Raw genomic sequence first — 56220 nt, forward strand, 5'->3', positions numbered from 1 at the left:
AAGGTCACCGCGATCTCGTATTCCTCGCCCGCGACGATGCCGGCGTGGTTGATGTAGACCTCGGACGACCCGTCCTGGAACCGCGCGCGCAGCGTGGTGCCGTCAAGGAACAGCGCGAAGTGGTTGCCGCCGCCGACGTAGCCCGAGGCGTCCTTGGTGAACAGGCCCTGCGCGCCGTTGGTGTCCGCCGCGATGAACGAGAAGGCGATGGTGCCCTCGGGCAGTTCGTAGATGGCGCTGTGCGGGATCTCCAGAACGCCGCCCGCAGTGCCGTTGAACTCGGTGGCGCCCGCGGCGGAATAGACCGGGTCCGGCACGCCGCTGACGGTGACCGTGACCGTCGCCGTGTCGGTGCCGCCGGTGCCGTCCTCGACCGCGTAGGTGAAGGTGTCGGTGCCGAAGAACCCCGCGTCGGGCGTGTAGGTGATGGTGCCGTTCGCGTTGACCACCGCCGCGCCGTTGCTGGGCGCCGCGCCGATGCCGGTCACCGTCACCGGATCGCCGTCGGCGTCGTCGTCGTTGGCCAGCACGTCGATCACCACCGGCACGTCGCGGCTGGTCGCCGCCGTGTCGTCCGCCGCGACCGGGTCGTCGGCCTCGGGGTCGACGGTGATCGTCACCGTCGCGGTGTCGGTGCCGCCAAGGCCATCGCTGACCAGGTAGACGAAGCTGTCGGTGCCGTTGAAGTCGGTGTCCGGCGTGTAGGTGAACGAGCCGTCGCCGTTCAGCTCCAGCGTCCCGTCGGTCACGTCGGTGACGACGCTCGCGGACAGCGGATCCCCGTTGCCGTCGGTGTCGTTCGCCAGCACGCCCGCCGCCGCCACGGTCAGCACGCCGTCTTCGGCGATGAAATAGTCGTCGGCCACCGCCTCGGGCTCGACATTGGCCTCGGTCAGCACGCTGACCTCTACCGTCGCGGTCGCCGTCAGGTCGCCGTCGCTGATCGTGTAGGTAAAGCTGTCGTCGCCCGCGGTCCCGGTCGAGGTGTAGGTGACGGTGCCGTCGCCGTTGTTCACCACCGTGCCGAGCGCGCCATCGGTGACGATGGTCACGGTCAGCGCGTCGGGGCCGTCGAGGTCGCTGTCGTTGCCCAGCACGTCGATCACGACGGCTTCGCCCATGACCACCACGTTCTCGAGGTCGTCCTCGGCGACCGGCCCGTCGTTGACCGGCGCCACGGTGACGTCGACCACCGAGGTCACGACGCCGCCGACGCCGTCCTCGACGGTCACGGTGAAGCTGTCGGCGCCGTTGAAGTCGGCGTCCGGGGTGTAGGTGATGGTTCCCGTGCCATTGTCGTAGACGGCGGTGCCGTTGGCGGGCTGGGTTGCGACGCCGGTGATCGACAGCGGGTCGCCGTCCGGGTCGGTGTCGTTCAGCAGCAGGTCGGCCACGTCGATGACCAGCGGCGTGTCCTCGTCGGTGGTCACGGCGTCGCCCGTCGGGGTCGGCGCGCTGTTGGTGGCGCTGGACGATCCCGCCAGCGTCGCGATGTCGGTGGACGACAGCGCCGCGTCATAGATCTGCCGGTCGGCGATCACGCCCTCGAAGGGCGCGTCGAACCCGGTCTGACCGCTGGCGCTGCCCCAGCCGCGCCCGCCCCACTGGATCACCTCGACGTTCTGGGTCCAGTCCATCACCAGCGGGCTGCTGCCCACCATGACGCCATCGACCCACAGCGCCGAACCGCCGGCCCCGAAGGTCACCGCGATCTCGTATTCCTCGCCCGCGACGATGCCGGCGTGGTTGATGTAGACCTCGGACGACCCGTCCTGGAACCGCGCGCGCAGCGTGGTGCCGTCAAGGAACAGCGCGAAGTGGTTGCCGCCGCCGACGTAGCCCGAGGCGTCCTTGGTGAACAGGCCCTGCGCGCCGTTGGTGTCCGCCGCGATGAACGAGAAGGCGATGGTGCCCTCGGGCAGTTCGTAGATGGCGCTGTGCGGGATCTCCAGAACGCCGCCCGCAGTGCCGTTGAACTCGGTGGCGCCCGCGGCGGAATAGACCGGGTCCGGCACGCCGCTGACGGTGACCGTGACCGTCGCCGTGTCGGTGCCGCCGGTGCCGTCCTCGACCGCGTAGGTGAAGGTGTCGGTGCCGAAGAACCCCGCGTCGGGCGTGTAGGTGATGGTGCCGTTCGCGTTGACCACCGCCGCGCCGTTGCTGGGCGCCGCGCCGATGCCGGTCACCGTCACCGGATCGCCGTCGGCGTCGTCGTCGTTGGCCAGCACGTCGATCACCACCGGCACGTCGCGGCTGGTCGCCGCCGTGTCGTCCGCCGCGACCGGGTCGTCGGCCTCGGGGTCGACGGTGATCGTCACCGTCGCGGTGTCGGTGCCGCCGAGGCCGTCGCTGACCTGGTAGACGAAGCTGTCGGTGCCGTTGAAGTCGGCGTCCGGGGTGTAGGTGAACGAGCCGTCGCCGTTCAGCACCAGCGTCCCGTCGGTCACGTCGGTGACGACGCTCGCCGACAGCGGATCGCCGTTGCCGTCGGTGTCGTTCGCCAGCACGCCCGCCGCCGCCACGGTCAGCACGCCGTCTTCGGCGATGGAATAGTCGTCGGCCACCGCCTCGGGCGCGACATTGGCCTCGGTCAGCACGCTGACCTCCACCGTCGCGGTCGCCGTCAGGTCGCCGTCGCTGATCGTGTAGGTAAAGCTGTCGTCGCCCGCGGTCCCGGTCGAGGTGTAGGTGACGGTGCCGTCACCGTTGTTCACCACCGTGCCAAGCGCGCCATCGGTGACGATGGTCACGGTCAGCGCGTCGGGGCCGTCGAGGTCGCTGTCGTTGCCCAGCACGTCGATCACGACGGCTTCGCCCATGACGACCACGTTCTCGAGGTCGTCCTCGGCGACCGGCGCGTCGTTGACCGGCGCCACGGTGACGTCGACCACCGAGGTCACGACGCCGCCGACGCCGTCCTCGACGGTCACGGTAAAGCTGTCGGCGCCGTTGAAGTCGGCGTCCGGGGTGTAGGTGATCGTGCCCGTGCCATTGTCGTAGACGGCGGTGCCGTTGGTGGGTTGGGTTGCGACGCCGGTGATCGACAGCGGGTCGCCGTCCGGGTCGGTGTCGTTCAGCAGCAGGTCGGCCACGTCGATGACCAGCGGCGTGTCCTCGTCGGTGGTCACGGCGTCACCCGTCGGGGTCGGCGCGCTGTTGGTGGCGCTGGACGATCCCGCCAGCGTCGCGATGTCGGTGGATGACAGTGCCGCATCATAGATCTGCCGATCGGCGATCACGCCCTCGAAGGGCGCGTCGAACCCGGTCTGGCCGCTGGCGCTGCCCCAGCCGCGCCCGCCCCACTGGATCACCTCGACGTTCTGGGTCCAGTCCATCACCAGCGGGCTGCTGCCCACCATGACGCCATCGACCCACAGCGCCGAACCGCCAGCCCCAAAGGTCACCGCGATCTCATATTCTTCGCCCGCGACGATGCCCGGGTAATCAATGAAGACTTCTGTCGCGCCGTCCTGAAAGCGGGCCCGAAGGGTGTTGCCTTCGAGGTAAAGCGCGAAGTGGTTGCCGCCGCCCGCGTAGCCAGAAGCGTCCTTTGTGAACAGGCCCTGCGCGCCGTTCGTGTCGTCCGCAATGAAGGAGAAGGCGATCGTGCCTTCCGAGATCTCATAGGCCGCGGTGTGCCCAAGCTCCTGAACGCCGGAGGCGGCGCCATTGAACTCTGCCACGCCGGGCGCGGAATATACCAATTCAGTCATCTGCTACCCCAAGATCTCAAGCTATCCGAAACAAGGACAATTGCCGTTCAGCGCGCCCGGTGCGCGGGAAAATGATTGCATCCGCAGCCTGCGCCGCCGGAATGCAGGTCAAACGCCGAATGACACCGCACATCACGCGCAGCGCCGCACTCGACGATCGCCGAATAGATTTGTACAAAACGAACCCACACCCACAATAAAGCCGATCAAAAACCGGCCGCCCCAGGAAGTACTTCACTTCTCGCCGAGCATTTTCCTCAAGAAATTCGGGGCAATCAAGACCAGTTCAAAGCAACGTGATTGACCAGCGAAGGGCTACTTTTCTACCTACGCTTGAATTATCGGACCTGAAGTCGGAATGGACGCACCGACGCTAAATCACAGGGCCCGAAAAACCGCCGCATTCCAGCAAGGTGGACTCGGAAAACCCTTAACATGTGATTTTCCACAGGGTCACCTCAGGATAAATTTCCCCTTAAAGTAGTATCTGACACCCTAAATCAGCGGTCATTCTTCCGACTAGCGAGGCAACAATATGCCGATACCAGCAGGATTGGTCGGAGACCGAAACCAATAGGCGCTTAATTATTGGGCGAGCCCTTCCAAACCACGTCAATGCGCCATTTTCGCGCCGGGCGGCGCGGGCAGCGGGCAGCGGGCAGCCGGAGAATCTCTCCGCGCCCCAAACGCTGCCACCTTGGGTCATCCCTTAGATATTCTCGGGCGTGACGATCTCGAACGGTACCGTGCGCTGCAGCGTCGGCCCGGTCGTCCCGCGCTGACTGACGTCGATCATCGTCTGAATCAGCGTCTGCGAGGTCTCTTCCAGCGGGTGACAGAGGGCGGCGGTCACAAGCCCCTCGGTCAGCCCCTTCCGGGTCTCGGGGCCGATGTCGCGGCAGATCACCCGGATTTGCCGCCGACGCTCTTCCGGCACCTCGCGCAGCGCCCGCAACACGCCCGATATGCCGCCGCCGACGATCAGGATGCCTTTCACGTCGTCATGCTTCGCGATCAGTTCGCGCACCATTGTGTAGGCCTGCGCGCTGTCCTCATGGGTCGGTTCGCTTTCGCCGACGATCAGCCCCGGCGCGTGCTCGCGGATGTACGAGCGGAAGGCGGCGTCGGCGACGTCCTGACACTGGTAGCGGTGGTTGCCAATGAAGACCGCGATGCGCCCGTCGTCGCGCGCCATCTGCGAGATGAAGAAGGCGGCGGTACGTCCCAGTTTCCAGTTGTCGGTTCCGACGAAGGCCGCCCGCTCGGGCGCGGACTGGTCGGTGATATAGGTCACGACGCTGGTGCCCTCGTCGTGCAACTCGCGGATCGCCTGCCCGATCAGCGGGTGGTCCGCGGCGATCAGGGCCACCGCGTCGCATTCCTTGCCAAGCGCCCGCAGGCGGCCGGCGATGTTCGCGGGCTCCAGCCGGTCGACGAAATCGACAAGGCAGTCGACCCGCTCGTCACGGCGCGTCGCGGCGGCCTCGCGGATCTTGTCGCCGAAGTAGCGGTACAGTTCGCGGGTCGATTGCTGCAGCAGGAACCCGAAGCGGTAGTGCGGCAAAGCCCCCTCGCGGCGGGCCGTCAGAACGCCTGCGCCGTAGAAGCCGATTCTATGCGCGGTCTCCTGAACCTGCTCGATCGTGGCGGCGCGCACGTTGTCCGCCCCCGCAAGGATACGGTTCACGGTCGAGATGCTGACCCCCGATTCACGCGCCAAGTCCGCGATTGTGATCCTTTTTTTACCCATGACACTCCGCGCCATCTCATTTTGACATGATACGTAATGATACTTTTGTATCAAAAGATAGCAAGAACAGTTTCATCGTTGGCGGACACTCGCTATCCCTCAGCTCACCCGGCGCCCGGAGGAGGGTCGGACCGGGCACCGAAACGGGAGGATATCCTTATGAACATGAACTCGCGCCTCGCGCGTGGCCTGCTGGCATCCGCCGCAATCGCACTCACCGCGTCCACCGCCTTCGCAGCGGACATCTTCGTTATCGGCGGCAAGCCGGACGATCCGTTCTGGTCGCGCGTCAAGAAAGGCGCCGAAGACGCTGGCGCCGTCGCCGAAGCCCAGGGTGGCTCGGTCACCTGGCTTGGGCCGCAGAACTACGACAACCTCGGCCCCGACGCCGCGGAACTGATCCGTCAGGCAATCGACCAGGGCGCTGACGCCATCGTGGGCCCGAACTGGGTGCCGGAAGCCATGGACCCCGCCTTCGAGGCCGTGGTCGATGCGGGCATCCCGCTGGTGATCTACAACGCCGGCGGCCTTGAGGCCGCGGACCGCCTGGGCGCGATGAACTATGTCGGCGCCGTCGACTACAAGTCGGGCTATGCCGGTGGCGAGTACCTTGGCAACGCCGGTCACAAGAACGGCGCCTGCGTGAACACGCTGCCGGGCGCGGCGAACATCGAAGCCTTCTGCGCCGGTTTCAACGACGGGCTGGAAGCCGCCGGCGGCTCTGGTTCCGTACTGCAGCTGCCCGCCACCGCTTTCGGCGATGCGACCGCCGTGGCACAGGCCGTGCGCGCGCACCTGCTGCAGAACCCCGAGATCGACGCGATGTTCGCCATCGGCGACGGCGACACCAACGCCACCGTCAGCGGCATCCAGCAGGCTGGCAAGGGCGGTTCGGTCCACGTCTGCGGCATGAACTTCAACGACTCGATCCTCGCCAACATCCAGGCCGGTACGCAGGCCTGCGCCATTGACCAGCAAGGGTATCAGCAGGGCTTCTTCGCCGTGTCGATCCTGAACAACTTCGTCAACTACGGCGTGACCATCCCGACCCGCGAGATCCTGACGGGTCCGGGCGTGATCGACGCGTCCAACGTCGAGCAGGTCATCGCGGGCGTCGAGGCCGGCGCGCGCTGATCCTCCCCCACCCCGGGCCTCTGGCGCCGGGGTGACCACGGACGGCGGCCACCCGAACACCGCGGGCGGCCCCGCTTCGGGACGCCCGGCTCGTATGCGGGCCGGGCGACCGACGAAATTCGCAACAGGAAACGCACAGATGTCGATGCAATCAGAAGCTGGCGGACCCGGCCTATCGCTGGGAAGCCTCGTCCGGCGCCCCGAGACCGGATCCCTGATCGGGTTTGCCGTCGTCTACGTCTTCTTCGCCGTGCTGGGCGGCGCCGTCTTCATGGGCGCGCCCGGCTGGTCGAGCTGGCTGAACATCGCGGCCGAGGTGGGCATCATCGCCCTGCCCGTCGGCCTGCTGATGATCGCCGGCGAATTCGACATCTCGGTCGGCGCGGTGGTGCCCGCCGCGTCGATGACCGCAGCGCTTCTGTCCGGGCACTATGACCTGCCCGCCTATGTCGGCATCCTCGGCGGTCTTGGCGTCGGACTGGTCGTGGGCTTCTTCAACGGCCTGCTGGTCACGCGCACCTCGATCCCGTCGCTGATCGTCACCATCGGCGTGATGTTCGCGGTGATGGGCCTGACGCTGGGCTTCGCGGTGATGCTGACCGGCTCGACCAGCGTCGGCTACGTGCCGGACCCGCTGACCAAGACGCTGCTGGGCACCTTCGTGAACGGCATGTTCAACGTCGCGATCTTCTGGTGGCTGGGCTTCGTCGCGGTGTTCTTCTTCTTCCTGCACGTCTCGCCCAAGGGGAACTGGGTGTTCGCCCTTGGCGGCGACGCCGACAGCGCCCGCAACGCCGGCATCCCGACGCGCAAGCTGACCATCGGCCTGTTCATGGCCTCGGGCTTCTGCGCCGCCTTCGTGGGCGTGGCGCAGCTGATGACCTACCAAAGCGCGCAGGTCGCGGGCGGGCAGTCGTTCATCTTCAACTCGATCATGTGCGTCGTCATCGGAGGCGTGCTTCTGACCGGAGGCGCAGGCTCGATCATCGGCGTGGTGCTGGGGACGATGACCTTCGCGGTCGTGAACCAGGGCATCTTCTTCGCCGCGCTCGATCCCAACATCGGCTCGATCATCATCGGCGCGCTCCTGCTGGCGGCGGTTCTGTCGAACGACAGCTTCCGGACGCTCGCCATGACCTACGCAACCAAGAAGAAGTGAGGACGGACCCATGGAAATGATCTCTGGCCTTCTTCGCAGTCCCGCAGCGGCCTCCATCGTCAGCCTGATCGGCGTGCTGGTCTTCTATGTCCTCATCGGCGGCGTCGACCTCGGCCAGCTGCTGGGCGCGGCAAGCTGGGTCAACTACGCCGCCCGGATCGGCATCGTCGCGGTCGCTGTCGGCCTGCTGATGATCTCGGGCGAGATCGACATCTCGATCGGCGCGATGATCCCGGCAGGCGCGATGACCACCGCCATCATCTCGGGCTACTACGAAATGCCCATCATCTTCGGCATCCTCGGCGCCATCGGCATCGGCGTGCTGGTCGGACTGTTCAACGGCTTCCTCGCCGTGCGGACCACCGTGCCGTCGCTGATCATCACGCTGGGCACGCTGGTCGCGATGCAGGGCATCGTGCTGGCCGGGTCGAAGCTGCTGACCGGCGCCGCCTCGGTGCCGCTTACCGCCCCGGCTTGGTCCAAGACGATCTTCGGCGACCTGATCTTCGGCGGCAGCCACCAGACCGTCATCATCTGGTGGGTCGTGATCGCCGCGGTGTTCTGGTTCATCATGCATCAGACCAAGTACGGCAACTGGATCTTCGCCATCGGCGGCGACAAGGTCAGCGCCCGCAACGCCGGTATCCCGGTCGACCGCATCACCATCCTGCTGTTCGTCGGCACCGCCACCGCCGCCTCGTTCGTCGGCATGTGCCACGCCATCCTGTTCAACTCGGCGCAGGTGTCGGGCGGCATGAACGACATCTTCAACATCATCGTAAGCGTCGTGGTCGGAGGCGTGCTGCTGACCGGCGGCTTCGGATCGATCACCGGCGTGTTCATCGGGACGATCACCTTCGCGATCGTGAACAAGGGCATCGATTTCACCGACATCGACCGCAACTGGTCGAACCTCATCATCGGCGTGATGCTCCTTGTCGCCGTCGGGATGAACGAGACCTTCCGCAAACGGGCGATGAGCGCCGTCAAGAAGAAGAAAGGCTGACCCAATGTCTGACGCAAAAGTGGTTCTGGAACTGAAGAACGTCGACAAAAGCTTCGGGCCGATCGACGTGCTGCACGAAATCTCGCTGAAGGTGCGCGAGGGCGAAGTCCTCTGCCTGCTGGGCGACAACGGTGCGGGCAAATCGACGCTGATCAAGACGCTGGCGGGCGTTCACGCCCCCACCCGCGGCGAGATCCTGGTCGATGGCCAGCCGGTCAGCTTCGCCGGCCCGCGCGACGCGCAGGATCGTGGCATCGCCACGGTGCACCAGTTCGGCGGCACCTACCCGCTGCTGTCGGTCGGGCGGAACTTCTTCATGGGCGTCGAACCCACCAAGGGCATCGGCCCGCTGCGGGTGTTCGACCGCAAGACGGCGAACCGGATCGCGGTGGAAGAGGTCCAGAAGATGGGCATCACCCGGATCGACGACGGCGACCGGCTGGTCGGCGGCCTGTCCGGCGGCGAGCGCCAGTCGCTTGCCATCGCCCGCGCCGTCTATTTCGGCGCCCGCGTGCTGATCCTTGACGAACCCACCGCCGCACTTGGCGTCAAACAGGCCGCGCACGTCCTGCGGATCGTGAACGAGGCCAAGAAGCGCGGTCTGGCGGTGATCTTCATCACCCACCAGGTGATGCACGCGATGACCGTGGGCGACCACTTCGCGGTGCTGATCCGCGGCGCCATCGCCGCCGATTTCCGCAAGGGCGAGAAGACCCGCGAAGAGATCACCGACCTGATGGCCGGCGGCGAGACCATGGCGGACCTCGAGGCATCCATCGAGGGCTACATGGAAACCCACGACGGCCACCCGCCGCACGTGACTCCCGCTCAGTAGACATCCTCCCCCGCGCGCCGCGCCGGCGGCGCGCGCACCCAACGCAACATCCCGGAGGCTCGGACATGAAGATCGCCCTCGACCCGTTTATGCATCGCCACCTGTCGCTCGAAGAGCTTCCGTCGAAGGTCAAGGACCTTGGCTACGACTGGATCGAGCTTAGCCCGCGCGGCGACTTCCTTGAGTGGTTCAAGGCGCCCCGCGTGTTCCCCGACCGGGTCAAAAGCTTCAAGAAAGCGCTGAAGGACGCCGATGTCGGCATCGCCACGCTGCTGCCGATGTACCGCTGGGCCTCGAACGACGAGGACGAGCGTCAGGCCGCCGTGCGCCACTGGAAACGCGCCATCGAGATCGCGGTCGAGATGGAAGTGGACACGATGAACTCGGAATTCGGGCGCGGTCCGCATCCCGACAAGGGCACCTGCTATTGCTGCCACACCGGCAGCATGATCGAGGCCTGCGAGGACGCGTGGTGGCGGTCGATGGAGGAACTGGTGCCGATCTTCGAGCGCGAAGGCATCAACCTGCATATCGAGCCGCACCCCGAGGATTGGGTCGAGACGCTGCAACCCTCGGTCGACCTGATCCGCACCGTGAACAGCCCGCGGGTCAAGTTCCTGTATTGCTGTCCGCACACCTTCTACTTCGGCGACGACGTGGTCGCGATGCTGCGCGAATGCGCCGACGTGCTGGCGCATGTCCACATCGCAGACACGTTCAACCACAAGGCCAGCTCGGGTCTGCGGTACATCATCAACCCGCCCGGCTCGACCGCGCGCGTACACCAGCACCTGAACATCGGTCAGGGAGAGGTGCCGTGGGACGACTTCTACAAGACCCTCGCGGAGGTCGGCTTCGACGGCATCATGACCGCCTGCGTCTTCGCATGGGAAGAGAAGGCCGACGAAAGCGGCACCTTCATGCGCGCAGAGATGCAGCGCTACGTCGACAAGTATTTCAAGTGAGGTCCGGGCAATGGCACTGAACGTAGGCGTCATCGGCACGGGTATGATCGGACAGGATCACATCCGTCGCCTTACCCGGGTGCTGGCCGGGGCCACCGTCACCGCGGTGACCGACATCGACCGCGACCGCGCGGGCTCTGCCGCGCCGGAAGGGGCCGAGGTGTTCGACACGCCGCAGAACCTGATCCGCTCGGACAATGTCGATGCGGTGGTGATCTGCTCGTGGGGCCCGGCGCACGAGGAACAGCTTCTGGACTGTATCGCGGCAGGCAAGCCGGTGTTCTGCGAGAAGCCGCTGGTGACCTCGGAAGCCGCCGCGCTGCGGGTGATCGAGGCCGAGGTCGCCTATGGCCGGCGGCTGGTGCAGGTGGGCTTCATGCGCCGCTTCGATGCCGACTACCGGCGGCTGAAGGCGGTGATCGACCGGGGCATGCTGGGTGCGCCGCTGATGTACAAGTCGGTCCACCGCAACGCCAGCGTGCCCGAGGGGCTTTATACCTCGGACATGCCGCTGAACGACACGCTGGTTCATGACGCGGATATCTCGCGCTGGCTGCTGTCGGACGAGATCCGGGGCGTCGAGGTGCGGCTTCCGCGCCGCTCGACCCGTGGCGGCGAACTGCGCGACCCGACCATCGTGCTGCTGCACATGACCAGCGGCGTGATCGTCGACGTCGAGATTTCCGTGAACATCGCCTACGGCTACGACATCCGGGGCGAGGTCTCTTGCGAAATGGGCATCGCCGCCCTGCCCAACCGGCCCGCGACCGTGATCACCGACGCGCACGGCATCCGGCAGGCGATCCCCGAGGACTGGCGCGAGCGGTTCATCGAAGCCTACGACCAGGAGTTCCGCGAATGGATCGTCGCCGCCGGAAACGGCACCGCGACCGGTCCTTCCACCTGGGACGGCTATGCCGCCACGCTGACCGGCGACGCCGCGCTGCGGGCGGTGGCCTCGGGCGGCTTCGAAGCGATCTCGATGATCGACAAACCCGACCTTTACGGCGCGGCGGCGGCCAGCGCCGCGGCCTGACTTGAAACCCTGAACCACGGGATACCGGCATGATCAACGGCGAGCGTACAATTCAACGCCCCCTGCGCTGGGGCATGGTCGGCGGCGGCCGCACCGGACAGGTCGGCTACAAGCACCGCACCGGTGCGCTGCGCGACGGCACCTATCAGCTTGTCGCGGGGGCCTTCGACCTCGACGCCGAGCGCGGCCGCGATTTCGGCACCGCGCTGGGGGTCGAGGGCGACCGCTGTTACGCCACCTACCAGGACCTGATCGCGGGCGAGACCGCGCGCGAGGACGGGGTGGACGTGGTGTCGGTGGCGACGCCGAACTTCACCCATTTCGAGATCACCAAGGCGCTGTTGAACGCGGGCATTCACGTGATCTGTGAAAAGCCGCTCTTTTTCACCGTCGCCGAGTGCGAAGAGGTCAAGGCGCTGGCCAAGGAGAAGGGCCTGATCGTCGGCGTGACCTACGGCTACACCGGCCATCCGCTGGTGCGCCAGATGGCGGCGATGGTGGCCAAGGGGATGCTGGGCGAGATCCGCATCGTCGATCTGGCCTACACTCACGGATTCAACGCGGGCGACGACACCAACGCGGGCGAAGCGGTGAAGTGGCGCACCAACCCCGAGACCGCCGGTCCGACCTTCGTGCTGGGCGATATCGGAACGCATCTTTACTATCTGTCCGAGATCGTTCTGGGCGACGTCCGGGTCGAGAAACTGCTGTGCGACCGCACCGCCTTCATCCCGTCGCGCGCCCCGCTTGAGGATCACGCGACCGTCCTGATGCACTATTCCAACGGCGCGCGCGGGCGGCTTTGGGTGTCGTCGGTGGACGCGGGCAACATGGGCTCGCAGCGTTATCGCTTCGTGGGGTCCAAGGCGTCGCTTGTCTGGTCCGACAGCCACCCGGACCAACTGCTGTACCAGGTACAGGGCGAACCCGAGCGGATCCTGCACCACGGGATGCCCTATCTCGAAGACGAGAGCCTTGCCTGCGACCGGATGGGCGCGCTGCACACCGAGGGTCTCGGGGACAGCTGGTCGAACATCTACCTCTGGATCGCTCAGGCCATCGACGCCCGGATGCGCGGCGACGACGCCTTCCTGGCGAACCATCACTATCCGGGCATCGACGCCGGCCTTGAAGGCGTCCGCTGGCTGGAGAACTGCGTGCGGTCCGCCGATCAGGGCGCCGCATGGGTCGACTTTGAATAACCGTCTCTGTTGAAGGAGCTGGAGACATGAAACTTTCGATCTGCACCGATGTGATGGGCAACCTGTCCTTCACCGAGATGCTGGACAAATGCGTCGACCTTGGCGTCGAGGGCATCGAGATGACGGGCGGCGGCTGGTCCCCCGCGCCGCATTTCCGGGCCGAGGACCTGCTGGCCGAAAAGGGGCTGCTGAAGCAGAAGATGGCCGAGATCGAGGCGCGCGGGTTGCAGATCGCCGCGCTCAACTGCTCGGCCAACCCGCTGGACCCCGGCGCGATGGGCGAACGCCACCGCAAGGAGATGGAGGACACCTTCACCCTTGCCGGCGAGATCGGCGTGAAGAAGATCGTCACCATGTCCGGCCTGCCCGAGGCGGCGCCCGGCGACATGGTCCCGAACTGGCTGGTCTACACCAAAAGCTGGCCCGACGAGATGCCCGAGCGCGACCGCTACCAGTGGGAAGACCGCGCATTCCCGTTCTGGCACGGGCTGGTCGAGCACGCGACCAAGGTGGGCGTCGAGAAGATCGCGCTGGAGAACTTCTCGGCGATGTTGGTCTGGAACCCGGAAACGCTGTTCCGGCTGCGCGACGAGGTCGGTCCGATGGTCGGCATGAACCTTGATCCGTCGCACCTGTTCTGGAAGGGCGCCTGCCCCATCGCCGTCGCCCGCGCGCTTGGTCCGGCGATCCACCACGTGCACGGCAAGGACACCCGCATCGAGCGCGGGCTGGCCGACGTGAACGGCCTGCTGGAACTGAAAGACGTGACCGACGTCGCCAACCGCAGCTGGAACTACGTCGCCGTCGGCGCGGGCCACGACCTGCAATGGTGGAAGGAGTTCTTCTCGGTCGTGGGCATGATGGGCTACGACGACTGGGTGTCGCTGGAGATGGAGGATTTCACCATGTCCACCGAGGCCGGCATCCAGTCCTCCATCGACGCGCTTCAGGCCACCATCATCCGCTGAGGAAGACCGGGAACATGCGCATCGGCGTGGTTGGATACGGAACGGGCGGGCGGCACTTTCACGTGCCGTTCATCCTTGCCGCGCGGGGCGTGGAACTGGCGGGCGTGGTCGCGCGTGCGCCGGCCACCGTCGCGGCGGTGCGATCCGACCTGCCGGGCGTCCCGGTCTTCGCAAGCCTGACCGACATGCTGGCCGCGGGCGTCGACGCCGTCACGATCACCACCCCGCCCCAGACCCGCCGCGCGCTGGTTCTGGAGGCCATCGCCGCGGGCGTGCATGTGATCGCCGACAAACCCTTCGCCCCCAGCGCCGCGGCGGCGCGCGACCTTGCTCTCGCGGCGCGCGACCGGGGCGTGACGCTGGGGGTCTACCACAACCGGCGGCTGGACTCGGACATTCAGACGCTGAAGTCGGTTCTCGATGCGGGGCGTCTGGGCAAGGTCTGGCGGCTGCACTCGCGGATGGATTTCGACGATCCCGCCACGCTGGAGGCCGGGCCGACCGGCGGGCTGCTGCGGGATCTGGGCACCCATCTTGTCGATCAGGCGATCTACCTTCTGGGGCCGGTCCGCTCGGTCGACGCGCAACTGGACATGGTGGACCTGCCCGAAGGCGCGACCGACGCCGGGTTCACGCTGACGCTTCGCCACGACAGCGGCGCGCACAGCCATATCAGCGCCTCCAAGCTGAACCGCCTGCACATGCGCGAGTTGCGCGCCTATGGCTCGGACGGCAGCCACGTGGCGCAAAGCACCGACGTTCAGGCACAGGCGATCTTCGCAGGCAATCGCCCGGCCGAGGATCGCGACGGCTGGGGGTTCGAGCCGGAAAGCCACTGGGCCACCCTGCACACCGCGGCCGGCGCGACCCGGGTGCCAAGCGCGCAGGGCGCTTACTTTCGCTACTACGAAGCTTTTGCCGACGCCGTCCGAACCGGCGGCACCCCACCTGTCACCGCCGCCGAGGGGATCGCCGCCCTTGCCGTTCTGGATGCGGCCCGCACCAGTGCCGAAACCGGACAGGTCGTCGGCGTCGACCGGGAGATCTCGGATGTATAAGTTCATCATCACCATCGACCTCAAGCCCGGCACCCGCGACAAGGTGCTGGCCGCCGCGCCCGAGGCGCAGGCCGCGACGCGGGCAGAGCCCGGCTGCATCGCCTATGACTTCTACACCTGCACCGACGATCCCGACCGGCTGGTCTTCGTCGAAAGCTGGGTGGACCGGGCCGCGCATGATTTCCACATGGAACAGGAGCACACCAAGCGCTTCATCGCGTTCCACGAACAGTTCAACCGCGCGCTGACCTTTGAAACCATCAACGCGGATGTGCCGGAATGAGCGATCTTCCCGTCACCGTCACCTGCGCGCCCTGCTGCTGGGGCGTCGACGACGTGTCGAACCCGCACCTGCCCGCGTGGGAGAAGGTGCTGGACGAAGCCGCCGCCGCCGGGTTCGGCGGGCTGGAACTGGGGCCCTATGGCTACATGCCGCTGGACGTGCCCCGCGTGTCGGACGCTCTGGCGCAGCGCGGTCTGAGCATCGTGGCGGGGACGATCTTCGACGATCTGGCCGACCCCGCGAACCGCGACACGCTGCTGCTGCACACCCGCGAGATCTGCGCGCTGATCACCGCCCTGCCCGCACCGCCCTCGCACGACGGCCAGCGCTTTGCCGCGCCCTACCTGACCGTGATGGACTGGGGCCACGACGCGCGCGACTACGCCGCCGGCCATTCCGACCGCGCGCCGCGCCTCGACGATGCGCAATGGGCCGCGATGATGGACAACATCCGCGCGATCTCGGAAGCCGCGCGCGACGAATACGGCGTCCGCGCGGTGATCCACCCCCATGCGGGCGGCTATATCGAATTCGAGGATGAACTGGACCGCATGGCCGCGGACATCGGGCCGGAAACGGCGGGGCTGTGTCTGGACACCGGGCACCTCGCCTATGCCGGGATGGACCCGGTGGCGACGCTGGACCGCTATTGGGACCGGCTGGACTACATCCACTTCAAGGACATCGACCCAGCGGTCTTCGACCGGGTCATGGGCCAGCGCATCCGCTTCTTCGAGGCCTGCGCCGAGGGCGTCATGTGCCCGATCGGCAAGGGAAACATCGACTATGCCGCCATCCACCGCCTGCTGCGGGACCGCGGCTATGGCGGCTACATCACCATCGAGCAAGAGCGCGATCCGCGTAATCAGGCGTCCGTGCTGGACGACCTCGCGGCCTCGCGCCGGTTCCTTTCGGACACGGGATTCTAAGCCATGACCAAGACCTTGGACGTCATCACCATCGGCCGCGCGGGCGTCGACCTGTACGGCGCGCAGATCGGCGGGCGGCTGGAAGACATGGGCTCGTTCGACAAGTACATCGGCGGCTCTCCGACCAACATGGCCTGTGGAACCGCCCGGCTGGGCCTGAAGTCCGCGCTGATCAGCCGCGTGGGCGACGAGCATATGGGCCGCTTCATCCGCGAGGAACTGGTGCGCCACGGCGTCAACGTGGACGGGCTGAAGACCGATCCCGACCGGCTGTCGGCGCTGGTGATCCTTGGCATCCGCGACCAGGAACAGTTCCCGCTGATCTTCTACCGCGAGAACTGCGCCGACATGGCGCTGTGCGCCGATGACGTCGACGAGGGTTTCGTGGCGCAGGCCCGCGCGGTGGTGGCGACAGGCACCCATCTCAGCCACCCGACGCCCCGCGCGGCGGTGCTGAAGGCGCTGGAACTGGCGCGCAAGCACGGGGCGCGGACGGCGCTGGACATCGACTATCGCCCGAACCTGTGGGGCGTTCTGGGCCATGGCGAGGGCGAAAGCCGCTTTGCCGAAAGCGCCGAGGTCACGGCCAGCCTGCAAGAGACGCTGCACCTGTTCGACCTGATCGTCGGCACCGAGGAAGAATTCCACATCGCCGGAGGCTCGACCGATACGCTGGAGGCTCTGCGCAATGTCCGGAAGGTCTCGGACGCGACGCTGGTGTGCAAGCGCGGGCCGATGGGGGCCACCGCGTTCGAGGGCGATATCCCGGCAAGCCTTGACGACGGCCAGACCGGGCCGGGCTTCCCGATCGAGGTGTTCAACGTGCTGGGCGCGGGCGACGGGTTCATGTCGGGGCTGTTGAAGGGCTGGCTGGACGGTGAAAGCTGGCCGGTGACGCTGAAATACGCCAATGCCTGCGGCGCCTTCGCGGTGTCGCGCCATGGCTGTACCCCGGCCTATCCAAGCTGGGAGGAACTGCAGTTCTTCTTCCAGCGCGGCATCACACGGCCGGACCTGCGCAACGACGCGGAACTGGAACAGGTACACTGGGCGACCAACCGCCACGGCGACTGGTCCAGTGTGAAGACCTTCGCATTCGACCACCGGCTGCAGCTTGAGGAGATGGCAGGCTATACCTTGGCAAAAGGCGGCGCGTTCAAGGAGTTGTGCCTTGAAGCTGCGTTAAAGGTTCAAGATGGTCAGGGCGGCTATGGCATCCTGTGCGACAACCGCATCGGCCGCAGCGCCCTGCATCGCGCCTCGGGTTCGGGGCTGTGGATCGGTCGGCCCACGGAGCTGCCGGGTTCGCGACCGATCGACTTCGAGCCCGAGCTTGGCCCGGATCTGGGACGCCTGCGGGAATGGGCGCGCGAGAACGTTGTGAAGCTTCTGGTGTTCTGCCATCCCGACGACGACGACGAGACCCGCGCGCTGCAGGAACGCCGCGTGCTGCGGCTGTTCACCGCCGCCCGCCGCAACGGGCTGGAATTCCTGCTGGAGGTGATCCCCTCGAAGGTCGGCCCGGTCGATGACAGCACGACGGCGACGCTGATCCAGCAGTTCTACGACGCGGGCGTCTATCCCGACTGGTGGAAGCTGGAGCCGTTCCGGACCGAGGCCGCGTGGGCGAATGCGGTGGCGGCGATCGAGCGCAACGACCCGCGGACCCGCGGCATCGTGGTGCTGGGCCTCGACGCGCCCGAGGCGGAACTGGCCGAGAGCTTCGCGCTGGCCGCGCGGCAGCCGCTGGTGAAGGGCTTCGCCGTAGGCCGCACGATCTTCGGCGATGCCGCGCGGGCGTGGATGAAGGGCGAGATGTCGGACGCGGACGCGGTGGCGCAGATGGCGGACCGCTATGCGAAACTTTGCGGGATCTGGGACGCGGCGCGGGCGGAGGCCCGTCTGAACGCGGCGTGAGGCCGGACCGGAGTCAGGGGGCTCTGCCCCCGCCGCGCTTCGCGCGACTCCCCCGGGATATTTTGGGACAGAAGAAGCTTCTGGCGAAGACAGGAAAAGGGAGGTGGCCATGGGGACGATCCGGCTGACGGCGGCGCAGGCCATGGTGAAATGGCTTTCCGTGCAGATGACCGAAGAGGGCGAGCGCTACGTCGACGGCATGTGGGCGATCTTCGGTCATGGAAACGTGGCGGGCGTGGGCGAGGCGCTGCACGCCTATCGCGACGTGTTCCCGACATGGCGCGGGCAGAACGAGCAGACCATGGCCCACGCCGCCATCGCCTATGCCAAGGCGAAGAAGCGGCGCCGGGCGCACGCGGTGACCTCGTCGATCGGGCCGGGCTCGACCAATCTGGTGACCGCCGCCGCTCTGGCGCATGTGAACCGCCTTCCGCTGCTGATCGTGGCGGGCGACGTCTTCGCGACGCGGCGGCCCGACCCGGTGCTGCAGCAGGTCGAGGATTTCGACGACGGCACGGTCAGCGCGAATGACACGCTGCGCCCGGTCAGCCGGTATTTCGACCGGATCACCCGGCCCGAGCATCTGCTGACCGCCCTGCCCCGCGCCCTGCGGGCGATGACCGACCCGGCGAACTGCGGGCCCGCGACATTGGCTTTCTGTCAGGACGTGCAGGCCGAGGCCTATGACTGGCCGGAAACCTTCTTTGAACCGCGCGTCTGGCACATCCGCCGGCCCGCGCCGGATACGGGCGAACTGGAGCGGGTGGCCGCGACGATCCGGGCGGCGAAGAACCCGGTCATGATCGCGGGCGGCGGGGTCATCTATAGCGGCGCCGAAGAGACACTTGCCGCTTTCGCCGCCCGCCACGGGATCCCGGTGGCCGAGACGCAGGCCGGCAAGTCGGCGCTGGCGCAGGACCACCCGATGAGTTTCGGCGCGTCCGGCGTGGACGGCTCGGCGGCGGCCAACGCGATTTCCGAGACGGCGGACGTGGTGATCGGCGTGGGCACGCGGTTGCAGGACTTCACCACAGGCTCGCGCACGATGTTCGGCGCAGGGGCGAAGCTCGTGTCGATCAACATCCACGGCTACGACGCGGCGAAACACGGGGCGGAAAGCCTTGTGGCCGATGCGAAGGTGGCGCTGGAGGCTCTGAGCGATGCGCTGGGGGACTACAGGGCCGATGCTTTCGATCCCGAGATGCGGACGGACTGGCTTCGGGCGGTCGACGCCTATTGCGCACGGCCCGACGATCAGGCGGCGAAACCCACCGACGGGCAGGTGATCGGCGCGGTGCAGCGGGCCACGGGCGAGACCGCGGTCGCCATGTGCGCCGCGGGGACGATGCCCGGCGCGCTGAAGCTGCTGTGGCAACCCAGCCAGGGCGGCTATCACATGGAGTACGGCTATAGCTGCATGGGCTACGAAGTGGCGGGTGCGATGGGCATCAAGCTGGCCACGCCCGAGCGCGAAGTGATCTGTTTCGTGGGCGACGGCAGCTACATGATGGCGAACAGCGAACTGGCGACGGCGGTGATGCGGCGGGTGCCGTTCACCGTCGTTCTGACCGACAACCGCGGCTATGGCTGCATCAACCGGTTGCAGACGATGGGCTGCGGCGGCGAGCCCTTCAACAACATGTATGTCGACTGCAACGTCGAGGTGCAGCCCGAGATCGACTATGTCGCCCACGCCGCCAGCATGGGCGCGCATGCGGTGAAGGCCGCCGACACCGATCAGCTGGAGGCCGAGATCCGGGCCGCGCGCGACCGCGACATTCCCACCGTGATCGTGATCGAGACCGTTGCGAAGGACTTCCCCGGCACCGGGCTGGAAACGCGCGCGGGCGCGCACGGCTTCTTCTGGGATGTCGCCGTGCCCGAAGTCTCGGACCGCCAGAAACAGCGTGACCGCTACGAGGGCTATCTCAAGCAGATCGCCCATGCGCGGCTGACCAACTGAGGAAAGGAGCCGGAATGGCTGACCTACTGAAGAAACCCTTCGGCGCCCACGGCAAGGTTCACGAGATCACGCCGCAGTCGGCGGGCTGGCGCTATGTCGGGTTCTCGCTGTACCGGCTGCGTCCGGGCGAAACCGTGTCCGAGGCGACGGGCGACCGCGAGGTGATCCTTGTGATGGTCGAGGGCAAGGCCACGATGCAGGCCGCCGGGCGGGACTGGGGCGAATTGGGAGACCGGATGGACGTGTTCGAGAAGACGCCGCCGCATTGCCTGTATGTCCCGAACGGCGAGGAGTGGCACGCCACGGCGACCACCGACTGCACGCTGGCGGTCTGCTCGGCCCCCGGTCACGGTGGCCACAAGGCCCGGCGGATCGGGCCGGACGGGATCACCCTGACCCAGCGGGGCAAGGGCAACAACACCCGCCACATCAACAACATCGCGATGGAGAACGAGGATTACTGCGACAGCCTTCTGGTGACCGAGGTGTTCACGCCGGACGGCAACTGGTCGAGCTATCCCAGCCACCGTCACGACGAGGACGACTATCCGAATATCACCTATCTCGAAGAGACCTATTACCACCGCCTGAACCCCGGCGACGGGTTCGGCATCCAGCGGGTCTATACCGAGGACGGCGTGCTGGACGAGACGATGGCGGTGAAGGACGGCGACGTGGTCTGCGTCCCGCGCGGTCACCACCCCTGCGGCGCGCCCTATGGCTTCGAGATGTACTACCTCAACGTGATGGCGGGGCCGCTGCGGAAGTGGCGCTTCATCGCGGACCCGGCGGTTCAGTGGATCATGGACCGCGACGCATGATCCCGAGGGCGCTGAACCAGAAGACAGCGCGCGACCTGCCCTTCGAGGCGTTTCTGGACCTTGCCGCCGGGATTGGATGCGTGGGGGTGGAGCCGCGCAACGATCTTGGCCGTCCGTTCTTCGACGGCATCGCGCCCGCCGAGGCGGCGGCGATGGCGAAGGCGCGCGGGCTGCGTTTGCTGGGTCTGTCCGAGGTCTACGGGTTCAACGTCTGGGACGACACCCGCGCGGCGCAGATCGGGGCGCTGCTGGATGTGGCCGAGGCGGCGGGAGCCGAGACGATCAGCCTGATCCCCAGCGTCGACGACCGCCCAACGCGCGCCCTGCGCGACGTGATGCGGGACATCCTTGCGCTGGCCGAGGGCCGCGCGGTGCTGCCGCTGATCGAGCCCATCGGTTTCGCGTCCTCCACCCTGCCCCGCAAGGCCGAACTGGTCGACGCGATCGAGGCGGTCGGCGGCACCGAGGCGTTCAAACTGGTGCATGACACGTTTCAGCACGTCATCGCAGGTGAGACCGAGCTTTTCCCGGAACATACGGCCATCGTGCACGTCTCGGGCATTTCCGATCCGACGGTCGCCCTTGACGCGGAACAGGACGGCCACCGCGTGCTGGTGGATGCCGGGGACCGCTGCGGCAACCGGGGCCAGGTCCGGGCGTTGCTGGACGGCGGCTATGCCGCGGCGTTCTCGTTCGAATGCACCGAGCCGGGCCTGATCGCGCGGCCCGTGGCGGCAGAGATCGAGGCATCGTTCCAGCGTCTCGAGGCATAGCGGGGCGTCGCGACGCCCCGCCCAATAATCAGCAGTTGCGCGCGCGTTCGATGACGGTGGCCAGCACCTCGTCCGCGTCGCGGGTCCACCAGTTGTCGGCCGAGAAGATCTCGACCTCGACGAAGCCATCAAAGCCCTGCGCCTCGACCATGGCGCGGTAGGCGGCGATGTCGATCACGCCGTCGCCCATCATGCCTCGGTCCAGCAGCAGGTCACTGGTCGGGACCAGCCAGTCGCAGATGTGGAACGCCAGAAGACGGTCACGGCCCGCGCGGGCGATCTGGGTGGCGATCTCGAAGTCCCACCAGACGTGGTAGACGTCCAGCGCCACGCCGATGCCGTCGCCCAGCCGGTCGCAGATATCCAGCGCCTGCCGGGTCGTGTTCACGCAGGCCCTGTCGCCCGCGTACATCGGGTGCAGCGGCTCGATGGCGACGGGCAAGCCTGCGGTGCGGGCATAGTCGAGCGTGTCGGCCAGCCCCTCTTCGACCAGCGCCTGCGCGGCGGGGAGGTCCCTGGACCCCTTCGGCAGGCCGCCCACGACCATGACAAGGCAGGCCGCGCCGATCTCGGCGGCTTCGTCCACCGCGCGACGGTTGTCGTCCCTGACCTTCCGGGTCAGCGACCCGTCCTCGGTGTACCAGCCGCCTCGGCACAGCCCGCTGACGCCCAGCCCCGCATCGCGGATGGCACGCGCGGCGGCGGTCGGACCCATCTCTTGCAACTTGTCGCGCCACGGGGAGACCGCGCCGATGCCGTGCCGCGCGCAGCCGTCGATGCACTGGGCCAGCGTCCATTGCTCGCGCACGGTCGCGGTGTTCAGCGACAGGCGGGATGCGTCTACGCCGGTCATCTCAGACCTCCACGCCGCGAGCGGCGAAGACCGGCCGCGCGCGGGCGGCGGCAAGGTCGGCGTCGGGGAACAGTCCCGCATCGTTGGCCAGCCGCACCAGTTCGGCAAGGTGCCGGGTCGAGCGGGTGCTTTCCTGCCCGCCGATCATGGTGAAATGGTCCTGATGCCCGTTGAGATAGGCCATGAACACCACGCCGGTCTTGTAGAACCGCGTGGGCGCCTTGAAGATATGGCGCGACAGCGGGACCGTGGGACCGAAGGCGTCGCCGTACCGGTTCATGTCGCCCTGCCCCAGCGCGGTCAGCGCGCGGGCGGCGGCCCCGGCGATGGGATCGAAGATGCCCAGCAGCGCGTGGGAATAGCCCTGATCGTCCCCGGCGATGAGGTCCGGGTAGTTGAAGTCGTCCCCGGTATACATGCGCACGCCATCCGGCAGGCGGTGGCGCATGTCGATTTCCTTGTCGGCGGACAGAAGCGAAATCTTGATGCCGTCGACCTTCGAGGCGTTGGCCTCGATGATCTCAAGGCAGGTGTCCATCGCCGCCATGTGGTCGCCCGAGCCCCAATAGCCTTCCAGCGCGGGATCGAACATCTCTCCCAGCCAGTGCAGGATCGCGGGCTGTTGCAGGCCCGACAGCACGCGGTCGTAGACCTTGGCGTAGTCCTCGGGACCGTTCGCCGCCTTCACCAGCGCGCGGGACGCCATCAGGATGACCTGGCTGCCGGTCGCTTCAACAGCCTCGCACTGTTCTTCGTAGGCGGCGATCACCTGCTCGATGGTCGCGCCCTCGGGCGAGATGTGGTCAGTGCCCGCGCCAGAAGCGATCAGGTGGCCGCCGGATTTCGCCAGCGCGACGCTGCGCTGGATCAGGTCCAGCGAGGTGGGCCAATCGAGGCCCATGCCGCGCTGCGCGGTGTCCATCGCCTCGGCCACGCCGAAGCCCAGCGACCACAGGTGCTCGCGGAAGGCCAGCGTGCGGTCCCAGTCGATCGGACAGTCGAGCCACGGGTCGGCCTCGGCCAGCGGGTCTGCCACGACATGCGCGGCGGCGAAGGCGGTGCGGGTCCAGCCGTCGGACGCCACCGGCGCGGGGCCGTCCTTCAGCGTGACAGCGCCGCCGGGAAGGTTGAGTGTCGTGCTCACAGCCCCAGGTCCTCCAGGTCGATCCAGCGGCGTTCGCGCCAGCTTTGATAGCCCGCCTCGGCCAGTTGCACGCCCTTCGCGCCTTCGGCGAGGGTGTAGGAGAACGGCGCATCTTCGACGACGTGACGCAGGAATTGCTCCCACTGAACCTTGAAGCCGTTGTCGTACACGGTGTTGTCCGGCACCTCTTCCCAGCCGCCGAACAGGTCCAGCGGTTGCGGTTCGTCGGGGTTCCAGACGGGTTTCGGGGTGTTGACGCGATGCTGCGAGTAGCACTTGTGCAGCCCCGCGACGGCGGACCCATGGGTGCCGTCGATCTGGAATGTCACCAGGTCGTCGCGGCGGACACGGGTGCACCAGCTTGAATTGATGTGGGCCACGATGTCGCCTTCCAGCAGGAAGGACGCATAGGCCGCGTCATCGGCGGTGGCGGTGTATTCCTTGCCCTGCTCATCCCAGCGCGCGGGAATGTGGGTCGCGCCAAGGCAGCTGACCGACTTTACCGGCGCGACGACGTTGTCGAGCACATAGCGCCAGTGGCACAGCATGTCCGAGATGATGCCGCCGCCATCTTCCGAACGGTAGTTCCACGACGGACGCTGCGCGGGCAGGAAGTCGCCCTCGAACACCCAGTAGCCGAACTCGCCCTTCACGCTCAGCATCCGCCCGAAGAAGCCGCTGTCGCGCAGGCGCTTCAGCTTCAGCAGGCCCGGCAGGTCCAGCTTGTCATGGACGATGCCGTTCTTGACGCCTTTCTCCTTGGCATAGCGGGCGATGTCGACGGCCTCGGCCAATCCTTCAGAGACCGGCTTCTCGCTGTAGACATGCTTGCCTGCGTCGATGGCCTTCTTCAGCAGTTCGGGCCGCAGCTGGGTCGAGGCGGCGTCGAAGAAGATCGTGTCGTCGGGGTTGGCAAGCGCGGCGTCCAGATCGGTGGTCCAGCGCTGCACGTTGTGCGTCTTCGCCAGCGCCTCGATCTTGTCGGCGTTGCGGCCAACGATGATCACGTCGGGCACGAGGTACGAACCATCCTTTAGCGCCAGACCGCCCTGATCGCGGATGGCGAGGACCGAGCGGATCAGGTGCTGGTTCATCCCCATCCGCCCGGTCACGCCGTGCATGATGATGCCGATCCGTTGTTGTCTCATTTTCTTCGGTCCTTTCAGAGATTTGTCTGTCGTGTCAGGGGGTGCGCAGCCGGGTGGCCGCGCGGGTCATCATGGGTCCTGCGCCGGACGTCGCAGGTAACAGGTCAGCATTTCCGAGATCATCGCCGCGCGCTGGTCCAGCCACGCCTCGTCGATCGGCACCTTGAAGACGGCGCGCAGCGTGTGCTTGTTCGAGACGGGGAAGTAGCAAAGCGAAGCGATGGTGATGTACAGTTCCACCGGGTCGACATCGTCGCGGATCTGCCCCGCCGCCGCGCCGCGTTCAAGGAACTGCCGGATCGAGTCGATCAGCGGCGACTGGATCTCTGCCACGTCTCCGATCTGCCGGATCGCATTGCCGCCCAGCAGGTTCTCGGTGTTCAGCATCGAAACAAACCATGGCTTCGATACGAAGTGGCGCAGGGTGAAGCCGACCAGTTCGCGCACGGCTTCCTCGGGGCTCAGGTCCTCGAGTTTCAGCTTCCGTTCGCCCTGCCGGATCTGCACGTAGCTTTCGCGCAGCGCCGCCTTGTACAGCTCCTCCTTGTCGCCGAAGTAGCTGTAGATCATCGGCTTCGACACGCTGGCCTTCTCGGCGATGGTGTCGATGCGCGCGCCGGCGTGGCCGTGCGCCGCGAACTCTGCCAGCGCGGCTTTCAGGATCCGGCGTTTCGACGCGGCAGCGTCGCGCTTCACGGGTTTGGGTGCGGATTGGTTCATGGCTTCCTGCCCTCCGGTTGCTCGGTCGGGCCGCGTTTCGTACCGATCACCTTGCCGACGGCGCGCCGGGTGACGGGCATCGACAGGACGATGCTGAGCGCGATGATCACCACGAAGGCCAGCGAGATCGGCCGGGTGAAGAAAGGCTCGAGCGACCCGTTAGACAGGGTGAGCCCACGCCGCAGGGATTTGTCCAGCAAATCGCCAAGAATAATGCCCAGAACCAGCGGCGCCATCGGGTAATTCATCTGCCGCAGGACGAAGCCGATCAATCCGAAGGCGGCCATCACCCAGATGTCGAAGACCCGTTGCGTCAGGGCGTAGGGCCCGATGACGCACAGCGTGAAGACCACGGGCATCAGCAACTCGCGCGGGATGCGCAGGACAAGGATGAACAGGCGCGTCAGCGACAGGCCGTAAATCGCGATCGCGATGGTCGCGAGGATCAGCATGGCCGCGATCGAGTAGATGAACGTCGGCTGCTCGAACATGATCATCGGGCCGGGCCGGACGCCATGGATGAACAGCGCCGCGATCAGCACCGCCGCCGGGGCCGAACCGGGCACCGCAAGGGTCAGCGCCGGGATCAGCGCGCCGGGTACAACCGCCGAGTTGCCCGTCTCTGCCGCCGTCAGCCCCTCGTAGGAACCCTTCCCGAACTGGTCCTTCTCCTTGCTGCTGCGCTTGGCGGCGGCGTACGAGGCCCAGGCCCCGATATCCTCGCCCACGCCGGGGATGATGCCGACAAGGGTGCCGATCACGCCGGACCGGCCGATCGTGATCTTATAGCGCCACAGGTCGGACAGACGGGGAAGAACGCGGTCTTCCTTCAACTCCTCGGTCGAAAGCTCTGCCTTGCGGCGCCACATGACGGTCAAAACCTCGGCGAACCCGAACGCGCCGACCATCGCGGGGATCAGCCCGATGCCGCCGTTCAGTTGATCGAAGCCGAGGTTGAAACGGACGTGCGCGTGGATGCCCTCTGATCCGACCATCGCGACCATCAGGCCCAAAAGCCCCGCCATGTAGCCCTTCAGCGGGCTCACGCCGCCGGTCAATTGGCCGGAGATCACGATGCCGAACACGGCGAGCCAGAAGAACTCGAACGAGCCGAAGTCCAGCGCGATGGCGGCCAGCGCGGGCGCAAGCAGGACCAGCAGCAGGATCCCCACCAGCGTGCCCATGGCGGACCCGGCGGTGGCCAGTGCCATCGCGTAGCCCGCCTGCCCCCGCTGCGCCAGCGGGAAGCCGTCAAGCGAGGTCGCGGCGGATGCGGGCGTGCCGGGGATGTTCAACAGGATCGCAGAGCGCGAGCCGCCATAGATCGCGCCGACGTACATGCAGATCAGCACGAGGATCGCGCTGTCGCGGTCCAGCGTGTAGGTCAAGGTCGTCAACAGCGCCACGCCCATGGTCGCGGTCAGGCCCGGCAGGCTGCCGACGAGGATGCCCAGCAGCGTCGCCCATGCGACGTGGAACAGGCCCATCGGCGTCATGAACTGGCCCAGCCCGGACAAAAGTGCGTTCAGCGCCTCCATCACGGCAGCCTCACAAGGAAGCCGTAGCGGAACAGCGCCGCCACGCCCACGGCGACCGCCACCGCGAAGACGGCGACGAAGATCATGCGTTTCGCGTTTCGGGCCTGCGGCTCTGCCGGTTGCCACGAGAACCATCCGGCGAAGATGAAGATGTACAGTGCCGCCGCCGCGGCGAAGGGCAGCGTGCCGACCAGCAGCAGCGCGAACACGCAGCTCCATGCGGCGGCGAAGCCGAAGTCCGTCCAGTTGCCTTGCACCCCGGATGCGTCGGGCGCCGTCTGGCCGCGCGTCGACAGGGCCAGCAGCACGGCGCACAGCATCATCGCGGCGCCAAGGATCATCGGAACGAGGCCGGGAATGCTGGCCGGATGGATCTGCCGGCTCTCAAGCCGGTCCATCACGAAGCCTCCCCAACTCATTGCCGCGCCAAGCGCGAAGAGAGTGGCCGCGGTGATGCGGTCAGCGGCGGGTGTGTCGAAACGCATGGTATTGCCTTCTGGAAACGCCGGCGCGGGCGGATGCGACGGGCCGGGTGTCCGCGCGCGGCGCACCGCGCGCGAACCCCATTCGCTTACATGCCTTCGGGGCAGTCGATGCCGATCTCGGACGGATCAAGCACCGCCTCGCCCCGCGTCACGCGGGCACAAGCCTCGGCGATGACGACCGGCATCGCTTTGTCCATGGCTTCCTCGCCAAAGCTGGGCGCGAACACGGCGCCGCGCTCGGTGGCGTAGGTCATCAGCGCTTCCGAGGTCATCACCTTTTCGGCCCAGATCTGGTCGACGGTGTCATAGACCTCCTGCGGGGCGCCGGTCGGGATGAACACGCCGAAATAGTCCGGCGCGACATGCATGTCCGGCAGCCAGTTGGTGATCGGCGGGATCGGGTCGAGCCCCTCGATGATGAGTTCGCCGTCCGACAACACCGCCAGCGGGCGGATCTTGCCTGCGCGGATCATCTCGGTCTGCTCTACCGCAAGCTGGGTGGTGACCATCGTCTCGCCCGCCGCGGTCGCCAGAACCGCCGGGTTGCCGCCGTCGTAGGTGACCATGCGCGCCAGAACGTCGCCGCCCGCCGCTTCGTTGATCGCGGCCAGCGCCATGCCGCCCGACGAGTTCACACCAGCGGTGCCGACGGTGACCGAGTCGTCCGACTTCATCGCTTCCAGCAGTTCGCCGAAGTCCTGATACGGGGCGTCGGCATTGACCGAGATCACCGGCACGTTCGCGACGTGCAGGTAGATGTGGTAATCCTCGATCGAGGTATCCTCGACCAGCCCCGTCACCGCGTAGGTGGCGTTGTTGGCGATGGCGTTGGCGGTCCAGGTGTAGCCGTCGCGCGGTGCGTCGAGCGCGGCCTTGGTGCCGATAGAGCCCGAAGCGCCGGGCTGGTTCACCACGACCACCGGCGTGCCGAGTGCCTCCTCCAGGATCGGCGCGACGACCCGCGTGACCTGATCGGTCGATCCGCCAGCGGACCACGGGACAATGATGTTGATCGGCTTGTCGGGCTGCCACTGCGCGAGTGCGGGACCCGCGGTGGCGGAAATCGCCAAGACCGCGGCTCCGGCGAGCCGCGCCAGATTCTTGGTAAGCATGATTCTCCTCCCATATGCTACCTACTGGTAGGTAACTAAATCTTCGCGAATCCGTCAACGCCCTGCTGGCGGACAGCGGCCAGGGAGACAGGATAAGGAGGATGCAAGAGGTCAGCGCGAAAGGCGTTTTCTTACGCCTTTTTCGCCGGTTATTATCTTAAATTCATTTTGCGCTTAACGGTGCAATCAGCCTGCCCGCACTCCGTGTGTGGGATGCGGGCCAGCCTGAAGGACGACTTATTCCGACGGCATAAACCCGGCGATAAGCTGCCGAAGCCCGATTGCCGTGCCGAAGGCGATCGCCGCAACCGTCACCGGCGCAGAGGCCGCGAGGACAGAGAATGCGGACAGCCCCTGCCCCACGGTACATCCCATCGCGACGGCCGCACCGACACCCATCAGCACCGCGCCAAGGATCTGCCGGCGAAGCTCGCGGGGATCCTCGCAGGCTTCCCAGCGGAACCGACCGTTGACCATGCTGCCCAGCAGCGCGCCGCAGATGACACCGGCGACCGAGCCGACGCCGAAGCTGACGGTACTTCCGGACGAGGTCATCAGATACAGGATCGTATCGCCCAGCGGCGCGGCGAAGGTGTGCGACACCACCTCGGGCGCGGCGAATCCGGTCGCGGCGATCCAGCTTGTCCCCACCCACGCGCTGACGATGGCCAGTCCGACCGCCAGCGACCACGCGATAGCAGAGGGTTTTGCAAGCATCTCGGCATCCCACAGCGACGCGGCGAGAATGACCGCGCCGATCACCAGCCCGACCAGCGGCAGGCCAAGGCCGGTCAGCCCCGACAGGTGGTGTGCGATGCCGGGCACCGCCCCTGTTATTTCTTCTTGCGGGAAGACCCAGACGCGCAGTTCCGCCAGCGGGCCGGACATGGCGACATAGGCGGACAGCCCCATCACCAGCACGATCACGAAGGCGCGGATGTCGCCGCCGCCAAGCCGCGCCAGCGCGCCGAAACCGCAGTTCCCGGCCAGCGCCATGCCATAACCGAAGGTGATGCCGCCCGCGATGCTGGCCAGCGGGTTCCACGCCAGACGCAGATAGGCGGACTGTTCGACAGAGGCCCAGCCAAGCGCCTGCGCGGCGAACGTTCCGATGACGGCGGCGCCGATGGCGACGCCCCACATCCGCAATCGCAGCAAGCTGCCGCCGTACAGCGCATCCTCGATCGCGCCCAGCGAACAGAAACGACCCAGTCGGGCGGCGAGCCCCAGAAGGACGCCACCGAATACCCCGACGAGCGCCGCAGCGAGCGGCTCGCCCAGCACCTCCAGCATCTGATCTCCTCCCTTGCGCCGGTCAGACGCCCGGCGCTTATCTGCGACAGAACAGGTCGTAGACGACGCTGATTATTTGGGTCGTGCGGTCATCCGTCAAGCGGTAGTAGATTGCCTTGCCCTCGCGCCGGGGCTTCACCAGCCCTTCCAGCCGCAGCCGGGTAAGCTGTTGCGAGACCGCCGCCTGCCGGGCCGAAAGCAGGTCCTCCAGCTCGGTCACCGACTTCTCGCCCGTCGCGAGATGGCACAGGATCATCAGCCGGCCTTCGTGGCTGATCGCCTTCAGGAAGTTCGCTGCAAGCTCTGCGTTCTCGGCGATACGATCCATCTCTTCCGGAGTCGTGGTCTCCGAAATCACGGGCAACCGCCCCTGTTGGTCGGTTTCGTCGTCGGTCATCGCCCCGTGGTCGGGGCCGCTTGCATCGATCGGAGTCATGCCGCGCAAAACACTACCCTCCGGCGCCATAGTCAATGCCTGCATCGTCCAACATGCGCTGAAGCAGGCCCCAGAAGAAATCCTCGCCCGGGTAACCTTCGATCCTGCTGATTTCGCGACCATTTCTGAGAAGCACGAAAGTCGGCGTGATCCTGAGCGGCCCGGCAAGGTCGACGTTTTCGGGCAGCGGCTCGTGAATATCGACGCGCAACAGCGGCGCCGAACGGCCCTCTGCGGTCTTTGCGTACTCCGGCGCGACGTCGGCATCCCACCGGGCGCAGTAGATGCAGCCCCGCTGTTCGCCCATCAGCAACAGCGTGTCTTCGCCCGCGGCCATGGCGCCCCCCGGAAACAGCAGGCCCATGATGACGAGCAGTCGAGCGAGGAATTGACCGATCATATATAAGGATCATAATATGTTTATCTGAAGCCGACAAGCGAACCGGGGGGAGAATGTTCGACGTCACGCTGACCGGGGCGCTGATCGCCGGTTTACTGTCATTCCTGTCGCCATGCGTGCTGCCGATTGTGCCGTTCTACCTGTCCTATCTTGCAGGTGCGGGAATCAACGCGCTGCAATCCGGCGAAGAGCTTCCGCCCGGCGTCCGCAAACGCGCCGTTCTGGCCTCGATCATGTTCGCCCTTGGCGTGGCCACGATCTTCGTCGGCCTTGGCGCGGCGGCCACCGCCTTCGGCCAGCTTGTGCGCGAGTGGTTCGGCGTTCTGCGCTGGGTCGCGGCAGCGGTGATCATCGCGATGGGACTGCATTTCCTTGGCGTGATCCGGATCGGCATCCTGTACCGCCAGTTCAACACCGGTGCGGGCGACACCAACAACACCAGCATCTTGGGCGCCTACGTGATCGGGCTGGCCTTTGCCTTCGGCTGGACGCCCTGTGTCGGCCCGGTGCTGGCGGCGATCCTGTTCATGGCGGGCGGGCAGGAAACCGTCGGCGAAGGCATGCGCCTGCTTCTGGTCTACGCCATCGGCATGACGGCGCCCTTCGTCCTCGCGGCCGCGTTCATCCGGCCGTTCCTGAACTGGATGCGCCGGTTCCGCAAACACATGGCGGCGATCGAGAAGGCGATGGGCGTGCTGCTGATCGTCTTCGGCATCCTGATCGCCACCGAAACCGTCAACTGGATCGCGAACTGGATGGTCGGCTTCTGGCCGGGCATCGGTTGAGCAAGGGAGGAAGCAATGAAACGTTACCTGATCGCGCTTGCCGCAGTCTTCTGGGCCGGCGCCGCGCTTGGCGCGGAACTCGGCGATGACGGCCTGCACAAGGCCGACTGGATGCGCGACACCTTCAAGGACCTGCGCGAAGACCTCGCCGAGGCCAATGCCGAAGGCAAACGCCTGATGGTGATCGTGGAACAGCGCGGCTGTATCTACTGCACGAAGATGCACGAAGAGGTGTTTCCGCGCCCGGAAATCGCGGAGTACATCAACGAACACTACTTCGTGGTGCAACTGAACCTGCACGGCTCGACCGAGGTGATCGACTTCGACGGCGAAGCGCTGGAAGAAAGGGCGCTGACGCGCAAATGGGGCCTGCTGTTCACCCCCACCCTGCTGTTCTTCCCCGAGGACGTCGCCGATGGAACCACCGGCGCTCAGGCCGCCGTGGCGGTGATGCCGGGCGCCTTCGAGGCGGGCACGACGATCGACATGCTGACCTGGGTGGTCGAGGAACGCTATCTCGACGACAGCGAGGATTTCCAACGCTACCACGCCCGCCGGTTCGAGGAACGCCGCGCGGCCGGAACCGAGTGACGTTTAACCCATCATATTATTCATTCCTATGAATTTGATGTTGCGTATTGGGCCGACACGCGTCTAAGCTTTCCTTCATGAAGACGGGAGGAGTCATGAAAACAACTAGCTTGCTGGTTGCGGCGGGAGTGTGCCTTGCAGGCGCCGCGCTCGCCGGACCGCCTGCCCCCTCGGACGTTGTGTACGAGGATGGGGCAGTCGCCATGTCATTGACCGGGGTGCCCGGCGATCCGGAAAACGGCCGGTCGATCATGAACAAGGGCGCGGGCAACTGCATCGCGTGCCACGAGGTCACCGCGCTGGCCGATCTGCCGTTCCATGGCGAGATCGGGCCAATGCTGGACGGCGCCGCCGACCGCTGGACCGAGGCCGAACTGCGCGGGATCGTCGCCAACGCCAAGGTCATGTTCCCCGAGTCGATGATGCCGTCGTTCTACCGGACCGACGGCTACATCCGTCCGGGTGACGCCTACACCGGCAAGGCGGCCCCGACGCCGCTGGAGCCCCTGCTCACCGCGCAGGAAATCGAGGACGTGGTCGCCTTCCTCATGACGCTGAAGGAAGAGTGACCGAGGCAGGAATGGGAGAAACATCCATGAGTTACACAAGACGTCAGACGCTGGCCATCGGGCTGGGCGCCGCCACCGCGGCCCTGCTGCCCTATCGCGCCGCGCTTGCCGCCGCCGAGGACGACATCGCGGCCTTCACCGGCGGCGCCGAAGTCGGCACGGGCGGCATCACGCTGACCGCGCCCGAGATCGCCGAGAACGGCAACACGGTTCCGATCGAGGTATCGGCCCCCGGCGCGGTGTCGATCCTGATCCTCGCCGCCGGCAACCCGAACCCGGGTGTCGCCACGTTCAACTTCGGCCCGCTTTCGGCCTCGCAGAGCGCTTCGACGCGGATCCGCCTCGCCGGGACGCAGGACGTGGTCGCCGTCGCCAAGATGGCCGACGGCAGCTTCGTCAGCGACCGCAAGGAAGTGAAGGTCACCATCGGCGGCTGCGGCGGCTGAGTCAGGGAGAGGACTAGTAAAATGGCAGAAGGTGTCAAACCGCGCGTCAAGGTGCCCAAGTCGGTCTCGGCCGGTGAAACCATCACCATCAAGACGCTGATCAGTCACCAGATGGAATCGGGCCAGCGCAAGGACAGCGACGGCAACGTCATTCCGCGCTCGATCATCAATCGCTTCGTGGTCGACTTCAACGGCGAGAACGTCATCGACGTGACCCTCGAACCGGCGATCTCGACCAACCCCTATTTCGAGTTCGAAGCGACCGTGCCGGAAGCGGGCGAGTTCCACTTCACCTGGTACGACGATGACGGCTCTGTCTACGAGAGCGTGCAGGAGGTTGCGGTCAACTGATCCGCCGACGGCAGCCCCGGCGGGTCACCGGCGGGGCAACTCAAGGGAGGAAAACATGAAAAAAGCCTACGCTCCCGGTCTCGGGACAGCGACCGCTCTGGCAGCGGTGCTGGCCCTGACCGGACCCGCCCTCGGCGACCCGGACGACGACGCGCTGGTGATCAACGGCGAGACCGAGATCATCACCGAGGCTCCGGCCCCCGAGCACATGGAATACATCGACACGATTTACTCGGGCTGGCGCTTCCGCACCGATGAGACGCAGGCGCTGGAACTCGACGACTTCGACAACCCGGCGATGCTGGCTGTCGACGCGGCGATCGACATGTTCGGGACGGTCGAGGGCGCTGCCGGCGAAAGCTGCGCGTCGTGTCACGACGATCCGGAAAGCTTTGCCGGTCTGGCCGCGCATATGCCCAAGGTCGACGAGGACGGCAAGCTCGTGGTGATGGAAGACCTCATCAACGAGTGCCGGACCGACCGGATGCAAGCCGACGAGTGGAAGTGGAACAGCCTCGACATGCAGTCCATGGTCGCGCTGATCGGACTTCAGTCGCGCGGCATGCCGGTCGACGTGGCCATCGACGGCCCCGCCGCCCCCTACTGGGAGCAGGGGAAAGAGATGTACTACACCCGGTACGGCAAGCTCGAACTGTCCTGCGCCAACTGTCACGAAGACAACTGGGGCAACATGATCCGGGCCGACCACCTGAGCCAGGGCCAGATCACCGGCTTTCCGGTCTACCGCCTGAAGCAGGCCACCCTGATCTCGCGGCACAACCGCTTCAAGGGCTGTATCCGCGACACGCAGGCCGAGACCTTCAAGGAAGGCTCGGACGAGTTCCGCGCGCTTGAACTCTACGTCGCCTCGCGCGGCAACGGCCTGTCTGTCGAGACCCCCGCGGTTCGTCAGTAAAAGAAAGCCGCGCTCCGACAGGGGCGCGGCTTTCTCTGCCCTCACGAATGCAAATATGCGAATGTTAAAACAACACAGAGGCGCCAGATGATCTCTCGTCGAGACTTTCTGCAGGCCGCCATGGCGTCGGCGGCGCTGTATGGCGGATCGGGCTTCGGGAACTGGTCCCGGCTCGCGGCCCAGCAGGCGCTGTCGCAGGATGACCTCCTGTCCTTCGACAGCTTCGGCAACGTCAGCCTGATCCACGTCACCGACATCCATGCCCAGCTGAAACCGATCTGGTTCCGCGAGCCCGAGATCAATCTCGGCGTCGGCCCCAACAAGGGCGAGGTTCCCCATATCACCGGCGCCGACTTCCGCCGCCTCTACGGCATCGACGACGGAAGCCCCTCGCACTATGCGCTGACCTACGACGACTTCACCGCGCTCGGCAAAGCCTATGGCCGCATGGGCGGGCTGGACCGGGTCGCCACCGTGATCAACGCGATCCGCGCCGACCGGCCCGACGCGCTGTTGCTGGACGGCGGCGACACGTGGCACGGGTCCTACACCTGCTATCACACGCAGGGGCAGGACATGGTCACCGCGATGAACGCGCTGAAGCCTGATGCGATGACCTTCCACTGGGAATTCACGCTGGGCACAGACAAGGTTCTGGAACACGTGAACGCCCTGCCCTTCGCGGCGCTTGGCCAGAACATCTTCGACGCCGAATGGGACGAGCCCGCAGAGAACTTCAAGCCCTACGAGATGTTCGAGCGCGGCGGCGTCAAGATCGCCGTCATCGGGCAGGCCTTCCCCTACATGCCGATCGCCAACCCCTCGTGGATGTTCCCCGAATACAGCTTCGGCATCCGCGACGAGCGCATGCAGGAGATGGTGGACGAGGTTCGCGGCATGGGCGCCGAACTGGTGGTCCTGCTGTCCCACAACGGCTTCGACGTCGACAAGAAGATGGCCGGTGTCGTGACCGGCATCGATGTGATCCTGTCGGGCCACACCCACGACGCCCTTCCCGAGCCCGTGCTTGTGGGCGAGACGATCATCGTGGCCTCTGGCTCCAACGGCAAGTTCGTCAGCCGCGTCGACCTTGATGTGCGCGACGGCCAGATGATGGGCTTCCGGCACAAGCTGATCCCGATCTTCTCGGATGTCATCGCGCCCGACCCCGAGATGACCGCCGTCATCGACGAGATCCGCGCACCGCATCTGGCGCAGCTGGAAGAGGTCATCGGCACTACCGACAGCCTTCTGTACCGCCGTGGCAACTTCAACGGATCGTGGGACGACCTGATCTGTCAGGCCCTGCTGGAAGAGCGCGAGGCGGAAATCGCCCTGTCGCCCGGCGTGCGCTGGGGACCCAGCCTGATGCCCGGCGACGCGATCACGCGCGAAGACATCTGGAACGTCACCTCGATGACCTACGGCCAGGCCTATCGCACGGAAATGACCGGCGAATTCCTGAAGGTCGTGCTGGAAGACGTGGCCGACAACCTGTTCAACCCGGACCCCTACTACCAGCAGGGCGGCGACATGGTGCGGACGGGCGGGCTTGGCTACCGCATCGACATCACCAAACCGCAGGGCGAGCGCATCAGCGACATGACCCTGCTGAAATCGGGCGAGTCCATCGACCCGTCCCGCAGCTACGTGATCGCCGGCTGGGCCAGCGTGAACGCGGGCACAGAGGGCCCGCAGATCTGGGACGTGGTGGAAAGCCACATCAAGCGGATCGGCACGGTGACACTCGACCCCAACACCAGCGTCCAGGTCGTGACGGGCTGAAGTACGGAGATGAAGTCATGAGCAAAGACCACAAGGCAACGACCTCGCGCCGCGGCTTCCTGAAGTCCGCCGTGGCCGCCGGGGGCGCGACGCTTGCCGCCGGGGCCGCGCGCGGCGCGGAAGGCGATCCGGCGATCCTCGAGTTGCAGGAATGGAACCAGGTGCTGGGCGACGGCGTCGACGCCCGCCCCTACGGCACGCCCAGCCAGTACGAGGCGCATGTGAAACGTCGCAGCGTCGAGTGGCTGACCGCTGACCCGATCTCGTCGGTGAACTTCACGCCGCTGCACGAACTGGACGGCATCATCACCCCCAACGGCGTCTGCTTCGAGCGTCATCACGGCGGCATCGCCGAGATCGACCCGGCGCAGCACCGCCTGATGATCAACGGTCTGGTCGAGCAGGAACTGGTCTTCACGATGCAGGACCTGATGCGGTATCCGCGCGACAACCGGGTCTATTTCCTCGAATGCGCGGCGAACTCGGGGATGGAATGGCGCGGCGCGCAGCTGAACGGCTGCCAGTTCACCCACGGCATGATCCACAACGTGATGTATACCGGCATCCCGCTGCGCTACATCCTCGAAACCGCCGGGCTGAAGACCAACGCCAAGTGGATCCTGCCCGAAGGCGCCGACGCGTCGGGCATGACCCGCTCGATCCCGATCGAGAAGGCGCTCGACGACTGCATGGTCGCGTTCAAGATGAACGGCGAGGCGCTGCGCCCGGAACAGGGCTACCCGCTGCGGCTGGTGGTGCCGGGCTGGGAAGGCAACATGTGGATCAAGTGGCTGCGCCGGATCGAGGTGGGCGACGAGCCGTGGCATCACCGCGAGGAAACGTCGAAATACACCGACCTGCTGGAAAACGGGCAAGCGCGCCGCTTCACGTGGGAGATGGACGCCAAGTCCGTCATCACCAACCCGTCGCCGCAGGCGCCGATCCTGCACGGGCCGGGACGCACCACCATCACCGGTGTCGCATGGTCGGGCCGCGGCTCGATCCCGCGGGTCGATGTGACCATCGACGGCGGCAAGAACTGGCACGCGGCGCGCATGTCGGGGCCCAGCTTCGACAAGTCGATGCACCGCTTTTACTACGAGTTCGACTGGGACGGCTCGCCGCTGCTGCTGCAGTCACGGGCGCATGACAGCACCGGCTATGTGCAGCCGACGAAGAACCAGCTGCGCGAATGGCGCGGGCTGAACTCGATCTATCACAACAACGGTATCCAGACATGGTACGTCAACGAGCAGGGGATCGCCGAAAATGTCGAAGTCTCTTAGTAGCCTGCTGATCCCCGCAGTCGGCGGGGCGGCCCTTGTGCTTGGCGTCTCTTACGGCCTTGCGACCCGCAGCTATCGCGCCGATGTGGCCGAGCTTGCCGAAAAGCAGGCCGCCGCCGCCGAGCAGCGCGCAGCCGCCGAGGCCGAAAAGGTTGCGGCCCTGACCACGCAGGTCGAGGAACTGAATACCTCGGCCACCGACCTGACGACCCAGATCGAGGAACTGAAGTCCAGCGTCGTGCCCGCAGGGCTTGGCGACCCGCTTCCCGAGGGCGAGACCTTCAGCCTTGGCCGTGCGGCCACCTCTGACGAGGTCGCGGCGTGGAACATCGACATTCGCTATGACGGTCAGGGCCTGCCAGTCGGATCGGGCGACGCGCTGACAGGCGAAGAGCTTTACACCGACAATTGCGCCATGTGTCACGGAGACTTCGGCGAGGCCATCGACCGCTGGCCGGTGCTGGCCGGGGGCGAAGGCACGCTGGACGGTGAGGATCCGGTGAAGACGATCGGCTCGTACTGGCCGTACCTGTCGACGGTATTCGACTATGTCCACCGCGCCATGCCCTTCGGCAATGCGCAGTCGCTCAGCGATGACGACGTGTATGCCATCGTCGCCTACCTTCTGTATCTCAACTACATCGTCGAGGACGACTTCGTCCTGTCGAACGAGAACTTCACCGAAGTCCGCCTTCCAAACGAGGATAACTTCTACATGGACGACCGCGCCGACGGCGAGCTTGCGGCGTTCTCGGAAGACGCCTGCATGGAGAACTGCAAGGAAACCGTCGAGATTACCGCCCGCGCCGCGGTCATCGACGTGACCCCGGACGACGCCGCCGCACGCGAACGGCTGGAAGCCGCGGCCGCCGCCGCCAACGACGACGCGCCCGAAGCCGATGCAGCGGCGGAAGTCGAGGAAGCCAGCGCCGAGGCCCCCGCCGACGAAGCCCCCGCCGAGGAAGCGGCCGAAGAGATGACGGCCGAGGCGGATGACGCGATGGCTGCCGATCCGGAACTGATCGCAGCGGGCGAGAATGCCTTCAAGAAGTGCAAGGCCTGCCATCAGGTCGGCGAAGGCGCGAAGAACCGCACCGGCCCGGTGCTGAACGACCTGTTCGGGCGCGTCGCGGGCAGCATCGACGGCTTCAAGTACTCGTCGCCCTTCGCAAAGCTCCACGACGAGGGCTTCACGTGGACCGAGGAAACGGTGGCCGAGTTCCTTGCGAAGCCGAAGGACTACATCAAGGGGACCAAGATGTCCTTCGCAGGCTTCAAGGATGCCGAGGACATCGATGCCATCGTCGCCTACCTGCGGACCTTCGACGAATGACCGCCAGGACGGCGTCCCTGACCGTCGCGCTGGTTGCCGGGTTCGGCCTTGCCGGACCTGCGCCCGCCGACGACATCGGGGACGCCGCGCGCGGCAAGGCGTTGTTCGGCCTTTGCAAGGGTTGCCATCAGGTCGGGGCCGATGCGTCGAACCGCATCGGCCCGATCCTGAACAATATCTTCGGACGACGCGCCGCGACGGTCGAAGGGTTTCGGTATTCCAAGGCGTTCGACCGTGCCGGGTCCAAGGGGCTGGAATGGCACGCCGACACGCTGCACGCCTTTCTCGAGTCCCCCCGGGCCATCGTGCCCGGAACGCGTATGAGTTTCCGCGGCATGGACGACGCGCAAGAGCGCGCCGACCTGATCGCCTACCTTCGAACCTTCTCGGCCTCGCCGGCCAACTACCCGGAATCCGATCCGACCGCCCGTCCCACCGACCATGACCTCGACCCGGCGATCCTCGCCATCGAGGGCGATGCGGAATACGGCGCGTATCTCTCAAGCGAATGCACGACCTGCCATCAGGCCAAGGGCGGCGACGAGGGCATCCCCTCGATCGTCTACTGGCCCGAGGAGGATTTCGTCGTCGCGATGCATGCCTACAAGACCGGATCCCGCACGCATCCCGTGATGAACATGGTTGCCGGGCGGCTCGGAGAAGAAGAGATCGCGGCGCTTGCCGCGTATTTCGCGGCCCCGGACGACTAGGGGCGAAAACAGGGAGGAGACAATGAAATTCAACAGACGCACGTTCGTGGCGACTGCCGGCGCGGTATTGGCCGCGCCGAAGGTTCAGGCCGCGGCGCACGGGATGCCCCGTGTCGTGGTGGTCGGCGGCGGCGCCGGAGGAGCGACCGCCGCGCGCTACATCGCGAAGGACTCGAAAGGCGAGATCGACGTCACGCTGATCGAGCCGTCGCGGACCTACTACACCTGCTTCTTTTCCAACCTTTATCTCGGCGGCTTCCGCGAGCTTGACAGCCTTGCCCATACCTACGGCACGCTGGCCTCGGAATACGGCATCAACGTTGTCCACGACTATGCCGTCGGGGTGGACCGCGACGCCAGGACCGTAACGCTCGCCAGCGGCGCCAGCCTGCCCTACGACAAGCTGATCCTGTCGCCCGGCATCGACTTCGTCGACGGCGCGGTGCCCGGCTGGGACGTTTCGGTCCAGAACAAGATGCCCCACGCCTTCAAGGCCGGTTCGCAGACCGAGCTTCTGAAGGCGCAGGTCATGGCGATGCCCGAGGGCGGCACCTTCGCGATGATCGCGCCGCCCAACCCCTATCGCTGTCCGCCGGGACCCTACGAGAGGGTGTCGATGGTGGCGTGGCAACTGAAGCAGACCAACCCCACCGCCAAGATCCTGATCGTCGACCCGAAAGAGAAGTTCTCGAAACAGGGTCTGTTCGAGGAAGGCTGGCAGAAGCACTACGGCGGAATGATCGAGCGGATCGGCCCGGATTTCGGCGGCAACAACGTCTCGGTCGATGCGGATGCGATGACGATCGACATCGACGGCAGCGTCGAGAACGTGGACGTCTGCAACGTCATCCCCGCGATGAAGGCCGGCCACATCGCCGAGGTCGCGGGCGTGACCGACGGCAACTGGGCGCCGGTGAACCCGACCGACATGTCGTCGAAGGCGGACCCGGACATCTACGTGCTGGGAGACGCCAGCCAGCAGGGCGACATGCCCAAGTCCGGCTTCTCGGCCAACAGTCAGGCCAAGGTCTGCGCCAACGCCATCCGCGGCGCGCTGACCGAAAGCCGCGTGTTCCCGGCCAAGTACACCAACACCTGCTGGTCGCTGATCGCCGTGGACGACGGCGTCAAGGTCGGCGCCAGCTACGAGCCGACCGAGGAAAAGATCGCCTCGGTCGAGGGCTTCGTGTCGCAGACCGGCGAAGACGCCGCGCTGCGCAAGGCCACTTACGAGGAATCCGTCGGCTGGTATGCCGGCATTACCGCCGACATGTTCGGCTGACGCCTCCCAGGTCCGGCCCTTCGCGGGGCCGGACCACCCTGCCCCGAAACACTTTGAAACGCACCGGAAAGGACCGCGCCATGAAACTGCTTCTCGCCCTAGCCTCTGCCGCCACGCTTGGCCTTGCGCCGTCCGTCTTCGCGCAGGACGCTATCACCTACGACTATGCAGGCAGCTTCGACGACGCCACCTTCGCGCTGGAATCGGCCATCGTCGACCACGGGCTTGTGATCGACTACGTCAGCCACGTCGGCGACATGCTGAACCGCACCGGCGAGGACGTCGGCAGCGACGTGATGCTGTTCGAGGCGGCGGACATCTACATCTTCTGCTCGGCCGTCGTGTCGCGGCAGGTGATGGAGGCGGACCCGATGAACATCGTGCACTGCCCCTACAACATCTTCGTCGCCGAGATGGACGGCAAGGTGACCATCGGCCACCACGACTATCCCGACGGCGCGATGGACGCGGTCGAAGAGCTTCTGGCCGGGATCGTGAAGGACGCGATCGCCGAATGATCCTGCCGCCGGGAGCCCCGGATTGACGCAGATCATGCCAACCGCCGTGGCTGCCGGGTAGCCTGCGGCGGAACGAAAGACGCCGGATGCTGGAAACCCTGATCGACACCTATGGCGAGGCGCCGCTTCTGGGCGCAAGCGGCCTTGCCGTGGGGCTTCTCTTCGGGGCGGCGGCGCAGCATTCCCGCTTCTGCCTGCGCGCCGCCACCATCGAGGTCGCCGAGCGCCGGCCCGGAGAGCGCATGGCGGTCTGGCTTCTGGCCTTCTTCTCGGCGCTTCTCGCCACGCAACTCGCCATCCTTACCGGGGTTCTGGACGTCTCTGGCGCACGGCAACTGGCCGCGACGGGCAGTCTCAGCGGCGCGGTGATCGGCGGGCTGATGTTCGGAGCGGGGATGATCCTTGCCCGGGGCTGCGCAAGCCGCCTGCTGGTGTTGTCGGGCACCGGCAACATGCGCGCCCTTGTCACCGGCCTGATCGTCACGCTGGTCGCACAGGCCTCGTATCGCGGCATCCTTGCCCCCGCGCGCGAGGCGATCGCGGCACTGTGGACCGTTCCCGGCGGCGGGTCGCGGGATCTTGCCGCCCTGCTGGGCCTGCCGGGCTGGGCCGCGACGGCTTTCGGCGTGGCCGGACTGCTGGCAGGGCTGGAACTGGCGCGACGGCACTGCGTGCGCGTCAGCCGGGTGCTGGCCGGCGGTGTCGTGGGCCTCGCCGTCGCCCTTGGCTGGATGGCGACCTACGCCATCGCGTCCGTTTCGTTCGAGGTCATCCCCATCGCCTCGGTCACCTTCACCGGGCCGTCCACCGATACGCTGATGGCGCTGGTCGCCGAGCGGAACCTGCCGCTGTCCTTCGGCATCGGCCTTGTCCCCGGCGTCTTCGCGGGCTCGGCCATGACGGCGCTTGCGACCGGGGAATGGCAGATCCAGCGCTTCGGCGCCGATACCCCGATGGAACGCTACCTTGTCGGAGCGGTGCTGATGGGCTTCGGCGCGATGCTGGCGGGGGGATGCGCCGTCGGCGCCGGCGTTTCAGGCGGCGCGATCCTTGCGCTGACGGCGTGGGTAGCGGTGGCGTCGATGTGGGCCGGTGCGCTGCTGACGAATGCCCTGCTTGGCCGTCACAGCGCCCAGCCCACCCTGTCCTGACCCCTACTCCGCCGCGTCGAAGCGATAGCCGTCGCCGTCCGCTGCCACGCGGCCAATTCCGCCTCCGGGCAGGTGGAACCCCGCGACGGTCCGATCCTCGGCCACCAGCCGGTCGAACAGCGCCACCCGCGTGGCCGCCGCAGTCTCGGGGTCCTGATCGCTGCCCAGCTTCCAGCCCGGCCAGCCGAAGGAGATATGCGGGTTGGCGATGGCGTCGCCGGTCACGAAGACGCCGCCTCCGTCGCCTATGATGTCGAAAGACATATGCCCCGGCGTGTGCCCGACCGTCGCGACGGCGGCAATACCCGGCAGCACCTCTTCGCCATCGTCGAAAAAGTCGATCCGGTCCTCCAGTATCGCCAGTCGTCGCGCCGCGCCCACCGCGAAAGCCTGCCGCTCTGCCCCGATTTCATCCACCGTCTCGGGCCGGGTCCAATAGTCCCACTCGGCCCGCCCGATGCGGTACTCGGCATTCGCGAACACGAGATCCTCGAAGTCGTCGATGATCCCCCACAGGTGATCCGGATGCGCATGCGTGAACAGCAAATGCGTCACGTCCTCGGGTGACACCCCGGCTGCGTCGAGACTGTCCAGCAGGGAACCGGCCGAGGGCATGAACTCTCCGCCCGAGCCCGCGTCGAACAGAACCGTCATGTCGCCCTTGCGGAACAGGGTAAGGTTGCAGGGCGGCTCGTACGATCCTTCGCCGAACCCGTAGCGCGAAGCGACCTCGGCCTTCTCGGCGTCGGTCAATTCGCTCAGCACGAAGGCGGGCGGCAGGACAAGGTTGCCATCGCTGACAGTGGTCAGGGTTCCGCCCGCCACCGCCACATTCGCGACCGCGCGGGTCGTGAAGATGGGCAAGACGGCGCTTGCGGCCATGGCGATGCAAAGATCACGACGATTCATGCCGGTTTCTCCTCCCAAAGAAATCACAAATTCGCTTTGGTGAATGTTATAGAGAGAAACCCGCCCCGGCCAGCGGCAATGCCGCTGTCCCTTCGTTTTCCGTAACGCCCTAGCCCGCCTTCAGCCCCACCAGCCGGAACAGCGCCGCGGGCCGGTGCCGGCCTCCGGTGGTCTTGCGCTTCAGGTCCTCGATCTCCCAGTTCGCGTCGATCCACTTGCGGAAGTTGCGCTTGTCCAGCTCCTGCCCCTTCACGATCTCGAACACGGACTGCGCCTGCGCCAGCGTGAACGCGTCCGGCAGAAAGGCGAAGACGGCCGAAGCCTCGTCGGTCAGCCGCGTCTCGACCATCCGCGCAAGCGCCGCGCGGGCATCGGACAAGATTGCGGCATGGTCGAAGGCAAGCGGCGGCAGGTCGTCCAGCGGGAACCACTGGGCCTCGGCCGCGTCGCTTGAGGCGACAAGCGCCACCCGATCCATCGGCACCAGCGTCGCGAAGGCCACGGTGATCACCCGTTCGCGCGGGTCGCGATCCGGTCGCCCATATGCGCCGATCTGAAAGAACGGCAGGCCATCCAGATGTTCGGGATTGATGCCGGCCTCTTCCGCCAGTTCCCGCCGCGCGCCGGTTTCCAGATCCTCGTCCATCTGCACGAAGCCACCGGGCAAAGCCCAGGAGCCCTTGAACGGCTCTGCCGCGCGCTGGATCAGGGCCACGTTCAGCCGCCCCTCGATGATCGAGAAGACGATGACATCCGCGGTGACCGCCGGATGGGGATAGTCATAGGTATAGGGCATCGGAACCTCTTTGTGTGGACGGGACACTATTTTCGTCCGCCAGCCCTGTAAAGACCGTGCGGAATCGGCCGCCAGAGCCGGCTCCCCTACCCCGAAAGCCGTCAAAACCACGCCGTGAGTCGCGGAGTCAGGGCATCCCGGGTGGGTGATTCCATCCGGAATGCGCCACTAACGCTCAAAATCTCAAACTTTTTTACTTTCCGTATCAAAGCCTTACCGGATTTCCGGACAAGGCCTTCATTAAGTGTGTTTACAACACTTACTGTTAGTGTAAAAACTACATCATCAAGACGCAGACAGACAGACACACCAAACCAAACACCCAACACCGAAAGGAAAATCAAATGTTCAAGATCGCCCTGACCGCCGCCGCCTTCGCCCTGACCGCCGTCACCGCCCAGGCCGCCACCCCCGCCGACGCCCTTGCCTTCAACACCCTCGCCGACCTGGCCCCCGTCGCAGCCGAAACCAGCGAAAGCTTCGAGACCGCCTACTACTGCGAATGGGTCACCGTCTACGACTACTACGGCAACTGGATCACCGTCTGGCAGTGCTACTGAGCCCGACCGAGCCCAACCCCTCAACCCTCTGAAACGAAACCGAAACCAACTCTGAAAAGGAAATCCAAATGTTCAAGATCGCCCTGACCGCCGCCGCCTTCGCCCTGACCGCCGTCACCGCCCAGGCCGCCACCCCCGCCGACGCCCTTGCCTTCAACACCCTCGCCGACCTGGCCCCCGTCGCCGCCGAAACCAGCGAAAGCTTCGAGACCTCCTACTACTGCGAATGGGTCACCGTCTACGACTACTACGGCAACTGGATCACCGTCTGGCAGTGCTACTGAGCCCGACCGAACCCGACCCCTCAACCCTCTGAAACCAAACCAAAACCAACTCTGAAAAGGAAATCCAAATGTTCAAGATCGCCCTGACCGCCGCCGCCTTCGCCCTGACCGCCGTCACCGCACAGGCCGCTACCCCCGCCGACGCCCTTACCTTCGACACCCTCGCCGACCTGGCCCCCGTTGCAGCCGAAAACAGCGAAAGCTTCGAGACCGCCTACTACTGCGAATGGGTCACCGTCTACGACTACTACGGCAACTGGGTCACCGTCTGGCAGTGCTACTGACCGCCCCCGAAACGCCCCGTCGATCCTCCTCCCGGATCGACGGGAGGACCCCGAAAGGAAAACCGCAATGTCCCTGAAATGCCTCGCCAACGTCCTCTCGCTCTCCCTCTCCCTCACCGCCGCCGCCCACGCCTCTGCCCCGACCGACCTCGCAGCCTTCGACCAGGCAACCGACACGACCGTCGCCCAGCCCGGGATCCTTCTGACCGCCAGCACCTGCGAATGGGTCAGCGTCCTCGACATCTACGGCTTCGACTACAACGGCAACATGGTGACGATCTGGCAGTGCAATTGACCCGACCCTTCCCTCCCTCCCCAACTTGACGGCCCGCCTCGATTGCGGGCCGTTCTTTTGTCGGCCCCCCGCGGCCCACGGCAGAGAGGACGCTTGAAACCGGCGCCACGCGGTTGCTAGGTTTCCGCGGGAAGGAGCATCGCACGATGGCCACGGTCTTCATCAGCCACGCCAATCAGGACGATGCCCTCGTCGGCAACCTGCTGGACTGGCTGCACCGCCACGGCTTCCGCGATACCTTCGTCGATCACCTCGACATTCTGGGCGGCGAGAACTGGACCGACCGCCTGCGCGATCAGGCCGCGTCCTGCCGCGTGGTGATCTGCGTGATCACCGGCCACTGGCTGTCCTCGTCCGAGTGCTTCAACGAATTCCAAGCCGCGTGGTACATGGGCAAAAGCATCCTGCCGGTGTTCCTTGTCGACCTCGCCGCGCCACCGGACGGAGAGCCGGGGCGCCGCCTGCGCCGGGTGCTGGCCGAGACGCAGGGCGTTGACATGCGCAATGCGGTCCCGGAAGACGGCGCGCTGCGGCTGGACGCCGACCACACCACCGCCGACCTGCTGGCCCGCAGCCTGCGCGCGTTCGGCGCGCAATCCGAGATCGGGCTGGACCCCACCGCCTTCGCCACCGACCCCGCGGCGCGGCCCACGCCCTTTCCCGGCCTCGTCTCGTTCGGCGACACCGACGCGGACGCGGCGATCTTCTACGGCCGCTCGCGCGAGATTGCCGAGGCGATCGAGGAACTGCGTTCGATGCGGGCCAATGCCGACCGGCGGCCGCTGGTGATCCTCGGCGTATCGGGGGCCGGCAAATCCTCGGTCCTGAAGGCGGGCATCCTGCCCAGGCTTCGGCGCGAGACGCAATCGTGGCTGCCGCTTCGCGCCTTCCGTCCGGGCATCGACCCGCTGGGGGCCTTCGCCGAGGCGATCTCGCGCAGCTTCGCGGACCTCGGCGTCACCGTTCCGCCCGGCCAGATCCGCGCGGAATTGGGCCGCGCGATCCAAACCGGCGGCCTGCCCGACGTGTTGAACGGACTTGCCGACCGGCTTCGCAAGGCGGCGGGCGCGCCGAACGCCACCATCCTGATCGCCGTCGATCAGGCCGAGGAACTGCTGCGCACCGCCGGAGAGGCCGAAACCCAGCTTGGCACCTGCCTGTCCGAGGCGCTGTCGGGCCGGCGCGGCTGGCTGGTCGCCCTGACGATCCGCACCGACAGCTTTCCCGAGTTGCAGAACCATCCCAGCTTCCGCGATCTCAAGGCGCGCGGATACGACCTGCGGCAGTTACCGCCGTTCCGCTTCGCCGATGTGATCGAGGGACCGGCGGCGCGCTACGGGGTGCAACTGTCGCCGACGCTGGTCGACGCCTTCATGGAAGACGCGCCGGAACGCGACGCGCTGCCGCTTCTGGCCTTCGCGCTGCAACGCCTGTGGGATCAGTTCAGCGCCTCGGAAGAGTTGCGGCTTGAGGATTATCAAGCACTTGGCGGCATGTCGGGCCTGATCGCCGACGCGGCGGAAAAGGCGTTGATCGGACAGGTCCCCGGCGCCGAGATGATGCGGCTTCCCAGCGCGACCGAACTACAGCAGCGCGTGCGGCTGGCCGAGGGCACCTTTGTCCCGGCGCTCGTCGACGTCGCGGAAGGCGGTGGCGTCACCCGGCGCACGGCAGACTGGAGCGCCTTCACCGAGGACCAGCAGCACCTGCTTCTTCAGTTCGAGGCATGGCGGCTTGTGGTCCGGCGCGGCGCGGGCGCCGAGGCCACCGTCGAGGTCGCGCACGAGGCGTTGTTCCGCGAATGGAGCCGGATGCGCGACTGGCTGGAGCCTGAAATCCACCGGATCGAAGTGCTGCGGGACACCGCCGACGCGGCGCGGCTGTGGGACCAGTCGGGCCGCCCCGCGGTGCTGCTGAACCACCGTGGCGCGCGCCTTGCCGAAGCGCGGGCGCTGCTGGAGCAGGACCGCTACGCCGACCGTCTGGGCGCGGCAGAGCGCGCCTATCTCGAGGGCTGCGCGCGTCTGCGTCGCCGCACGCGGTTGACCGTGGCGCTGGCGGCGGGGCTGGCCCTGGCGGCGGTCGGGCTGGGCGCGTGGTCTTACATGCAGTCCGAACAGCGCATGATCGCCGAGCGCCGCGCGGCCTTCGACGAACGGGTCGCCGCCGCGACCGGCGTGGCGGACATCAGCACGTTGGAAAGCTTCACCCATTACATCCTGAACGACCCCTACGCCCGCTCGCGCGAGGATCGCTTCGGCGTTCTGCGCGGCGTGCTGACCGGCGCGACCGCCGCGGTCGATCCGCAATACGCCATCGCCGAATACGCGGTGGACGCGGTGGACGTGCCGCAGTCCTCGGTGTTCGAGTTGGAATATTCCACCGAGCGCGCCGTCGACACCCGCCTGTTCCCGGTCCTTTGGCGATCGACCGCGAATGCGCTGGCGGAATATCGGGGCTTTCCCGCGCCCGGGCATTTCACGCTGATCGAAAACCCCGACTATCCGCCCGGCCGCATCGTGATCCGCCGCGCGGGAGAGGTGGTGTTCGACGCGATGGCGCCCCTTACCGACACCCGGCACATGCTGGATGTGCGGACGCTCGACCGTGACGACCTGCGCCGGTTCTTCGAAGAGAACGCCGCGGCCTTCATCCCGGCAGAGCCCGCAACGCAGTCGCCGGATTACTACTACGTCCCCGACTGGAGCGTGCCGCTGTGGAACGCCGGACGGGATCGAAACGCCAACAGCCGCGTCCTGCCGCCGGGCGTCGACTTTACCATGATGCTGCGCAACCTGCTGCTGGACCAGCCCGCCATCGTGCTGGACGAGGTGGCGCTGGACGCGGTCCTGACCGCGCTGCCCGAACGGTTCGATACGGCGGTGCAGGAGTTTCTGGCGATCCGAGGCGACCGCGCGACAGAGGATGTGCTGGGCTGGATGCAGTCCGGCCATTCCCTTGCCAACCTGCCCTTCGCGCTGGGAGCCTTGACATCGGGCGGCGCTGAAATCGCACAGGTGTCGGACCTTGGCGGCGCGGTTCTCGACCCGCCCGTGCCCTCCAATGTCGCCGAGTTGCTGCCGCCGCCGTCCGATCCTTCGCCCGATCCCTCCGAGGCGGATGCCGAGGATACGGCGGCCCGCGATGCTTTGCGCGCGCGTCAGGCGGATCTGGCCGACAGCCTGCGGCACGTGAGCTTCGAGGCCGCCGCGATCCGGGTGCTGGCGGCCCCGCCGGGCGCGGACATGCGGGCGTGGTCCGCCCTGCAAGCCGCGCTTTACCACGACAGCTCCGGCCGCCCGTCCGAGACCTTCGAGACCGCCGCCAATATGCTCCGGGCACGGCTGCTGCGGGACTTCGGCCTGACCGGGATCGAAGTGTCGCTCTCTGCCGACGCCCGCATTCCGCCGGGGCACGTCGCGGTCGAAACCCTCGATACCGACTGGACCGAGGCAGTCAGCGTAGATGCGTCCACCGATCCGCAGGCCATCGCCGAAGCCGTTCTTGCAAGCGCCTATGACGCGGTTGCGGCGGAGCCGCACCGGTTCGTCCAGCCTCAGACCATGCCCGGCTATCTCGACGCCGCGTCCTCCGCCCGGCGCAACTGGGCGCTTCGGACCTTCTCGCGCACCGACCTCGCCCGTCTCTCGGCGGCCTTGATCGCCTCTGACGCCGCCACGACAGAGCCACCAAGGGCTGCACCGATGCTGCGGTTCGACTGGCTGCTGGGCGGGCTGGTGTTCTCGGCCGCCGCCAATGGCGAGTTTGACGGCGCCGCGCACCAGGCCCTCTGGCGCGACCTGCTGCAGGGGGACGCCAGCGCCCCGCCTGCCTCTGGTGTGGCGGACGACGTCATGCGGGGGATCGAGCACCTGATCGCCGACGAGATCACTGCTGCCTCCACCGCCTTCGCTGCCGCCACCGCATCGGACCCGGCAGCGGCGCGGGCCGCCTTCGTGGCCAGCTATGGCGCGGCGGAAACCCACCTGTTGCGGGCCCGTTTCCAGTCAGGTTGCGCGGATCCGGTGCGCCCAACACTCGGTGCGCCTGAAATCGCGCAATTGGAATGGCTTGCCAGCCATTCTTCATACACCACATCAAGCGAAATCCCCCCCGAAGAGCTTCTGCACCTCGGCCTGTGCCTGCTTGGCGCCAAGGCGGTGAATGACCATCCCGGATGGCTGGAAGACGCCCTGTCTTTCGCCGCCACGGTCGGCGATCCGGACCGCCTGCAACCGACGCGGGCCGGCTGGCTGGGACGCGCGATCTGGCAGGCGCACGATCCCCTTGCCGACGGCGCGGGCGCGCTTGCGGTCGGGCGGCGCTTCATGCTCAGCGGGCTGGACCGCATCGACGACCTGAGCGTTCTGTATGTCGTCGCCTCGCAGCTTGCGGGCGACTGTTCTGTTCGCGCCGACACCCGCCCCTGCATGCGGCGCGTGATGGAGATGGCCGAAACGACCGGCAAACCGATGCTGGCCATCTACGCCGCCGAGTCCCTCGCCGCCTCGATCTTTCCGGACGACCGCGCGCGGGTGGCAGCGATGCTGGACCTGTTCGAGGCGACCTACGGACAGTCGCCCGACCTTGGCGCCCAGGGCGACCCCGCGTGGTTTCAGGCCTATGTTTCGTACCTGCGCGGGCTGCTTGCCTTCGCGGGTGGAGAAGCCGGATCCCGCGAATGGCGCAACGCCCGGATCTATCTGACCGAGGCGATGGAACACCCCGCGTTCCGGATCTACCTTGTGCCGCTGCTGGCCAAGGTGGTCGACGCGCTGGACGGTCACGCGGCGGCGGAGAAGATCACCAATCTCGCCCTGCTCGCCGCCCCGTTCAGCGGCGCGCCCCCAAGCGAACTCGCGAACCTCTACACCCAGCGCTTCTCGGTCTCGATTCAGGCCGGACACGGCGAGGACTTCCTGCCCGAGATGGAACGCCTGACCGAAGCCACCGGCTGCACCGACGACTTCTCGCCCAACTGCGTGTCCCCGTGGATCTGGCGCGCGGTGGCGCAGGCGGTCTATCGCTACAAGGACTGGGAAACCGTTGCGCGCCGCGTCACCGCCAATGTCGATCACCCCTATGCCGTGCTGGTGTCGCTGATCCTGAACGCGCAGGGCGGCGAAAGCGCCGGCGCGCCCGCCCTGCTGCGGCGCAAGTGGGAGGACATCGACACCACCCAATGGCCGAAGCGGATCGAGCTTGAGGACGAGGCCGTATGGCGCGAGATCCTGTTGGGCTACGCGGTCGGTGAATTCGTCGAAGGTCTGGAACCCGATGCGCTGTATGCCGCGCTTGAGGACCCGGAGGCCTTCGCCGCGCATCCGCTGTCGCAACTCGGCCTGCCGCGCGGCGAGATGCTGACCGAAGCCCTGTTCTACAGCGCGATGCTAGCCTTCGCAGAGGGCGACCGGCAATCCGCCCTCGACCTTCTGACACGCGCCCGCGAAGCCGATTACTGGCTGGCGCTGGAACACGCGCTGGCGGTGCCGTTGCTGGAACAGTGGTCCAAGTAAATCCTCGGTCGCCCGGCAAGGTCTGGCATCGGCGGTCATCTGGAAAAGGTGCGGGCAGGACTTGCGAGACATAGGAGACCTTGAGGTCGCGCAAGTCCCGCCCGCGTCAGTCCGGCGGACGGATCAGAGAAGATCCATCAGCCGCGGGAGAAACAGGATCGTTTCCGGCACGTAGGTGATCAGCAGCAGCACCGCGATGGCCGCCAGGAAGAACGGCAGCATGTGCTTCACCATCCGTTCGATGGGAATGCCCAGCACGATAGAGCCGGTGAACAGCGCCGTCCCGTAGGGCGGCGTGATCAGGCCGATCACAAGGTTGAAGGTGGCGAAGACCCCGAAATGCACCGGGTCGATCCCAAGCTCGCCGGTCAGCGGCATAAGGATCGGCAGCACGATGAAGATCGCCGGCAGCATGTCCATGAACAGGCCCCAGATCAGCAGGAACACGTTGATGATCAGCAGCACGAGGATCGGGTTCTCGGTGATCGCGAAGATCGTCCGCGCCACCAGCGCCGGCACCTGTTCGGACGCCAGCACCCACGAGAACACGTTCGACGCGCCCGTCAGCATCAGCACCGCCGCCGACAGCGTGGCCGAGCGCAGGAAGATCCGCCACAGCAGTTTGGGGTCCGGTTTGAACTTGGTCTCTGCCAGCAGCAAGACAAAGCCCCAGCCCACCGCCGCCGCCGAGGCCTCGGTGGGCGTGAAGATGCCCGACAGGATGCCGCCAAGGATGATCCCCGGCATGGCGAGGAACGGCAGCGAGGCCAGAATGATCCGCACCGCCTCGCGGGCGGTCTTCTTGCCGCTGCGCTCGATGTTCTGGCGCCGGGTGGTGATGAAAACGGCGATGGCCATGGCGATGGCGACCAGCAGGCCGGGCACGAGGCCGCCGATCAGCATGCCGCCGATCGAGGTGCCGGTGACCGCGCCGACCAGTACGATGGGGATCGACGGCGGGATGATCGCGCCCTTGATCGAGGTCGACACCGTCAGAGCCGCCGAGAACTCGCGGCTGAAGCCCGAGCGGGTCATCATCTCGGTCTGCATCCGGCCAAGCGCCGCGATGTCCGCGATGGACGAGCCCGAACAGCCACCGAACAGCATCGAGGCAAGGATATTCACATAACCGGTGCCGCCCCGCAGGCGCCCCACCAGAAGCTGCGCGAACTTCAGCAGCCGGTTGGCGGTGCCCGAGGCGACCATCAACTCGCCCGCCAGCATAAAGAACGGGATCGCCATGATGGTGAAGAAGTCGATGCCGTTGAAGAATTGCTGCGCCACGAGGTACAGCGGCTCTCCGGCCAGCATGAAATACACGATGCAGGCGAGGATCATCGCGAAGGCCAGCGGGAAACCGGCGATGGTCAGGAAGCCGAAGGAAACCAGCATCCAGGCGAAGGCGGCGTTCATTCGGTGACCTCCTTGACGTCTTCCTGTTCGTCGACGCGGACGGCAGGGGGCAGGAACTGCTTGAACAGCAGCATGAGAAGCATCGCGCCCGCACCCAGCGGCACGGCGAGATAGATCCAGAAGTAAGAGATGCGCAGCGCGGGCGTTTTCATCCGACCGTCATGTACGGCGACGTCGATGCCCTGCCACAAAAGCACCACCAGCGTGACCGCCATGCAGACCGACAGGAAGCGGCCCAGCCATTTCTGGACGCTCTCCGGCATCATCGAGGTGAAAACCGTCAGACGCGGATGCTGGTCGGCGCGCAGGGCGACGGCGCCGCCGATGAACGCCATGTAGATCATGGTATAGCGCGCCAACTCCTCGCCCCAGAAGAACGCGACGCCGAAAACCGAGCGCCCGATCACCAGCGTCAGCACGACGATCACCATCAGCAGCAGCGCCAATACGACGAGATTGCTGAAAACAAGCTGGAAAAACCGGTCCAGCGCCCGGATTGGCCCGTTCGGCCCCATGGTCTTGATCCCTTTTCCGGAACGAGGGACGCCGCCCGCGCGATACGCGGACGGCGCGCGGCCAGTCTCAGAACTGGGCTTCGTAGCTTGCCATGTGGTCGAAGAAGCCGGTCACGAACTCCTCGCCGAACTGCTCGATCGCCCAAGCCTTGGTGGGCTCGATGGTGGCCGAGCGGAAGGCCTCCAGCTGGTCCGGCCCGAGGGTGTGAACCTCGACGCCCTCGTCGCGGATCGTCTGCACGCCCAGCAGGTCGTTGACCGCGCCGATGCCGTCATGGGCAAGGCTGGCCTCAGCGTCGGCGGCAAGGATCGCGGTGCGGTCCTCGTCGCTGAGCGACTGCCACCACTCCTCGTTGGTGATCACGGCGCCGACGGTCATCACGTGCTGCGTCTCGGTCATGTGGCCCTGCACCTGATAGAAACGTTGCAGGATGATGTTCGAGGGCGGGTTCTCCTGCCCGTCGACCACGCCGGTCTGAAGCGAGGTGTACAATTCCAGATACGGGATCGGCACGGGCGTCGCGCCAAGCGCTTCCATCATCTTCTGGTGCGGCACCACTTCCATCGTCCGCATCCGCAGACCCGCCATGTCCTCGGGCGAGGTCACGGGGGTTTCCTTGGTCGTCATGTTGCGGAAGCCATAGGGGTGCAGCGAGATGATGCGGATGCCGGTCTCGGCCGCCACGTCGTCAAGCAGCTTGGCGATGAAGGGGTTGTCACGGTGCATGGTCGCGTTGAAATGCGCGCGGCTCTTGAACAGGAACGGCATGTCCACGATGCCCAGCTGCGGATAGCCCAGCGAGGCCAGAACGCCCGAAGCGATATTGGCGAAGTGCAGCGACCCGCGCGAAACCTGCTGCACCATCGCGCGCTGGTCGCCCAGCTGACCGTTCGGATACAGCTCGATGTCGTAGGCTTCGCCGGTGTTCCGCTCGACCTGCGATTCAAGCACATGCATGTAGGCGGTCACGGGCGCCGTCGTGGGATCGTCGGGATCGGTCCAGGTTGCCTTCAGCTTCTCCTGCGCGGCCAGCGGTGCGGCGACAAGCAGCGTCGAGGCCAGGAATGCAGCTTTCAGTCCGAGTTTCATGTCGATCGTCCTCCCTTTGTCCGGGTCTCTCCCCCGGACGGTGTGTGTCGGCGCCGGCCGGCTCCTCTCCGGAAAACGGCGCCAGTGGTTATCCGCCGGGCCCTAGGCCCGGTCCGGAATGAGTTTGCCGGGGTTCATCAGTCCCAGCGGGTCAAGCGCCGCCTTGATGGCGCGCATGATCTCCAGCCCCTCGCCGTGCTCGTCGGCAAGGTAGCGTGTCTTGTGCAGGCCCACTCCGTGCTCGCCCGAACAGGTGCCGCCGAACCGCAGCGCCCGGCGGCTGACCCTGTCGGCCAGCGCGTCGGCACGGGCGCGTTCGTCGGCGTCGTCGGGGTCGAACACGATCCCAAGATGGAAATTCCCGTCGCCGACATGGCCCACGATGGGCGCGATCAGGCCGCTGGCCTTCACGTCGGCCTGCGTTTCCAAAATCACCTCGGCCAGATGCTCGATCGGCACGCAGGCGTCGGTGCCCATGTTGCGCGAGCCGGGTTTCAGGGCGATGCAGGCCTCGTAACAGCTATGCCGCGCGGTCCAGAGCGCGGTGCGCGCCTCGGGCGTCTCGGCCTCGTCCCACGACACCGCGCCGTTGTCCTCGGCCAGTTCCCGGAAAAGTCCCGCCTGCTCGCGCACCGCCTGCGGCGTGCCGTGGAATTCCACGAACAGCGTCGGCAGCGGCTGCATCTTGTCCAGTTTCGAGTACCGGATGCAGGCGTCGGCCTGCACTTCGTCCAGCAGCTCCAGCCGCACCACCCGAAGGTCCATCTGGCGCGACAGCGTTGCGGTCGAAACCGCAGCCTCCAGCGACGGGAACTGCGCAACCGCGCAGACCACGCCCTCGGGCTGGCCCGCCAACCGGATGCGCAGTTCGGTGATGAAGCCGAGCGTGCCTTCAGACCCCACGTACAACCGCGTCAGGTCGTATCCCGTCGCCGATTTCCGCGCCCGCGTGCCTGTTCGCACGATCCGCCCGTCGGGCGTGACAACGGTCAGGCCCAGAACCACATCGCGCATCGTGCCGTAGCCCACCGCGTTGGTGCCCGAGGCCCGCGTCGCGGCCATGCCGCCCAGCGTGGCGTCGGCGCCGGGATCGAGCGGGAAGAACAACCCGCTGTCGCGCAGGTGCCGGTTCAACTGCATCCGGGTCACCCCGGCCTCGACATGGCAGTCGAGCGAGCCCGGCGACACGTCCAGAACCCGGTTCATCCGGGTGAGGTCAACGCTGACCCCGCCGCGCACAGCCGCAACCTGCCCCTCAAGCGAGGACCCGGCGCCGTAAGGCACCATCGGGATGCGGTGGGACGAACAGATCGCGGCCAGCGCGGCGACCTCTTCGTTGGTCTCGGGATAGGCCACGAAATCGGGCATCCCGGCGTCCGGCAGCCCCTCGCCGTGGCTGTGGTGCGTGCGGTCGCCGCTAGAGGTGACAAGGCGGTCGCCCAGCAGTTGGGTCAGCACCGCTTCGGCCCGGTCGAGATCGGTATCCATCAGCGCCTCAGGCATCGCTTGCCTCCGTCGCGACGGTGGCGGTCAGCAGCCGGTGCAGCGCCAGCATCCCCGGATCGTCCTGCCCGACCGTGCGGTCGGCGAACATCCGGGCGCGGCCGATGCGGTTCGGGCGGTCGCGGAACGCGGCCAGCGTCTCGGACGCGGCGTCCATCGCCACCTGCCCCAGCCGCGCCGGATCGTCGATGCCGCGCGTTGCGGTGACGATGGCGTCCAGCATGTCGACCATCGTCTTGTCGCCCAACTCGGCCCCGCCCCGCGCAAGCATCCGGTCGCGCACGCCGGCAAGGTGGTCCGACAGTTCGGCCCACGGCAGTTCTTCCTTCCCCTTCAGAGGTTTTGCCAGCGTCATCATCGCGACGGTCACCAGCGTTCCAAGGCTTGAGCCCGTCGCGCCGGAACAGGTGCGGGCAAGCGCGGCAAAGGCGTCACCAAGGTCGCGGTCCTCAGGCTTCGCCCCGGCCAGCGCATCGAACAGGCGGCGCACGGTGACGCCGGTGTCGCCGTCGCCCATCCTGGCGTCGGCGGCGTTCAACTCGGCCTCGGCCTCCCGTGCGGCGGCGGCGGCGCGGTCGATGGCGGCGTTCAGTGCGGATACGGTCAGGCCCATCGGATCACACCTTCCAATAGCGGCAGTCGGAGGGCGCGCGCAGCAGCGCCTCGCGGGCGTCGTCGAGATACATCATCG

General features: G+C 66.5%; 53 protein-coding genes (1 of these 53 only partly in view). 33 read left to right on the top strand and 20 right to left on the bottom strand.

The features are described from left to right. Both ACP156_RS20650 and ACP156_RS20655 read right to left on the bottom strand, forming a co-directional pair. On the bottom strand, positions 1–3713 hold a 3713-nt coding region (locus ACP156_RS20650), incomplete at its 3' end, for an Ig-like domain-containing protein (RefSeq protein WP_425053279.1). Positions 3714–4422: 709 nt separating this feature from the next. Beyond that, positions 4423–5478, bottom strand: a complete 1056-nt coding sequence (locus ACP156_RS20655) for a LacI family DNA-binding transcriptional regulator (protein WP_425053280.1) — start codon at positions 5476–5478, stop codon at positions 4423–4425. Positions 5479–5622: 144 nt separating this feature from the next. Between ACP156_RS20655 and ACP156_RS20660 the strand changes: the two genes are divergently transcribed. The 15 genes from ACP156_RS20660 (at position 5623) to ACP156_RS20730 (ending at position 21512) form a co-directional block, all read left to right on the top strand. Next, entirely contained in the window at positions 5623–6597 is a 975-nt protein-coding gene (locus ACP156_RS20660; protein WP_425053281.1) for a substrate-binding domain-containing protein, read from the top strand. A 139-nt stretch (positions 6598–6736) separates the two neighbouring features. Continuing rightward, the gene (locus ACP156_RS20665; RefSeq protein ID WP_425053282.1) at positions 6737–7756 is read left to right on the top strand and encodes an ABC transporter permease; all 1020 of its coding nucleotides are present in this window, start codon (positions 6737–6739) and stop codon (positions 7754–7756) included. 10 nt (positions 7757–7766) lie between these two features. Continuing rightward, entirely contained in the window at positions 7767–8762 is a 996-nt protein-coding gene (locus ACP156_RS20670) for an ABC transporter permease (RefSeq protein ID WP_425053283.1), read from the top strand. A gap of 4 nt (positions 8763–8766) precedes the next feature. Continuing rightward, a complete protein-coding gene (locus tag ACP156_RS20675) occupies positions 8767–9597 on the top strand; it encodes an ATP-binding cassette domain-containing protein (protein ID WP_425053284.1) in 831 nt (276 codons plus the stop codon). A gap of 65 nt (positions 9598–9662) precedes the next feature. After that, a complete protein-coding gene (locus ACP156_RS20680; protein WP_425053285.1) occupies positions 9663–10562 on the top strand; it encodes a sugar phosphate isomerase/epimerase family protein in 900 nt (299 codons plus the stop codon). A 10-nt stretch (positions 10563–10572) separates the two neighbouring features. Beyond that, positions 10573–11598, top strand: a complete 1026-nt coding sequence (locus ACP156_RS20685; RefSeq protein ID WP_425053286.1) for a Gfo/Idh/MocA family oxidoreductase — start codon at positions 10573–10575, stop codon at positions 11596–11598. A 29-nt stretch (positions 11599–11627) separates the two neighbouring features. Further along, positions 11628–12800, top strand: a complete 1173-nt coding sequence (locus ACP156_RS20690) for a Gfo/Idh/MocA family protein (RefSeq protein WP_425053287.1) — start codon at positions 11628–11630, stop codon at positions 12798–12800. A 26-nt stretch (positions 12801–12826) separates the two neighbouring features. Next, positions 12827–13768, top strand: a complete 942-nt coding sequence (locus ACP156_RS20695) for a sugar phosphate isomerase/epimerase family protein (RefSeq protein ID WP_425053288.1) — start codon at positions 12827–12829, stop codon at positions 13766–13768. A 14-nt stretch (positions 13769–13782) separates the two neighbouring features. Beyond that, on the top strand, positions 13783–14826 hold the full coding sequence (locus tag ACP156_RS20700; RefSeq protein WP_425053289.1) for a Gfo/Idh/MocA family protein: 1044 nt from the start codon (positions 13783–13785) through the stop codon (positions 14824–14826). Continuing rightward, positions 14819–15109 carry a putative quinol monooxygenase gene (locus ACP156_RS20705; protein WP_425053290.1) on the top strand — a complete coding sequence of 97 codons (291 nt, stop codon included), beginning with the start codon at positions 14819–14821 and terminating at the stop codon, positions 15107–15109. The genes ACP156_RS20700 and ACP156_RS20705 overlap by 8 nt, the downstream gene beginning before the upstream one ends. Beyond that, the gene (locus tag ACP156_RS20710) at positions 15106–16038 is read left to right on the top strand and encodes a TIM barrel protein (RefSeq protein WP_425053291.1); all 933 of its coding nucleotides are present in this window, start codon (positions 15106–15108) and stop codon (positions 16036–16038) included. The genes ACP156_RS20705 and ACP156_RS20710 overlap by 4 nt, the downstream gene beginning before the upstream one ends. 3 nt (positions 16039–16041) lie before the next feature. Next, a complete protein-coding gene (locus ACP156_RS20715) occupies positions 16042–17955 on the top strand; it encodes a bifunctional 5-dehydro-2-deoxygluconokinase/5-dehydro-2-deoxyphosphogluconate aldolase (RefSeq protein ID WP_425053292.1) in 1914 nt (637 codons plus the stop codon). A gap of 109 nt (positions 17956–18064) precedes the next feature. After that, positions 18065–19918 carry a 3D-(3,5/4)-trihydroxycyclohexane-1,2-dione acylhydrolase (decyclizing) gene (gene iolD / locus ACP156_RS20720; RefSeq protein WP_425053293.1) on the top strand — a complete coding sequence of 618 codons (1854 nt, stop codon included), beginning with the start codon at positions 18065–18067 and terminating at the stop codon, positions 19916–19918. A 14-nt stretch (positions 19919–19932) separates the two neighbouring features. Then, positions 19933–20739, top strand: coding sequence for a 5-deoxy-glucuronate isomerase (gene iolB / locus ACP156_RS20725; protein WP_425053294.1), 807 nt, complete (start codon positions 19933–19935; stop codon positions 20737–20739). Then, on the top strand, positions 20736–21512 hold the full coding sequence (locus tag ACP156_RS20730; protein WP_425053295.1) for a TIM barrel protein: 777 nt from the start codon (positions 20736–20738) through the stop codon (positions 21510–21512). Before iolB ends, ACP156_RS20730 begins: the two co-directional genes overlap by 4 nt. Positions 21513–21540: 28 nt before the next feature. On the opposite strand, the gene ACP156_RS20735 is transcribed toward ACP156_RS20730, so the two are convergent. The 10 genes from ACP156_RS20735 to ACP156_RS20780 form a co-directional block, all read right to left on the bottom strand. Beyond that, a complete protein-coding gene (locus ACP156_RS20735) occupies positions 21541–22365 on the bottom strand; it encodes a sugar phosphate isomerase/epimerase family protein (RefSeq protein ID WP_425053296.1) in 825 nt (274 codons plus the stop codon). A 1-nt stretch (position 22366) separates the two neighbouring features. Next, positions 22367–23509 carry a dihydrodipicolinate synthase family protein gene (locus tag ACP156_RS20740; protein ID WP_425053297.1) on the bottom strand — a complete coding sequence of 381 codons (1143 nt, stop codon included), beginning with the start codon at positions 23507–23509 and terminating at the stop codon, positions 22367–22369. Further along, positions 23506–24657: a Gfo/Idh/MocA family protein gene (locus tag ACP156_RS20745; protein WP_425053298.1), complete on the bottom strand. Its 1152-nt coding sequence runs from the start codon at positions 24655–24657 to the stop codon at positions 23506–23508. Before ACP156_RS20745 ends, ACP156_RS20740 begins: the two co-directional genes overlap by 4 nt. Before the next feature lie 69 nt (positions 24658–24726). Continuing rightward, the gene (locus ACP156_RS20750; RefSeq protein ID WP_425053299.1) at positions 24727–25377 is read right to left on the bottom strand and encodes a TetR family transcriptional regulator; all 651 of its coding nucleotides are present in this window, start codon (positions 25375–25377) and stop codon (positions 24727–24729) included. Further along, entirely contained in the window at positions 25374–26915 is a 1542-nt protein-coding gene (locus tag ACP156_RS20755; protein WP_425053300.1) for a tripartite tricarboxylate transporter permease, read from the bottom strand. The genes ACP156_RS20750 and ACP156_RS20755 overlap by 4 nt, the downstream gene beginning before the upstream one ends. Then, on the bottom strand, positions 26915–27400 hold the full coding sequence (locus ACP156_RS20760; protein ID WP_425053301.1) for a tripartite tricarboxylate transporter TctB family protein: 486 nt from the start codon (positions 27398–27400) through the stop codon (positions 26915–26917). The genes ACP156_RS20755 and ACP156_RS20760 overlap by 1 nt, the downstream gene beginning before the upstream one ends. Positions 27401–27486: 86 nt before the next feature. Further along, positions 27487–28512, bottom strand: coding sequence for a Bug family tripartite tricarboxylate transporter substrate binding protein (locus ACP156_RS20765; protein ID WP_425053302.1), 1026 nt, complete (start codon positions 28510–28512; stop codon positions 27487–27489). 237 nt (positions 28513–28749) lie between these two features. Continuing rightward, positions 28750–29805 (bottom strand): YeeE/YedE family protein, encoded by a 1056-nt coding sequence (locus ACP156_RS20770; protein WP_425053303.1) that lies wholly within the window; start codon positions 29803–29805, stop codon positions 28750–28752. A gap of 37 nt (positions 29806–29842) precedes the next feature. Beyond that, positions 29843–30133 (bottom strand): ArsR/SmtB family transcription factor, encoded by a 291-nt coding sequence (locus ACP156_RS20775; RefSeq protein ID WP_425053518.1) that lies wholly within the window; start codon positions 30131–30133, stop codon positions 29843–29845. A 121-nt stretch (positions 30134–30254) separates the two neighbouring features. Then, positions 30255–30641 carry a hypothetical protein gene (locus ACP156_RS20780; RefSeq protein ID WP_425053304.1) on the bottom strand — a complete coding sequence of 129 codons (387 nt, stop codon included), beginning with the start codon at positions 30639–30641 and terminating at the stop codon, positions 30255–30257. A 53-nt stretch (positions 30642–30694) separates the two neighbouring features. Here ACP156_RS20780 and ACP156_RS20785 point away from each other — a divergent pair, with 53 nt between their 5' ends. The 13 genes from ACP156_RS20785 to ACP156_RS20845 all read left to right on the top strand — a co-directional run bounded on the left by ACP156_RS20785 (position 30695) and on the right by ACP156_RS20845 (position 42364). Continuing rightward, complete coding sequence (locus tag ACP156_RS20785; protein WP_425053305.1) at positions 30695–31426, top strand: cytochrome c biogenesis CcdA family protein; 732 nt, start codon at positions 30695–30697, stop codon at positions 31424–31426. A gap of 15 nt (positions 31427–31441) precedes the next feature. Further along, positions 31442–32017, top strand: coding sequence for a thioredoxin family protein (locus ACP156_RS20790; protein WP_425053306.1), 576 nt, complete (start codon positions 31442–31444; stop codon positions 32015–32017). 95 nt (positions 32018–32112) lie between these two features. Beyond that, positions 32113–32586, top strand: a complete 474-nt coding sequence (gene soxX / locus ACP156_RS20795) for a sulfur oxidation c-type cytochrome SoxX (RefSeq protein ID WP_425053307.1) — start codon at positions 32113–32115, stop codon at positions 32584–32586. 26 nt (positions 32587–32612) lie between these two features. Then, a complete protein-coding gene (soxY, locus tag ACP156_RS20800) occupies positions 32613–33032 on the top strand; it encodes a thiosulfate oxidation carrier protein SoxY (protein ID WP_425053308.1) in 420 nt (139 codons plus the stop codon). A 21-nt stretch (positions 33033–33053) separates the two neighbouring features. Then, a complete protein-coding gene (gene soxZ, locus ACP156_RS20805; RefSeq protein WP_425053309.1) occupies positions 33054–33383 on the top strand; it encodes a thiosulfate oxidation carrier complex protein SoxZ in 330 nt (109 codons plus the stop codon). 55 nt (positions 33384–33438) lie between these two features. Next, the gene (gene soxA, locus ACP156_RS20810) at positions 33439–34299 is read left to right on the top strand and encodes a sulfur oxidation c-type cytochrome SoxA (RefSeq protein WP_425053310.1); all 861 of its coding nucleotides are present in this window, start codon (positions 33439–33441) and stop codon (positions 34297–34299) included. Between the two features lie 87 nt (positions 34300–34386). Continuing rightward, positions 34387–36084, top strand: coding sequence for a thiosulfohydrolase SoxB (gene soxB, locus ACP156_RS20815; protein WP_425053311.1), 1698 nt, complete (start codon positions 34387–34389; stop codon positions 36082–36084). Between the two features lie 17 nt (positions 36085–36101). Further along, a complete protein-coding gene (gene soxC / locus ACP156_RS20820) occupies positions 36102–37370 on the top strand; it encodes a sulfite dehydrogenase (RefSeq protein ID WP_425053312.1) in 1269 nt (422 codons plus the stop codon). Next, positions 37354–38703, top strand: coding sequence for a c-type cytochrome (locus tag ACP156_RS20825; RefSeq protein ID WP_425053313.1), 1350 nt, complete (start codon positions 37354–37356; stop codon positions 38701–38703). Before soxC ends, ACP156_RS20825 begins: the two co-directional genes overlap by 17 nt. After that, positions 38700–39413 carry a c-type cytochrome gene (locus tag ACP156_RS20830; protein ID WP_425053314.1) on the top strand — a complete coding sequence of 238 codons (714 nt, stop codon included), beginning with the start codon at positions 38700–38702 and terminating at the stop codon, positions 39411–39413. Before ACP156_RS20825 ends, ACP156_RS20830 begins: the two co-directional genes overlap by 4 nt. Before the next feature lie 22 nt (positions 39414–39435). Beyond that, a complete protein-coding gene (locus ACP156_RS20835) occupies positions 39436–40695 on the top strand; it encodes an FCSD flavin-binding domain-containing protein (RefSeq protein ID WP_425053315.1) in 1260 nt (419 codons plus the stop codon). Positions 40696–40775: 80 nt separating this feature from the next. Beyond that, positions 40776–41213, top strand: coding sequence for a DUF302 domain-containing protein (locus tag ACP156_RS20840; protein WP_425053316.1), 438 nt, complete (start codon positions 40776–40778; stop codon positions 41211–41213). 86 nt (positions 41214–41299) lie between these two features. Beyond that, positions 41300–42364: a YeeE/YedE family protein gene (locus ACP156_RS20845; protein ID WP_425053317.1), complete on the top strand. Its 1065-nt coding sequence runs from the start codon at positions 41300–41302 to the stop codon at positions 42362–42364. 3 nt (positions 42365–42367) lie between these two features. Here the strand turns inward: ACP156_RS20845 and ACP156_RS20850 are convergent, their stop codons facing one another. Together ACP156_RS20850 and ACP156_RS20855 are read right to left on the bottom strand one after the other, a co-directional pair. Beyond that, positions 42368–43273, bottom strand: a complete 906-nt coding sequence (locus ACP156_RS20850; RefSeq protein WP_425053318.1) for an MBL fold metallo-hydrolase — start codon at positions 43271–43273, stop codon at positions 42368–42370. A gap of 109 nt (positions 43274–43382) precedes the next feature. Continuing rightward, on the bottom strand, positions 43383–44069 hold the full coding sequence (locus tag ACP156_RS20855) for an NUDIX hydrolase (RefSeq protein ID WP_425053319.1): 687 nt from the start codon (positions 44067–44069) through the stop codon (positions 43383–43385). A gap of 344 nt (positions 44070–44413) precedes the next feature. On the opposite strand from ACP156_RS20855, the gene ACP156_RS20860 reads away from it, so the two are divergent. The 5 genes from ACP156_RS20860 (at position 44414) to ACP156_RS20880 (ending at position 51008) form a co-directional block, all read left to right on the top strand. Beyond that, a complete protein-coding gene (locus ACP156_RS20860) occupies positions 44414–44629 on the top strand; it encodes a hypothetical protein (RefSeq protein WP_425053320.1) in 216 nt (71 codons plus the stop codon). 68 nt (positions 44630–44697) lie between these two features. Further along, on the top strand, positions 44698–44913 hold the full coding sequence (locus ACP156_RS20865; protein WP_425053321.1) for a hypothetical protein: 216 nt from the start codon (positions 44698–44700) through the stop codon (positions 44911–44913). A 68-nt stretch (positions 44914–44981) separates the two neighbouring features. Further along, on the top strand, positions 44982–45197 hold the full coding sequence (locus ACP156_RS20870; protein ID WP_425053322.1) for a hypothetical protein: 216 nt from the start codon (positions 44982–44984) through the stop codon (positions 45195–45197). Positions 45198–45264: 67 nt separating this feature from the next. Beyond that, the gene (locus tag ACP156_RS20875; RefSeq protein ID WP_425053323.1) at positions 45265–45492 is read left to right on the top strand and encodes a hypothetical protein; all 228 of its coding nucleotides are present in this window, start codon (positions 45265–45267) and stop codon (positions 45490–45492) included. Between the two features lie 146 nt (positions 45493–45638). Next, positions 45639–51008, top strand: a complete 5370-nt coding sequence (locus tag ACP156_RS20880; protein ID WP_425053324.1) for a TIR domain-containing protein — start codon at positions 45639–45641, stop codon at positions 51006–51008. Between the two features lie 123 nt (positions 51009–51131). Here the strand turns inward: ACP156_RS20880 and ACP156_RS20885 are convergent, their stop codons facing one another. The 6 genes from ACP156_RS20885 to ACP156_RS20910 all read right to left on the bottom strand — a co-directional run. Continuing rightward, positions 51132–52421, bottom strand: a complete 1290-nt coding sequence (locus ACP156_RS20885) for a TRAP transporter large permease (protein ID WP_425053325.1) — start codon at positions 52419–52421, stop codon at positions 51132–51134. Next, the gene (locus ACP156_RS20890; RefSeq protein WP_425053326.1) at positions 52418–52936 is read right to left on the bottom strand and encodes a TRAP transporter small permease; all 519 of its coding nucleotides are present in this window, start codon (positions 52934–52936) and stop codon (positions 52418–52420) included. Before ACP156_RS20890 ends, ACP156_RS20885 begins: the two co-directional genes overlap by 4 nt. A gap of 67 nt (positions 52937–53003) precedes the next feature. Then, the gene (locus ACP156_RS20895) at positions 53004–54026 is read right to left on the bottom strand and encodes a TRAP transporter substrate-binding protein (RefSeq protein ID WP_425053327.1); all 1023 of its coding nucleotides are present in this window, start codon (positions 54024–54026) and stop codon (positions 53004–53006) included. Between the two features lie 102 nt (positions 54027–54128). Next, positions 54129–55529, bottom strand: a complete 1401-nt coding sequence (locus ACP156_RS20900) for an FAD-binding oxidoreductase (RefSeq protein WP_425053328.1) — start codon at positions 55527–55529, stop codon at positions 54129–54131. Continuing rightward, positions 55522–56142, bottom strand: coding sequence for a dihydroxyacetone kinase subunit L (locus ACP156_RS20905; protein WP_425053329.1), 621 nt, complete (start codon positions 56140–56142; stop codon positions 55522–55524). Before ACP156_RS20905 ends, ACP156_RS20900 begins: the two co-directional genes overlap by 8 nt. Positions 56143–56146: 4 nt before the next feature. Further along, positions 56147–56220, bottom strand: partial view of a dihydroxyacetone kinase subunit DhaK gene (locus ACP156_RS20910; protein ID WP_425053330.1) — the final stretch only. 898 nt of this gene lie beyond the right edge of the window; only the last 74 of its 972 coding nucleotides appear in the window; its start codon lies beyond the right edge, outside the window; it ends in the stop codon at positions 56147–56149.

The organism is Psychromarinibacter sp. S121 (assembly GCF_049801035.1).
In the GTDB taxonomy this organism is placed as follows: domain Bacteria; phylum Pseudomonadota; class Alphaproteobacteria; order Rhodobacterales; family Rhodobacteraceae; genus Psychromarinibacter.

What these genes read in the sequence shown, in the direction of transcription:
- ACP156_RS20670 (WP_425053283.1), top strand. Translation starts at nt 7,767, where the DNA reads ATGGAAATGATCTCTGGCCTTCTTCGCAGTCCCGCAGCGGCCTCCATC.
- iolB (WP_425053294.1), top strand. Translation starts at nt 19,933, where the DNA reads ATGGCTGACCTACTGAAGAAACCCTTCGGCGCCCACGGCAAGGTTCAC.
- soxC (WP_425053312.1), top strand. Translation starts at nt 36,102, where the DNA reads ATGAGCAAAGACCACAAGGCAACGACCTCGCGCCGCGGCTTCCTGAAG.
- soxA (WP_425053310.1), top strand. Translation starts at nt 33,439, where the DNA reads ATGAAAAAAGCCTACGCTCCCGGTCTCGGGACAGCGACCGCTCTGGCA.
- ACP156_RS20870 (WP_425053322.1), top strand. Translation starts at nt 44,982, where the DNA reads ATGTTCAAGATCGCCCTGACCGCCGCCGCCTTCGCCCTGACCGCCGTC.
- ACP156_RS20875 (WP_425053323.1), top strand. Translation starts at nt 45,265, where the DNA reads ATGTCCCTGAAATGCCTCGCCAACGTCCTCTCGCTCTCCCTCTCCCTC.
- ACP156_RS20680 (WP_425053285.1), top strand. Translation starts at nt 9,663, where the DNA reads ATGAAGATCGCCCTCGACCCGTTTATGCATCGCCACCTGTCGCTCGAA.
- soxX (WP_425053307.1), top strand. Translation starts at nt 32,113, where the DNA reads ATGAAAACAACTAGCTTGCTGGTTGCGGCGGGAGTGTGCCTTGCAGGC.
- ACP156_RS20750 (WP_425053299.1), bottom strand. Translation starts at nt 25,377, where the DNA reads ATGAACCAATCCGCACCCAAACCCGTGAAGCGCGACGCTGCCGCGTCG.
- ACP156_RS20655 (WP_425053280.1), bottom strand. Translation starts at nt 5,478, where the DNA reads ATGGCGCGGAGTGTCATGGGTAAAAAAAGGATCACAATCGCGGACTTG.
- ACP156_RS20790 (WP_425053306.1), top strand. Translation starts at nt 31,442, where the DNA reads ATGAAACGTTACCTGATCGCGCTTGCCGCAGTCTTCTGGGCCGGCGCC.
- ACP156_RS20830 (WP_425053314.1), top strand. Translation starts at nt 38,700, where the DNA reads ATGACCGCCAGGACGGCGTCCCTGACCGTCGCGCTGGTTGCCGGGTTC.
- ACP156_RS20885 (WP_425053325.1), bottom strand. Translation starts at nt 52,421, where the DNA reads ATGAACGCCGCCTTCGCCTGGATGCTGGTTTCCTTCGGCTTCCTGACC.
- iolD (WP_425053293.1), top strand. Translation starts at nt 18,065, where the DNA reads ATGGGGACGATCCGGCTGACGGCGGCGCAGGCCATGGTGAAATGGCTT.
- ACP156_RS20690 (WP_425053287.1), top strand. Translation starts at nt 11,628, where the DNA reads ATGATCAACGGCGAGCGTACAATTCAACGCCCCCTGCGCTGGGGCATG.
- ACP156_RS20745 (WP_425053298.1), bottom strand. Translation starts at nt 24,657, where the DNA reads ATGAGACAACAACGGATCGGCATCATCATGCACGGCGTGACCGGGCGG.
- ACP156_RS20775 (WP_425053518.1), bottom strand. Translation starts at nt 30,133, where the DNA reads ATGGATCGTATCGCCGAGAACGCAGAGCTTGCAGCGAACTTCCTGAAG.
- ACP156_RS20890 (WP_425053326.1), bottom strand. Translation starts at nt 52,936, where the DNA reads ATGGGGCCGAACGGGCCAATCCGGGCGCTGGACCGGTTTTTCCAGCTT.
- ACP156_RS20660 (WP_425053281.1), top strand. Translation starts at nt 5,623, where the DNA reads ATGAACATGAACTCGCGCCTCGCGCGTGGCCTGCTGGCATCCGCCGCA.
- ACP156_RS20860 (WP_425053320.1), top strand. Translation starts at nt 44,414, where the DNA reads ATGTTCAAGATCGCCCTGACCGCCGCCGCCTTCGCCCTGACCGCCGTC.
- soxY (WP_425053308.1), top strand. Translation starts at nt 32,613, where the DNA reads ATGAGTTACACAAGACGTCAGACGCTGGCCATCGGGCTGGGCGCCGCC.
- ACP156_RS20895 (WP_425053327.1), bottom strand. Translation starts at nt 54,026, where the DNA reads ATGAAACTCGGACTGAAAGCTGCATTCCTGGCCTCGACGCTGCTTGTC.
- ACP156_RS20705 (WP_425053290.1), top strand. Translation starts at nt 14,819, where the DNA reads ATGTATAAGTTCATCATCACCATCGACCTCAAGCCCGGCACCCGCGAC.
- ACP156_RS20825 (WP_425053313.1), top strand. Translation starts at nt 37,354, where the DNA reads ATGTCGAAGTCTCTTAGTAGCCTGCTGATCCCCGCAGTCGGCGGGGCG.
- ACP156_RS20730 (WP_425053295.1), top strand. Translation starts at nt 20,736, where the DNA reads ATGATCCCGAGGGCGCTGAACCAGAAGACAGCGCGCGACCTGCCCTTC.
- ACP156_RS20780 (WP_425053304.1), bottom strand. Translation starts at nt 30,641, where the DNA reads ATGATCGGTCAATTCCTCGCTCGACTGCTCGTCATCATGGGCCTGCTG.
- ACP156_RS20755 (WP_425053300.1), bottom strand. Translation starts at nt 26,915, where the DNA reads ATGGAGGCGCTGAACGCACTTTTGTCCGGGCTGGGCCAGTTCATGACG.
- ACP156_RS20865 (WP_425053321.1), top strand. Translation starts at nt 44,698, where the DNA reads ATGTTCAAGATCGCCCTGACCGCCGCCGCCTTCGCCCTGACCGCCGTC.
- ACP156_RS20675 (WP_425053284.1), top strand. Translation starts at nt 8,767, where the DNA reads ATGTCTGACGCAAAAGTGGTTCTGGAACTGAAGAACGTCGACAAAAGC.
- ACP156_RS20765 (WP_425053302.1), bottom strand. Translation starts at nt 28,512, where the DNA reads ATGCTTACCAAGAATCTGGCGCGGCTCGCCGGAGCCGCGGTCTTGGCG.
- ACP156_RS20735 (WP_425053296.1), bottom strand. Translation starts at nt 22,365, where the DNA reads ATGACCGGCGTAGACGCATCCCGCCTGTCGCTGAACACCGCGACCGTG.
- ACP156_RS20905 (WP_425053329.1), bottom strand. Translation starts at nt 56,142, where the DNA reads ATGGGCCTGACCGTATCCGCACTGAACGCCGCCATCGACCGCGCCGCC.
- ACP156_RS20785 (WP_425053305.1), top strand. Translation starts at nt 30,695, where the DNA reads ATGTTCGACGTCACGCTGACCGGGGCGCTGATCGCCGGTTTACTGTCA.
- ACP156_RS20700 (WP_425053289.1), top strand. Translation starts at nt 13,783, where the DNA reads ATGCGCATCGGCGTGGTTGGATACGGAACGGGCGGGCGGCACTTTCAC.
- ACP156_RS20715 (WP_425053292.1), top strand. Translation starts at nt 16,042, where the DNA reads ATGACCAAGACCTTGGACGTCATCACCATCGGCCGCGCGGGCGTCGAC.
- ACP156_RS20685 (WP_425053286.1), top strand. Translation starts at nt 10,573, where the DNA reads ATGGCACTGAACGTAGGCGTCATCGGCACGGGTATGATCGGACAGGAT.
- ACP156_RS20855 (WP_425053319.1), bottom strand. Translation starts at nt 44,069, where the DNA reads ATGCCCTATACCTATGACTATCCCCATCCGGCGGTCACCGCGGATGTC.
- ACP156_RS20840 (WP_425053316.1), top strand. Translation starts at nt 40,776, where the DNA reads ATGAAACTGCTTCTCGCCCTAGCCTCTGCCGCCACGCTTGGCCTTGCG.
- ACP156_RS20760 (WP_425053301.1), bottom strand. Translation starts at nt 27,400, where the DNA reads ATGCGTTTCGACACACCCGCCGCTGACCGCATCACCGCGGCCACTCTC.
- ACP156_RS20880 (WP_425053324.1), top strand. Translation starts at nt 45,639, where the DNA reads ATGGCCACGGTCTTCATCAGCCACGCCAATCAGGACGATGCCCTCGTC.
- ACP156_RS20665 (WP_425053282.1), top strand. Translation starts at nt 6,737, where the DNA reads ATGTCGATGCAATCAGAAGCTGGCGGACCCGGCCTATCGCTGGGAAGC.
- soxB (WP_425053311.1), top strand. Translation starts at nt 34,387, where the DNA reads ATGATCTCTCGTCGAGACTTTCTGCAGGCCGCCATGGCGTCGGCGGCG.
- soxZ (WP_425053309.1), top strand. Translation starts at nt 33,054, where the DNA reads ATGGCAGAAGGTGTCAAACCGCGCGTCAAGGTGCCCAAGTCGGTCTCG.
- ACP156_RS20770 (WP_425053303.1), bottom strand. Translation starts at nt 29,805, where the DNA reads ATGCTGGAGGTGCTGGGCGAGCCGCTCGCTGCGGCGCTCGTCGGGGTA.
- ACP156_RS20710 (WP_425053291.1), top strand. Translation starts at nt 15,106, where the DNA reads ATGAGCGATCTTCCCGTCACCGTCACCTGCGCGCCCTGCTGCTGGGGC.
- ACP156_RS20695 (WP_425053288.1), top strand. Translation starts at nt 12,827, where the DNA reads ATGAAACTTTCGATCTGCACCGATGTGATGGGCAACCTGTCCTTCACC.
- ACP156_RS20900 (WP_425053328.1), bottom strand. Translation starts at nt 55,529, where the DNA reads ATGCCTGAGGCGCTGATGGATACCGATCTCGACCGGGCCGAAGCGGTG.
- ACP156_RS20850 (WP_425053318.1), bottom strand. Translation starts at nt 43,273, where the DNA reads ATGAATCGTCGTGATCTTTGCATCGCCATGGCCGCAAGCGCCGTCTTG.
- ACP156_RS20845 (WP_425053317.1), top strand. Translation starts at nt 41,300, where the DNA reads ATGCTGGAAACCCTGATCGACACCTATGGCGAGGCGCCGCTTCTGGGC.
- ACP156_RS20835 (WP_425053315.1), top strand. Translation starts at nt 39,436, where the DNA reads ATGAAATTCAACAGACGCACGTTCGTGGCGACTGCCGGCGCGGTATTG.